The sequence below is a fragment of the Lactobacillus sp. ESL0684 genome (assembly GCF_029392675.1).
Classification (GTDB): domain Bacteria; phylum Bacillota; class Bacilli; order Lactobacillales; family Lactobacillaceae; genus Lactobacillus.
Map to the genome: position 1 here is coordinate 1402672 of NZ_CP113941.1, position 57671 is coordinate 1460342.

The following is a 57671-nucleotide window of genomic DNA, read 5'->3' on the forward strand; positions in this document are numbered from 1 at the left end:
TGTTTACCGGTTTCTGCTTGGTAAGACTTAGTCGCATTAACTACGGTGCCATCTTGAGCAAATAGTTTCCCAGAAGCCGTGGTCATAAACCCAAATTCGCCACCAGTCAAATGCTTACCGCGATATAATTTACCATCAAAAAAGACAGCACCACCAATTCCTGTGCCAATCACAATAAAGGCCACATTTTTAAATGCCTTGCCACTGCCAACTTTCATTTCACCAATTCCAGCACAATTAGCATCATTTTCAATAGCTACTGGTAAGCCAAACTCAGCTTTTATTTCGGCAAAAATTGGCCGCTTATGCAAATATGGTACGGCACTGAAGCCTTTAATTTCTCCTTTCTCGCGATCGACATCCCCGGGTGCACTAAGAGCTATTCCTTGAATATCATTGCCATCGATAAAACGATGCATTTGCTCAAATAAATCACCAAGTGTTTTCGGCGTCTGGAAACTACTTAGATTAGTTAACTTACCATCGACAAACGTCCCAGTTTTTACTGTAGTACCACCGATATCAAAAACTGCTAATTTCAACTTTATCCCCTACAATCATAATATAAATTAATTTACTTAGTATAACAAAAATAAGACCCGATTTTTAGTAGCAAATCAGGTCTTACTCAAGAATAATTATTTTTCTAGCTTCAGCTTATCTCGATCAATGCTCTTGAAGAAACCAAAGTAAATTAAAGTATCCATTATCAAGCTGAATAACTGCATTAACCCACCCGAAAGGTGACCAGTAGCTAGTATCCCAGACAAGATCGGTGGTGTAGTCCAAGGTGGATAAATTCCAATTGTTTTAGCTACTAAACCAGTCTTCATTGCAAAATAAGTCACAATAATATTAGCCATTGGAGCAAAAATAAAAGGTAAAATGATTTTATAATTTAACACGATTGGCAAACCAAAAACTACTGGCTCGTTAATATTGAAAATCGAAGGTCCAATTGCCAGCTTTCCTAAAGCTTTCAGTTCCTTACTCTTAGCAAAAAATGCCATCAAAATCACCAAGCCTAAGGTAGCACCACATCCACCAATTCTAACAAATTCATCAAAGAAAGTTTTAGTTACAATGTTAGGAATTGGCTTACCGGCTTTCAATGCAGTCGCATTTGAGGCTAGTGCAGCATACAAAACCGGATCGATAATTCCCGAAATTGCATTGGCACCATGAATCCCAAAAATCCATAAAATACAGATAACTAGTTCAATTACAATTGCTCCACCTAAAGTATTGCCAACTTTACTCATTGGCTCCTGTAAAAAGAAAGTAACCACATTGGGAATACTCTTCATTGGTGTTGCTTCAACGCCAATCCGAATTAACCAAACCACAAATAACGAGATACCACCTGGAAATAGTGCTGCAAAAGAATTACTTACAGCTGGTGGAACACTATCTGGCATTTTAAAAATTAAATTTTTATGTACTAACCAAACATATAAATCCGTTACAAATAGTCCCACTAGCAAAGCTACAAACAAACCAGATGAATCAAAGTCTTTCAACGGAATCAGCAAACTACCATCTTTGGCTGTTTGCATCGGGATTGTTAAGATAAATGCTGCAATTGCGACAATCATCGCAGAAAAGGCATCAACTTTATAACTCTTAGCCAAGCTATATGATATACCTGCTACTGCCACTAACCCCATAATATGAAAAGATGCATTTGTGACATACTGGACTACATTTGCCCAATTAGGTCCAAAGATATTGGCCATAAACTTAAGATATCCTGGCCAAGGAAACTGACCAATAATCATAAAGACTGACCCAATAATGATCATTGGAACAGCAGCTGTCATCCCATCACGCAAAGCCACCATGTGTCGTGCACCTGATATTTTGGCAAAAAAGGGAATTAACTTTTGATTTAAAAAGTCAGATTTTTTATTACTAACCATTCTGGTATCCTTCTATAATCCTAAAATATTTTTCAATATATTGTTAATAATTAATTTTTAGGTGCAACAGTAGCTTCCTTTTCTTCCTTTAGTAACTTATTATCATAATGCTTAATAAATGGATACCAAACCAAAAATGCTACCAAAGCTGATACTATTGCAAGAACTGCACCTTTCCAACTAACTGTTGCAAGGTATCCACCTAGTCCAACTGGTGTTGGCCATGGTTGTTGAACTCTGATTTTAGGGACTAAACCCGTTGCAAAGCCTGCATAAGTTACTATTCCTGAGGCTAGTGGCGCACAAATGAATGGAATCATTAATTGAATATTATAAACAATTGGCAATCCAAATAAGATTGGTTCATTAATATTAAAGATTGCCGGAACAATTTCAACTTTTCCCATTTCCTTTAGTTGTGACGATTTGGCTCGTGATACTAGCCAAATCGCCAACCCCAGTGTGGCACCAGAACCTCCAAGAGTAATAAAACCATTTAAAAATTCTCCTGCAAAAACATGTGAACTGCCTTGAACATTCGCAGCCATATTGGCTAACGCAATTGGTGTGTAAAAAGAGCTAATAATTGTCGCACCATGAATCCCAAACCACCATAAAAAGTGAATTAAAAAGATAATTATTAAGAAACCCCACCAAGTATCCGCAATCTTACTAATGAATGAAAATGGTACAAATAACACTTTAAATAAATCGGTACCTAGCAAAACCAATGCTAAGTTTATCACTGTAATTAATGCTGCGATACAGAATGCTGGTATTATTGCACTAAACGAATTGGCCACTCCTGTAGGGACTGCTGCTGGCATTTTAATTTGCCAATTATGCTTTACCGTATAGCGATATACCTGCACTGTCAGCCAAGCGATGACCAATCCAATAAAAATTCCAACGGCCCCAATTCGATAAATACCTCCAGTTGAAGCTTCATATCCGCCCGCAACCATCTTAGTTTTGGTAACCAGTTGTACAAATTGAATTGAACCATTTTTCCAAACTAATTCAGGTACTGTAATAAAAAATCCCATCAAGAACATCATTAATCCATTCATTGGAACTAAGTTAATATGTTCTTCATCGCGATAAATTTTAGTATATGAATAAGCAAATGTTCCAGAAAATACTAATGCCAAAATTCCCATTGTTGCGTTATAAACTGCTTGAAAGATATTGGAAAAACGTCCTATCGTGCTAGCATACAGTTCAGCAAAACCCGGAACTGGAAAAGCCTGAGGAAGTACTGTCAAAATCAAGAAGATTGCACCAACAATTGAAAACGAGATAACACTATACCCTGCATCCATAATTGCTCTAACAAAGCGTGATCCGGCAAACTTTCCAATTACAGCAGCCATTTTATCCTTAAATGACTGATTTGTAGTATTTGTCATGATAAACCTCTCCTAAAATAAATTAATGATTTTTCTTAAACGTCTCAATAACGCTAGCATAGCGATCTTGATTTTTTCTAATTTTGGCAATTCGCCATTCACAAATTAGGCACAAAATTATTCCGGCTATTAAAATCAACGAAATGAATTGGGTAACTATTTTTTTAGATGAAAAAGGAAAAAATACTCGCCCAAACGGGAATAAATTTAGTACTAATAAAATTAAATTTACACCCAATTGTAGCCAAAAATACTTCCTAGTCAGGGGAACATCTAGTTCTTGGTTATGCATTTTAGTTAATTGCTCAATAGCTGCAACTGCTGAACAAAGAGTCATACACAATGCTGCAGCAATACCTAGCCAGTGTTTATATGGCAATGAAAAAGTCAGCCAAAAAATATTTACAAATAAAAAGATAGTTACGATATATCGTGTCATTAAATAACGACTGAAATATAAATATTTTAAATTATCTTTTCGCTTGTTTTTTTGTTGAATATCATACGCTTTATCTTTGGCCATTTATACAAAATCTTTCCTTAGATGTGTTTAACCATACTGAAAAATGTTTAACCGTTAATCAAATCTTCTGCTTGCTTTAAAACTTTTTCGCCATTCATCATTCCATAGGCTTGCATATCAATTACTCCTAGTGGTACATCTTTACCATCTCTGCCAGCCCCTTTAACCTTATCCTTAAAATCGGCTTCCATATATCTAACTTGTGGTCCAAGAAGTAAACAATCGATCGGCTCTTGCTCAAGATGCTGAGTAGCCTCTGAAGCGGGACAAGCAAAGATCTTTACATCAAGCCCTTGATTCTTAGCTGCTTCTTGCATTTTTGTTACTAATAAAGAAGTACTCATTCCTGCTGCACAATTCAACATTATTGTTTGTTCTGCCATAATTCAAAATCTCCTATACATTTTTAAAATTTCTATAGTTACTATTATAAGCGCTTACAGAAAAATCGCAAACTTTTTTTATTTTATATTTAACTTGCTGGATGATATTAATGTATTGTAAAATTACATTATGGAAACGTTAACAGATTATTTAGAGAGGTAATGTGTATGTATTCAGCTAAAATGCCAAAAAATTTCTTGTGGGGTGGTGCCGTTGCTGCCCACCAGCTAGAAGGTGCATGGAATGAAGACGGTAAAGGTCCCTCTGTTGCCGATGTAATGACTGTTGGATCAGCAACCAAGCATCGAGAGATTACTAACGAGGTTCTTGAAGGCAAAAACTATCCTAATCATAGTGCGATTGATTTTTATCATCACTACAAAGAAGATATTAAGTTAATGGCTGAAATGGGCTTTAAAGCTTTCAGAACTTCAATTGCTTGGACCAGAATTTTTCCACAAGGTGATGAAGCAGAGCCAAATGAAGCAGGTTTGAAATTTTATGACGATTTATTTGACACTTGTCATCATTATGGAATTGAACCCGTTGTTACTCTATCCCATTTTGAAATTCCTTTGCATTTAGTGCATAAATATGGTGGTTTTACCAATCGTAAATTAATTGACTTTTTTATCCGCTTCGCTACCGTTTGCTTTAAACGGTATAAGGACACAGTTAAATACTGGATGACTTTTAATGAAATTGATAACCAATCTTCATATAACGATGACTTCTTAATGGCTACCAACTCTGGTATTTTTTTCAAGGATGACATGACTGATAAAGAAAAAGAAGCAGCAATGTACCAAGCAGCTCACTACGAATTGGTCGCATCAGCATTAGCTGTAAAAGTTGGTCACAAAATAAATCCTGATTTCCAAATTGGCTGCATGATTAATTATTCACCAGTTCGCTCATTGACACCTTCTTCTGAAGATGTCTTGTTAGCTGATAAATTTGAGCAACGCCGTGATTGGTTCTCAGATGTCCATGTCTTTGGTGAATATCCTAAAGAAGTTGAGTCTTACATTAACCGAAATGGTTATCGCCCTGACATTACCGATGAAGATAGGATAGTACTCAAGGAAGGAACAGTTGATTATGTTGGCTTTAGCTATTATCAAACTACCACCGTTTCTGCCAAAAACGTCAAACCAGATGCCCTAAACGACCTAACCAATTCGATAGCGCAAAATCCTACTTTAGAACGAAGTGATTGGGGTTGGGAAATTGATCCAGCAGGTTTGCGAATTGCATTAAATCAACTGACTGATCGATACCATTTACCATTATTCATCGTTGAGAATGGTCTGGGAGCTTATGACAAGGTCGAAGCGGATGGTGCTATTCACGATGATTATCGTGTTGACTACTTAAGAAAACATATCTCAGAGATGGAAAAAGCCGTTGCAATTGATGGGGTAAATTTAATGGGATATCTTCCATGGGGACCAATTGATCTCGTTTCGGCTGGTACGGGGCAAATGGATAAAAGATATGGTTTTATCTATGTTGACAAGAATGATGCTGGAAAAGGTACCTTAGAGCGTTCTCGTAAAGATTCATTTTATTGGTACCAAAAGGTAATTAAGACAAATGGTCAAGATCTAGCATAAAAATAAGGTTTCCAATTAATGGAAACCTTATTTTTTTAGTTTAATATTTTTACAAATTAGAATTATCATCTTTTAAAGCACGCGATTTATATAATTTTTCATATAAATCAACCATTTCACCAGCCAAATCTCTAAAAGTGATCGCATTCATCAAATGATCTTGTGAATGAACCACTAACAGCGTAACATCCATATGATCACCTTGCGCCTCTTTAGTTAGCATATCAGTTTGAGAATTATGAGCATCTAGCAATGAAGCATCAGACTCCTTAAGCTTTGCTCTTGCTGCTTCTATATTACCCTTTTTTGCTTCCCTAATTGCCTCAAAGGCCAAGCTTTTGGCATTGCCACCATTAGCTATTAATCCCATAGCGGCCATTAAGGTTGCCTGTTCTTTATCTTCTGATTTAGATACCTTATTTTCCTTTTCTTCAGTCATATTTATTTCCTTTAGTCATTACTACTACAATTATATTTTATATGATTTCTCCGTAATTATATTATAAAGCGCTTTTTAAAGATAGCAAATGCTTTCAAATTAAGATATTCATGCAGACAACAGTTAGTTTACAGTGTTGGCTTTTAGTTAAAATTAAATACTTGCCATCTTCTACCTGAATTTTATAAAAATACAAGAAATTGCTTAAATTAATAATTACGAAATATCTTCAGGTTTAATCCTATTAGCAGCTTTAACAAATGGAACGTAAATTAAAAAGCCAACAAACATATTAAACAATTGCAACACAACTGAACGCCAATCCATTGTTGCAACAATGGCATTAAGAATTGGTGGCATAGACCAAACTATATTGTTTCTTACTGGCGCCACAAGTCCCATAGTTACTGCCCCATAGGCAATAGAAACCATAACCAAAGGTGCTAACACAAAAGGAATAAAATAAATTGGATCTAAAACAACTGGCAAACCAAACATCGTTGGTTCATTAATGTTAAAAAAGCCAGGAACAATTGATAATTTGGCAACTGCTTTTTGATCTTCACGTTTAGAGAAAATCAGAATTGCAATTAACAATAAAAGAGTTGAACCTGCTCCACCTATCCAAGCATACAGATCAAAGTCACTACTGGTCCAAGTATAAGGCAAAGTTTGACCTTTTTGAGCAGCATTAATATTAGCTACTTGTGCAGTCAACCAAACCCCATTCATTACCGGAGCTAAGACATTGGTTCCATGTATACCAAAGAACCAAAATACTTGCACAAGTAATACCATTAAAACGACTGAACCATATCCTTGACTCATCTTAAGCAATGGATCTTGAATTGTTTTAGAAATAAAGTCAATCACTGTCGTATTGTTAAGACTAAAAAGATAATTAATTATTCCAACTGTATATAAACCTGCTGCAGCTGGAATAATTCCTGTAAAGGCATTTGCAACTGCAGGAGGAACACTATCAGGCATCTTAATTGTAATATGTTTTTTCATTAACCAAATATAAATGGTAACAGCAACTGCTCCCATAATCATGACAGTAAAGAAACCAGCAGAACCAAAGTACTTACCAAAATTAAAGTAACCCCAACTATTGATACTCTTTCCATCAGAAGCTGCTCCTGATGCAACAATATCCTTGATAGTGTTCTTTGACAAAGTATGCTTTAAAGTCAAAGTAAAGTTTTGAGGTAAACACATAATGAAGGTTCCTAAGGTAACTATTCCACCAGTTACTGGTTCAACTTTGTATTGAATACACAAATGATAGCCAAAAGTATAGGAAAACAATAACCCTAAAATTGCTAACGATCCTGTCCAAACCATCGAATTAATCCCGATAAGCCATTGCATTGAGTTTACAAAACCAGTCCAGCCAAAAGAAGTTGGAATATCTCTTACAAGCGAATTAAGAACCGAAGCAACTGAGCCAGCCATCATTGCTGGCATAATAGCAATAAAGGCATCACGCAAAGCAACCAGCCATCTTATCGACCCAATCTTAGCTGCAACCGGCACTACATATTTATTTAGCCATTTAATTAAAGCATTCATTTAAATTCCTTCCTAAACTAACTACAAAATACTCTAGTAAGCAAAATATACTTATACTAATTATAAATAATCATACCACTTTTAATCTTAAATTAGAAAGCGTTTTTTCAGCTAACTAGTTACCCATTTATTTTAGGTATACAAAAAGTGCTTCTAATTGTTAGTCATTTATCTAACAATTAGAAGCACTTTCAACATCCAATGACTTTTAAACTTTTTTAAATTGATGGTTTATAGCTATAATCCACTTTTCCCATATATTGTCTAAAGTCTGTATCATGAGCACGTTTTTCACCAAGTTCATCGCGGTATAAAACACCCATTTCATAAAAGACTATTGGATTGAAGTAGTCTACAACTGAATTATCAATTTCTTCCATTCCAAAATCTTTTGAATCAATAACTTCCAACTGACCATGATATTTTTTAATAAAGTCTCTTGAACGAGTATCCAAAGCACGTGTATCTCCAGTATTGACACACTGAATAAATAAGTGATCATCCTGCAATACTTCAAATGGTCCATGGAAGAATTCAGCAGAGTCAATAAACGCACAATCCATCCACTGCATTTCCATTAATGAACAAATTGCAAAGCCATAAGCTTGTGACATATTGGCACCTGAACCTAAGATATACATAAAATCTTGTTTACGATATTTTTGGGCAAATTTTTGAGCTGCAGGTCTTTGCACTTTACGAGCATTATCTACAATTTGATCAATTTTATTTAAACCAGCTATCATCTGATCATATTTTTGGTAAGACTCTTCAGTTTGATGTAAAAATTCATTTAAAATCCGATAATCCATTCCCATTGGGACATCCTTATGTGAAGTTTCTTTACCCCAATCATAAACGTAAAGTTCATCAGACAATGCAGGATCTGTAATATCCGAATTAGGATCATTGGTAATAGCAATCACAAATGAGCCTTTTTTCTTAGCTAATTTTGCAGCTTCAATAACTTCTGGAGTATTACCACTGTGTGATAATGCAAATGTAATACTGTGTTCATTCCAATGTGGAGAATTAATCATTGTTAATTCACGAGCTGGTTTCCATGTAGAATGAAGTTTAGTACTTTCCTTTTCGATAAAATAGTGACCAGGATACAAATCATTCATCGAACCACCACATGCAGCAAAATAAACATCTGTAATTTCTTTTTTACTATCAATAATTTCTTTAATTAATTCTTTTTCATTTAACATTTGTTTTTCTCCTAAATTAAAAATTATTTTATGGAACTAAAATCTTAAAATATGAACAAACTATTCCTAGTACAAAAGTGCCTAACATTATCCATCCCACACTGACACCCTTTTTAAGCAATTTATACATTATATAAACAGCTACCAGTGGCAATAACCCAGGAACAATTTGGTCAAACACATCAGCTTGCAAAGTTAGCTTGGCTTTGCCTTGTCCAAAACTTATCGGAGTATTGATCACAACATAATTAGAAGTCATCGCCCCGATTACAATCATTCCTAGTATTGAAGAATAATAGGATAATTTTTCAATAGTACCAGAAGAATTTAGTTTATCTAAAAAGCCAACTCCAAACTTGTAACCATATTTTAAGCCGTACCATCTAATTAACGTTGTTGGAATATTATATGCAAGAATAAAAATTAATGGTCCAATTATATTACCCTTTAAGGCAAATGTAGCAGCAATGGTAGTACAGATAATTCTCCAAGTTCCCATCATCAATGAATCACCAATGGCTGAAAAGGGTCCCATTAAACTCGCTTTAATGTTACTAATCGTGGTTGGATCGAACTCATCGTCCTCAGCATATCTTTCTTCCATTGAAGCCGATATTCCCATAACAGTAGAAGCACAGAAATTCGACACATTAAAGAATTCAGTATTCCGTTCTAAAGATTCTTTTAACTTCTCAGGTTTATTCTTAAAAATTTTCTCTAATAATGGAACCATTGCATATGCATATCCTGGTCCAAGCTGCTTACTGTATTCCCAAGAAGCTCCCATTGCAAACGTACGCCAGAAAGATTTTCTAAAATCCTTATTTGTTAACTTATTAGAAGTCGTCATCATCACTCACCCCTGCATTACTTGCATTATTTTTTTCAGCTTGTTCATCTCGAAAGTACATAATTACCACTAGAACCACTCCAAAGAAAGCAATTCCCATAATTGGCACTTTTAAGTATGCAGCTACCAAAAAGCCAAGGAAAAAGAATGGGAAAACGTCTTTTTTCATAATTACTTCAAGTAGCATAGCAAATCCAAATGCAGGCAAAATCTCACTCGCTACTACTAATCCATCTTGAACAAATTTTGGAATTAGACTAACAATTGATTTAGCAAAATGATTACCTAATACATAGGTCAAAGTAACTAAAAGAATCGATGGTGCAAAGTGAAGCAGTGTACCACCCCAAAAAGTAAACTGACTATATAATTTGGTCTTGCCTCTAGCAGCAATTTCTTCACACTTTTTTACAAAAACCGGTGAAACTAACACATATACTAGATTTTGCACAAATAAAACTACCATTGATACAGGCAAGCCAAAAGTTATAGCTGTCGCAAAATTACCATTGGTTTGTAGGGCTACACTAGTACCAACGATACTTGCCGAAACCATATCTTGCGGAGTCGACAATCCTATCTCTTGTACTCCGATAAAAGATAACTCCATTTGCGCACCAATAATAATCCCAGTTGATAGCTGTCCTAGGACTAAACCTGTCAAGGCACACATAACTATTGGACGATAAGTTTGAGAACGTCCGAATAAAAAATATTCTGCATAACCAAAAATCGCCACTAAAAAAATTAGAAAAGTCTTCATAATAGCTCCTATATTTTAGCCAAAAATTTTCTTCTTTTCAGTTGGTACCTGCTGGCAATACACTTGCACTCCATTTGCAACTAATTTATCTAATTCTTGTCGCTCATCTGAAGTAACAAAAACAGCTGATGATAGCGACTCCTTGCCATCTGCAGCTTGTGTACCACCAAGATTTATTTCTTTAATTGCTGGTACAGCTTCAGCTAATTTATAGACATCGTCAATACTTTTAACAACAATAAATAACTTATATTTATCAGTTACACCACTATTAATCGCCTTGATCGAATCAGCAATTGTTTTAATGACTAACTTAACTCCTGTGGGTTTAGCTAATTTCATAATCGTTTTTTCAGTATTATCATTAGCAACATTATCGTTAGCAATTAGAATACAATCAGCAGAAAGATGTGAAGTCCATGACACAGCAACTTGACCATGTAATAATCTGTGATCTACCCTCGTTAGCACAATCATTTTAAAATTCCCTTCTTTAAAAAATCCTAATTTATAAGTCTTATCTTCCTTAAACAATGTTAGCGGTTTTACAAATAGAATTCAAGTTCAAATTTAAGTTATTAGCTCTATTTATCGATAAAAGCCCTAAAATAGCCATTTATCGGTGATATTACCTTATTATCCTGATACCTTGAAAATAAAAGCAGATCAAGTTTCCCTAAAAAGGAATTCTTAATCTGCTTTTTATCCTATAAATTTAGTATTTGCAAAAATCAAATTCATAGCACCAATCATTTTTAAAATTCTTCGTTATCTCCTGAAGTAGTATTCGAGTAACGATATATACCAGTTTGCCCAGCTTCAATAACTGAATCGAGTAATTTTTCCAATGGCATTTGCTCACGATTGATAAATAATTGCAGCAACATTGGAATATTTACTCCAGTAACAATTTCCATGTCCGGATAATCCTTAATCAATTTAACTAAGGTGTTAAAAGGAGTACCGCCCTTCAAATCGGTCAGGCACAAAACAGGACCTTGCAGTGAATCTAATTTTGCTTTTAAATCATTTTGAAGTTGATCTAAAGATTCTCCCATTTCAAATTTAACAGTTTGACAATCTTTTTGAGTACCACAAATCATTTCCGCTGATTGCAATAATTCTTTAGCAGAATTACCATGCGTACAGATTAATATTCCCATTTTAAAATCTCTTTAATAAGGCAATGCACGATAGTAACGACGAATATCCATTGGATGACGGTTAATGTGTTCAATATGGACATCAATCCGATTATTAATAGCATGGAAGACAAACGGACTTAAAGTTCCACGATATTTTTCTGAAATTCCTGGTAAATCATAGTCTTTAGAATCGATAATTGTGTAATTGCCACAAATTTCTGGTAAAAATTTAGCAACACGTTCACTTAACGAACGCTGTGAATCCTCACCAACATAAACCGTCACTGGAGTATCACGATCAATCACTTCAAGCACACCATGGAAGAATTCTCCAGCTTCAATGGCCCGAGTTCTAATCCAGTGTTGCTCTTCCCAGTAACACATTGCGTATGAATACACGGCTCCCCATTGATTACCAGCACCTACAAAATAATGCATTTCATCGTCATGATGTTTTTCAGCAAATTTTTGAGCAAAGTCATCTGAACTTTCCGCAATGTCAGCTATATCTTGGGCAAAATGATTATCCATTTCTTGATAAAATTCATCATAATCAGGAAATTCACCATTCAAATACATTAAGCGGTCACCTACCATAAAGAACTTAAGTTGTTCATTTTCTGGATATGAAATACAGTAAGTTAACATTGAAGCTAATTTTGCTTTAGGATCATCCATAAAACCTAAAACTGTTGCTCCAACCTCATTTAACTTTTTAACAGCATCAACCATCTCTTGAGTATTACCAGTCACTGAAGAAATAATCACCAATGAATCACTAGTAATGCGCTTATTACCAGTTGTTAAATATTCAGCGGCATTTTGATAGAAAGTTTCTAAGGCAGTTTTTTCTTTCATATGTACAGTTGCTTGCATAGCTGATGCATAGGTTCCGCCAATTCCTAACCAACAAATATTAGAAATACCTTTTTTAAATAATGGATCAATTACATCATTAATTTGACCTCTTAGTTCTAAAGCACCATTCATACTATCAATTAATTCTTGCTTGTTAAATTTACGCATTTTATTTTTCCTTTTCTATTATTTACTATTTATTTTTACAATGTTTTTAATTAAATTTTTGAAGCCGTAATTTCATCAAAATCAGGATATGCCGAGTGTTGCAAATCTATATCTTTTTCTTGCGATAACCGATATGCCAATAAATGTACTGGAATCGTCATAAATAACGCTGCAAGTAATTCATCAGTATTTACTTTCAAACTCAAATCATAATCTTTTTTACTTTGGCTATCATTGGCATAAATCGTATATACATTATCAACGTGCTTATTTAAAAACTGCTTTAATAAATCTGCACGCTCTTGCAACTTTCCGTTAGGTTCTAAACAAACAATAAAATCATTTTTCTCTAACCCCAAGTATGGACCATGCATATATTCTTCTAGTTCTTTACCCCATGCGCTGATTCTAACTGCTTCAGTTATTTTTGTTTCACCTTCACGACTAACTCCATAAGCAGCCCCATAGCCAATAAAGGTAATTCGTTTAGCAGTATTAAATTTTGTTAAGTTCTTGTCTACCCATGAACTAGCACAAGTTATAACAGCAGGGACCTGCTTAATTACAGCTTTGATTTTTACAACATGTTGTTCAAATTCATTTGTCGAAATTTTATGGTTTTGTTTAGCTATTATTAATGCTATTAAAATTAAATCTAAAATTTCTATACTATAGCCTGCACTAACATATGGCATTTCCTCTATTGGCATACCCATATCTAAAACGTTCTTAGCTACTTTAGCAACAGGACTATCCTCCTCGCTAGTTAACGCAAAAACTGTATGGTCTGCTTGTTGCAGTCCCTCAATTAACTTGACAACTGAATAACTGTGCCCACCTTGTGAAATTGCTATACATAAAGTATTGTCATTTACATGTAATAAATAATTTTCTGAAATTGATGGTTCTTCAATTTGAATTGGCATTGCCAAAACCTTACTCATAAATGGCAAAGCACCATAAGCAGCGTTAGAACTTGATCCGGTTGCATATATAACTACATTATCAATCTTTTCAGTATCAACATTGGCAAATTTTTTTACAAATAAAGCTTGATAATTATCCAAAACGCTTTGATAATACTGCGGTTCTAATTGAACATAATCTTCTATACTTTTCACTTACAACACTCCTAAAAATTACTGTCCTAGTAATCCTGTCCACGCACCAAAAATGCCAATAGCAGCAATCAAAAGCAAAATATACTGCGACTTCCAGCCTTTTTTATCAAGCCAATAAATAAAACCAGTAAACAGTAATGGAATAATTCCAGGAACAATTCCATCAAAAATCTTTTGTACAGTCGTTGCATCAGCACCAGTTCCAATTTTCATTGGCATGTTAACTGTTACCATCGTGGCAACCATAGCTCCGACAACACCAAGTCCCAATACAGAAGCACCATAAGTTAGCTTATCCATTAACCCAGTTTTTTGAACCTTATCAATAAAAGATGAGCCAATATTATAGCCAATGAATAGACCATAATATCTAGCAATGATTGCCGGAATATTGAAAATCAATAAAAATAAAATCGGTCCAAGTATGTTACCCTGCATAGCTAAAGAAGTACCAATACCAGTCGCAATAACTCTCAGAGTTCCCCAGAAGAAAGAATCTCCAATCCCACTTAGCGGTCCCATTAAGGCTACTTTGATATTATTAATCGAACTTTCATCAAAGTCAGGATCAGTTGCATTCTGTTCTTCCATTGCAATCGAAATACCTAATGGAAATGTGCTCAACCACGGTGTAACGTTAAAAAATTCCAAATGACGCTTATACGCACTACTCAGCTTATCTTTGCTATTTTTATAAATTTTTTCTAGAGCCGGTACCATGGCATAGGTATAACCCATATTCATTTGCCGTTCATAGTTCCAGGACCATTCCACAGTAAATGAACGCCAAAAAGTTTTCATCAAATCCTTTTTAGTTAGAATTTTAGAACTCTTCATCTTCATAATTGATACCTCCATTATCTGAATCTTCTGTATTTGTACCTGCTACAGCCGTGGCACTTTGATCTGTGTTAACAAGTGCTTTACCCTTAAATGCTGAATAGCCTGTCAATACTAATGCTAGACAAGCACCAAAAATTGCCACTCCTGTAACTGGAACTTTTAGATAAACAGCCAGTGCAAAGCCAAGGATAAAGAAAGTAACATTATTCTTATTGACCATCATCTTCAATAACAATGCAAAACCATAAGCTGGTAATAAACCTGTTGCGATTCCTAGACCATCAATTACAAACTTAGGGATAACAGCTAAAACCTGCTTAATTACTGGACTACCAAGCAAATAAGAAATTCCCACAACTAAACCAATTGGTAGGTTAATTGAGAAAAAGCCACCCCAATTACTCATTCGGCCAATACCTTTTCCATTTGCTTCATCTCCATATTTATCTGCCTTATGCACAAAGAATGGCAAAATAAAGATAAAACAAAGGTTTTTAATTACTAAAACCAAAGAAGCGATTGGAATTCCCAAGGTTAAAGCCACAGCAGTACTTTTTCCTGCATTTAACGCAAAAGCCGTACCTAAGACACTACCCGAGATAATCTCCGGCGGAATTGAAGCACCAATTGAAAATGAACCAACAAATGCTAATTCTAAAGTTGCTCCCATGATGATTCCTTGGTGCAAATTACCCAAAACTAAACCTGTTAATGTACACGTAACAAGTGGCCTTGATAACATTGATGAACCTAAAAAGTATTCTCCATTTCCTAGCATTGCAATCAAGGCTAAGATCAAGGCGATTAAATATTTATTCATAATTTACCTCTCAATTTATTTATGAAATTCTCGCTTTTCTTCGCTAGGAACTTGTTGAATCCAGACATCAACGCCATCGTTTTGCAGATTGACTAATTGTTCAGCCTCAGTATCAGTCAAGTTGATAGTTTTAGAATAATTTTTGGTTCCTTCACGAGGTTTGGTACCCCCTAAATTAAGACCTTTGATTTTCCCCTGAGTACCTTTTATTAACTTTGCTGCATCAGCTACTGATTCAACTACAATCAACATTTTATATTTATCAGTAATTCCTGAGTTAATTGCTTCAATACTTTCGGCAACACTCTTCATTACTAGTTTGGCATTGTCAGGTTTAGCTAAACGGATAGCTGATTTGCGAAAATCATCTTTGGCGACACTATCGTTAACAACAAAGATGGTATCGGCATCCAAACTATAAAACCAAGAAACTGCAACTTGGCCATGAACTAAACGGTGGTCCACTCTTACAAGTTTAATCATGTTATATTTCCTCCATTAATTAAAATCAATTGAATATTCAGTATTTAATGCATCTTGCATTCGATATTCAATAGCAACATTTTTCTTATCAGCTGTTGAAAAAAGATTAGTTATCTTAAAAATTGGTGATCCAATTTTTAAGTTCAACTGCTTACTACTTTCAGCTGATGCCTCAACCAACTGAAAATCTTGATATACATTTTCAAGATTAAATTTACCTGAATTTACGACCTCAATGATGGGCGTCACCTTCAGACAAGCTGGATCAAAACCTGGGAAATTATCCAATGGCAATAATAATTTTTCAAAGGATTTTCCATGGCTTGATAATGTTTTAAATGATACGTAATACAGTAATTCATTAGCTGAGATTCCTAATATATCTGCATAATAAGGGCCAACTAACCGTAAATAAGTATCCTTAAATTTAACTTTATCTGATGATTCAAGATAAGTTGGTCTGATGATACCCGTCATATTCAGAATATTTTGCTTTGAAATAGTAGGCCTTACAAATAAACCACTTCCTTTTTTACGAACTACCTTTTGTTCACTTACTAACTGATCAATTGCTTTACGAATAGTTGTGCGACTTACACCATAAATTTGTTGTAGTTCATTTTCATTAGGTAAACTATTTCCTGGAGAATAAAAACCATTGGCAATTTTGTGATTAAGATCAAAATAAACATTTTTAAATAGCATCTTAATCCTCCTGATAATCAAAAATATTATTAGCAGTGAAATAGTATTTAAACTGTTTACCAATTAAATATTGCCTGGTACATTCAAGTGGACGATCATCAGCTTGATAATTAAAACTTTCAATTTGATAAAGAGGCTCACCGTCTTTAACTTGCAACGCCTTAGCCAACCTATCATCTGCTAAAATACACGTGATATCCTCTTTACCATATGTTGGTACAGCATTATATTCATCACATAAAATCTGATAAAGTGATAAGTTAGTAAAATCCACCTTTTCCAAAGCTGGAAATTCCGCTTTATTAAAGTATGTAATTTCATAACTTAGAGGCTTATCCCTGTTGCAGTGAATTCTTTCTATCTTTAATAATTGACTTGTCTTTGACCCAAAAAAGTTTTGCAATTGTTTGGTGACCTGAACACTGCTTGTCGACAAATGCTTTATCTTAACATTTTGATTTCCTAACTCGGCAGTCATTGACTGCATCCCCAGCATATTAATATCGATCTTTTTATTTACTTCAATTCCTGAGCGTTGTTTAACAGACACTACACCTTCGTCTTGAAGGTGACGCAAAGCATGTTGAACAGCACTTCTGCTAATTCCAAGCTTATCAGCAATTTCTCTTTGACTTGGTAAATCTTCTTGCTTATCAATGGAACTAACCAGATGCTGCAAATATTCTTCTACTTGTATACTAGGAGATATCTCTCTAAATTCTGTTATATTCCCTCACTCCTTTGGTCTTATTTTCATAAAACTTATATTTAAAATATTGAATATTCAAAAATTTATACAGTTTAATAGCTATGTAAATAAAATTTAAAAGATAAGTTTTGTTTTTTTAATACCAGATATAATAGTAATCGCTTTCAAAAAATATGTCAACGCTTTTTTATAAAAAAGTCTATTTTTGATAAATTAAATTACCGATTAATCTTGGTTTCAGCACATTTTTACTTTAACTATCATACAAACTAAAGTAGAATATTATTGATAAAGAAGGAGCGTCTTAGATGTCTAAAATTGAAAAACCTGTCGTGATTGGCATAACTGGTGGATCTGGTAGTGGTAAAACTACTATTGCCCATAAAATAGTTGAACAAATGGCTGAAAATGAGCACGTCTTGATTATGACTCAAGATTCGTATTACAAGGATAATGCTAATATTTCAATGGCTGAACGCATGAAAATTAACTACGATCATCCTGATGCCTTCGATATCCCACTACTAAAAAAGCAGATCAACGATTTGCTTAACTATCAGGCAATCGAAATGCCAATCTACAACTTTAAAGATCATACTAGAAGCAAAGAAACCATTCACATTGAACCTGCAGATATCATTATTCTTGAAGGAATTTTAGTTTTAGCTAGCGCAGATATTCGCGATCTGATGGATATTAAGGTTTATGTCGATACAGACGATGATATTCGCTTTATTCGCCGATTAGAACGCGATATTAAAGAACGTGGACGCTCAATCGACTCAGTAATTGAACAATATTTGCAGACCGTTAAGCCGATGTATCATCAGTTTATTGAACCAACTAAACGCTATGCCAATATCATTATTCCTGAAGGTGGGGAAAATGATGTCGCCATCGACATGCTGACAACCAAAGTACACGCTGTCTTAAATCGAAAATAAAAAAGTTGAGTTTTTACGCTCAACTTTTTTATTAACGAATTTTTGCATAATATTTAAATTATCTTTGGCTTTAACGCCTTATCGAAAAGATTGGTAATTAATTTAACTAGAACGCCATCAAATACCAAAGCCGAAATCATGTTAGTAATGAACATTGTAATTTGTAAAGTCATACTGTATTTGTTCCAACCATATAAAAAGTAAGTTGGGACAAATGACCCCAGTCCGGCAAAAAAAGCGCCAATCAAGACACTAGTCCAAGAAAATTTTTGATAACGTTCTTTTTTAGGAAAAAAACCAATCTCATTAGTTGCTCCTTGAACTATTCCAGAAATAACTGTAATGGGTCCCCACTGGCCCCCAATTGCCATTTCAACAACTGCAGCTAATGTTTCACCAATTGTTCCGGAACCACTTGTAGGGACAAAATACATTGCTAATGGTGCCGCCATGAGCCATAGGCCAGCAAATACTGTATCTGTCACTGGGGCAAAACCTGTTGGCAGTAAAGCCATTTTAACCAGGTTATACGCCCAATTAAAGCCATAAGTATAAACTACCCCCATAATAATACCAATTAAGGCAATCAAAATTATTGATTTAACATTCCATTTTGATGATCTGGTAAACATAAAAATACTCCTAGCCCTTCTTAAAAAAGTCAACTAGGAGTACAATAATGCTTAATTATTAAACACTTCCCTAACGCAGGTATTATCCTGTTCAGGTTCCAAGGGTTTTTCTCAGCTATTAAGCACCCCTAGTGACATACTATCTTTTCGTACAGTATACCACAGGTGAGTTCATTACGATAAGGAGAAGGAAAAATGACTGAAATTCCAACAAGAATTAAAAATTACGAAAACATGGGCATTGGTTTGTTTATTCATTGGGGGCTATATTCACAGCTTGCTAAAGGTGAATGGACTGAATATATTCATCAACATGATCAAGTTGAATACGAAAAACTAATCAATTCCTTTGCGGCAGACAATTTCGATGCTGATAAAATTGTCCTTGCTGCTAAACAGATGGGCGCCAAATATATCGTCCTAACTACTAAGCATCACGAAGGCTTCTTCTTATACGACACTAAATGCTTATCAACATTTGACGCAATACATAGTTTAGCTCACCGTGATTTGATTAAAGAATTTGTAAATGCCTGTAATAAATATGATATTAAACCATTTTTCTATATGGCAACTTATGATTGGCACTCGCCTCTTTATCAGAATAACTTTAATGATTACCTTGATTACTTATTGAATTCAGTCAAAATATTATGTCAAAATTATGGACCAATTGGCGGATTTTGGTTTGATGGTGATTGGGATAAAAAAGACGCAAATTGGAAACATTCACGACTTTACGGTATGATTCGCAAATACCAACCTGAAGCTATCATTATCAATAATACCGGTCTTAAAGAACGTGGCCAAATTAGTAATTCAGAGATTGACGTTGTAACTTACGAACGAGAAACACCTAGCCAAGTCAATCACGGCTTTGATGATAAGTATGTAGCCGGTGAAGCTTCAATTACTATGAACAAACACTGGGGATTTGCCAAAAATGATTTAGATTTTAAGTCCGGTAAAGAATTAATAGAAAACATTGTGCATTGTCGCGGCATTGGTGCCAATATTTTGCTCAACATTGGACTTACTGGTAGCGGCAAAATTCCTGAAATAAATCATGCTATCATGCAGCAAATAGGTAATTGGACAGAGATGGCCAGTGAAGCTATCTATAAAACCCGACCTGAGGCCGGGGTCCAAGCAAATGGTAATCAAAAAGATTTGGTACTTGGCAATGACAAAAATAAGTATCTGTTTATTCATGACTTAGAAATCGTCGGTAACGACAACGTGGTACTGGGCGGAGAAGGAAATACTTTGCGGTCTTTTGAAGGTTTCTTCAAAGAAATAAAAGCTATCAGCTGGTTAGACAACGGAGAAAAGCTATCATTTATGCAAGAACCAAAAAACGGTACATTAACTATTAATGCTTCTGGTTATGTCTATGGTAGCGATTGGTGTGTTCGCATCGCAAAAGTTACCTTTAAATAATACTTCAACTTTACCAACTAAAAAGCTCGCTAAATATTTCAAAAAGAAATTTAGCGAGCTCTTTTATATTAAATTATACTTTATCTTCCTTAGTGGTACCTTGTTTATCCTTGCGGTGCATAAAGGTTTTAATATTGCGATCAAATGAGTTTAAAAAAACAATACATCCAAAAACAAACACTGCCCCTATCAAAGTTAAACCAATAGAATTCTTACAATAAATGATTCCAAATGCTAATAACAAAATGCTAAGTAATCCTACTAGAACACTATAAATTTTATGTCCAGCAAGATAAACTTGGCTAACCACTTTATTCGCAAGCAAAAAGATAATTAACAAGCCAATAATTAATAAAAATGTTTGCCACATTTAATTTTTCCTTTGGTTACTTAGACTCAAAATTAAATTTTGTCCAAGGACGTAAATATTTTAGTAGTGATAATTCATCAGCCTTAATCGCCCCAACCTTATTCTTTCTTTTATCACTATGTGGTTGTAAAACTACTTGTAGTTCATTCTTATAGACACCAAAATCATCATTACAAATTAGAATGTCCCCTACTTCAAATTCACTATCATTATCATGAGCTGGATTATCATCATGATATTTAACTCGTGGTTGAGTTGAACGTGCAACTAAGGAATTACTATCGCCGCGACGAAAATGATTCTCAGTTAATAAAATTTTTTGTTCTACTTCACTAATATCCTTAACCATTTCTACGTCAAGAGTTAATTTATATCTATCTAATTCACTAAGACTGCGCAATTCAGCTTCACTAGCATACGAATTGCCAATGATGACATCATCAATTAGATTACTCATAAATAGGGACTTAGCTTGAACTTCAACTGGTAAATACCGGTCCGATTCCCGCGTAGGTAAACCATCATTGACATCCCAAGGACCATGAGTTCCGCATTGACTAGAAACAAACGCTGCTGTATGAATACCATGTTTTTTGAAGTTTTTACTACATTCAATAAAGAAGTCATCATCTAAACCGCAACCAACTTGTGGATAAAAGTTATGACAACCGTAAATAAACGGTTCGTTTGCTTCGTAACTCAAAATATTATCTAAATACCCGGTGTTATTACTCATATTCAATTCTATAATCATATGTTCAGGATTATAAGACAAAGCGGCTTCAGTCATCCCATCAAATCCCTCATCTAATCTGATGGCAGAAGCACCTAATTCTTCAAAAAATGAAAGATCAGTATATGAGGCACCTAGTTGTTTAAAAATCCGTGGCGACACATCAAGTGTAGTACTAAAACCATGCTTATTACCAAACTTAATAATATGTTGGAACTTTTTCTTAGTTGCTTCCACATCTTTAGCTTCAAGCATACTCATAAAAATTCGCGTATAACCATATTTTTCACCTAACAAAAGATACTGCTCATCTTCTTGTTCATTACTGTGATCCGGATAAATTGATAATCCGATATTTCTCATCGTCATAGATTGTCTCCTATAAAAAATTTAATCATTAAAGTTAAAAACACTTCACCAAATTACTTGTTGAAGTGTTTTTAGTATTTAATAGAACTATTTATTTAATTCTTCCTCGACTAAATCAAGTAATTTACCAGTAGCAAGAGGATTATACATATTGCGTGGAATCATCACAAAATTAATATCATGATTATTTGCTTCTTCTTCAACAACTTTTTTACGATAAACTGATTGCGGAGCAAGCAGAACAACGTCATAATCATTGGCATTCAAGTCATCAGCAACATTTTCTGTACCAGTTGCGTGAACTTGAACTTCCTGACCGCGTTTTTTTCCTTCTTTTTCCAAACCCTGAGCAATCAGAGAAGAACTCATTCCACCACTACATGATAATAAAATTTTCATTATATATTCCTCCTAAATTTCATTTAAGCTGCTGCAACTTCTTCGGCTTCAGTTTCAGCTTCAACCTTAATTTGATGTCTGTCCCACATCTTAAAGAATGGCAAATAAATCAGCATCGAGACCAAAATATTGATGATTCCGACGACAATTGCACGCCAATCATACCCAGTCGCAAAGAACGCTCCAATTGGTCCTGGCAAAACCCATGGAACAATCGCCGTAGTTTTATTTAATAATCCTGTTACTGTTGCTGCCCAAGTAATCAATCCATCAGCCATTGGTGCCAAAATAAATGGAGCCGCAAAATATGGATTAAGCACAATTGGAATACCAAACATAACTGGTTCACTAATGTTGAAAATACTTGGAATTAAAACAACTTTACCCATGGCCTTGCCCATTTCAGATTTAGAAAAGAACGCCATTAAGATACAGAGTGCCAAAATAGAACCAGCACCACCAATATAAACAAAGAATTGTAATAATTGTTCTGTCATAAAGTGTGGTACTGTTGCAGCAGTTGCACCATGTGTAACGGCAGCCATATTAGCATTTAAATGTTGATACCAAAATGGATAAACAGGTGTCGAAGTGATTGCACCATGCACACCAAATAACCAAAATAAAGAATTAAAAAAGATCGGTACCAGCACTGAAATCAAATTATCTTTACCAAACTGTGCTAATGGTGACAACAAATCAAGTAAGGCCTGATTTAAATCAAAATGTAAGCCAGCCTTAATTAGCCACGCTGCAATAATTAAGACAGAGGCTGGAATTAATGAAGTAAACGCACTTGAAACCGCTGGCGGCATACCATCAGGCATTTTGATAACTAAATTTTTCTCTTTAAAAAAGTGAATCACCCAAACTGAAGCAGCTGCTGCAAACATAGCTGTAAATAAGCCATATGATCCAAAGTTTTGGGCTGGAAAAACTGTCCCTGCAGCAATTCCAGTCTTCTTAGCAATCTCTGGTGTAATAGTACCAGGAGTAATAGTCAACATTAAATACACCATCACAGCGATTGTACTACTAGAATTACGATCAAGCTTATATGACTTAGCTAAGTGCGAAGCAATTGAATAACATGCATACAATCCCATTAAACCAATTGAAAAAGTAACCGGTAATTGAAAAGCAGCAATATTTTGTTTGATAAACGGCAACGGAATCTGTGCAATCAAGGTAAAAATAGAACTGGCAATTGAAACTGGAATAATTACGGCCATCCCATTTGAGATAGCCGACATATACCTATTTCCAGCTATTGCAGCCATTACGCTTGAAATTTTTTCTGAATTAAATTTCATTTCTGCCTCCTTTATAAGATAAATAAAATTATTTTTGTTTTTCCTTTAATTCAACCAACTGCTTGTTAGTATTAACAATATTGGGAGTTAAATCACGAATTAATTCTGCAGCCATCATTTGATCTTCTGCATGAACCAGCAAAATACTAAACGGTAGTTTTTTCTGATCTGCCTCAGAACTAATTATTTTTAAGTGAACATTTTGTGCTGTTTTTAAACATTCATTAGCCTTCTTAAAATTAGTATCATAATTAGCGAATTCACCATGCTCTGCATCATCAATAATTTGCATTAATAAAGACCGTGCCTCACCAGTGTTGCTTATCATATCAAAGGCAACCTGTTCGATTTCATCCATTTTACTTCACCTTCTTTCAATTAGTATTATCTTGAATACTAGCTGTTTTCACCATTCGTTAATAGTAACCGCTTGCATATACCAATTATATTATAAGTTCAAAATTGTTACAATCTTTTTTTGAAAAAATATATCAAAAAAAGCTCCCGAAATTGATATTTCAATTTCAAAAGCTCTTAAATATTTAACATATTGCAACAATTTTAATTAGTTTGTTTATTGGCTATTTCCTTTAGCCCAGGTAAACTAACCATGATAAGCAAACTAATAATATATAGACTTGATAAAAAGCCCATCACCACCGTTAAGTTATAGTGATCCATTAGCATCCCGATGATAACTGAAGAAAAACCACCAATTGCTCGCCCAACATTGACAATAATATTATTCGCACTCGAACGAATTTCAGTTGGATACAGACAACTAATTACAGCACCATACCCACCAAACATCCCATTAGAGAAAAAGCCAACAATGGCGCCAATTAGCAGTAGTGTAATCATGTCAGTGGCTAAACTTAGGGTATAAACCATAATTGCCGAACCAATTAAGAAAATGGAAAATGCTCGACGAGGACCAAAATGATCAAAAATTGAACCAAAAGTCATCATCCCAATACTCATTCCAACGATGGTGGCAATCATCCATAAACTTGAATTAGCAACATTCAAATTCAATTGCTTTTGAACAATCGTTGGCAGCCAATTCATTAAGCCAAAATAACCAGCTATCTGCACAATCATCATGATCATTAAACCCAAACTTTGCCACGCTAAACGAGGAGTAGCAAACATTTTGCGGACAACCGTTGTTAATAAGGAATCTTTTTCTGCACTTTTTGCATTTAAAAATTGTTGACTCTCATGCAAATGCTTTCTAACAAAAATAGTTAGCACCACTGGCACAATTCCGACCAAAAATAACATATGCCATCCAGCAGTTGGAATGATCCAAGCCGCAATGATTGCTGCAAAGATTGCGCCAATTTGACCACCAACAGCAGCAATTGAAGTTAACTTACCAATTTCATTTTTAGGAAAAGCCTCAGCAATTAACGAAATCCCCACTCCATATTCTCCGCCAGCTCCGACACCTGCTAAAAAGCGTAAACCATAAATCAAATAAAGATTATTGGTAAACGCCATACAAGCCGTAGCAACTGCAAAAATGATTACGGTATGGCTAAAAGTTTTTACACGGCCAATCTTATCCCCCAAGATGCCAAAAATGATGCCACCAAATAACATTCCTACATTAGTAATCGATGAAATCAGTCCTGCTGCAGGTCCTGAAAGATGTAAATCAGCAATCATTGAACTCATTGCAAACGACAAAAATAGCACATCCATGTTTTCTAACATAAAACCCGATGAAGTAGACGCAAGCGTCCATTTCTGATTCTTACTTAGTGCATGTCTGTGCCGATTAGCTATTTCCATATTTAATTCCTCCAAAATGAGCGCTCACTGTCGCTCAATTATTTCCTTGGAAGATCATTTTACTCGGTTTATCTTTTTTTTCAACAATATTTTTAAAATTTACTAAAACTAGCCAGTTTTTCTGTAGTTAAATCACGAATAATTGCCACTGTTAAATCAACCGCGGCTTTAAAGTCTTGGTAGGCGCTAAAACAATATGGTGAATGCTCATACCGAACAGGAATCCCAATCACAATTGTTGGTGCACCATTTTCATAATATATTGCGGCACCATCTTGACCACCACCAGTTCTAACTGAGCGAGTATAAGGCAAATGATTTTTATCAGCCAAATCACAAGCATACTGCTGAAATTTAGGATTAGGCAGAAAAGAAGTATCCATATCCCGCAACATTGGGCCACGTTTCAACCCAGTCTGTGACAACCAACTATCTGTAAAAGTATCATCTGCTGGACAAGATTCAAGCACAATTGCCAGATCAGGTTTTACAGCTCTAGCAGTAACATAGGCTCCGCGTAAACCAACTTCTTCTTGACTTGATAAAGCAGCAACTACGTTTAAATTGGTTTCCTCACCTTTCAAGTTATCCAACACGTCTACCATTGCCGCAGCACCAAATCGGTCATCAAAATCTTTACCAAAAAATAGACCATTTTTTTCGTTATATTCACACTTTACATCCACAAAAATTGGACAGCCAGTATCAATCTTGTAATCGTTAATCGTTTCATCACGTGAACTCGAACCTACATCAATCGACATCTCACTAACATCAGGAACATTATTACGTTCAGCCTCTGTCATAAAGTGTGGCGGTTTAGTAGCCACTACTCCACTGATATATTCACCATCACGGTTCTTAATTTTAACGCGCAAAGCTGGAATATTATATTTAACCCAGCCACCAAGGGGAACAAACTTAATCATTCCGTTTGGCCGTACAGCCTGCGTAATGAACCCAACAGCGTCAGAATGAGCATCAAGCTGGATAACCGGCCTGTCACGTTTATTTTCTTTTTTGGCAGCATAAACATTCAACATACCATCGACTTTAACATCTGCCAAACCCTTAACTGTTTGGGTAAATAGCTTAACAAAATCTTCCTCAAAGCCTGAAGTCGAATTTGCATCTGAAAAATCTTTTAGCATTTGAATTTCTTGTTCTTTTTTCATTTTGCAACATCCTCACTTGTCATCATCTTATCTCTATTATAGCAAAGAAGATCAAATTTCAACTGGATTTCTAGCCAATCGACTAATTTTAGAGAAAAATCGCTATCATTACAGGCAAAACGATAATTTGTGCAACTTTTACTTGAAAAAATGATATAATCGAACTTATTAAGTTTAGCAATTTAGTTGAAGTGAAGGGTAGATAAATGTCGAAACGCGACAATATTAGTAAAATTATTGATCATAAGCTATTTACTGAGGACGATATCCAGCAAATGTGTGTCAGCTTAGGTAAGCAATTAACCGAAGACTATGCTGGAAAAAAGCCATTAGTTGTTGGAGCCCTTAAAGGAGCAATCTTCTTTTTAACTGATTTAGTCAGAGAAATGGATGTTGAAGAAGAAATTGACTTTATGGATGTTTCCAGTTATGGGAATTCCTTCGAGTCTACTGGTAATGTCAGATTAATTTCTGATTTAAGTACAGACGTTAGTGGCCGCGATGTGTTAATTGTTGAGGATATCGTTGATACTGGTCTAACTTTGCAGTACATGAAGGAGTTGATACTGCAGCGTGGAGCTAACAGTGTTAAGTGTTGCGTTTTGCTTAACAAAGAGGCCAACCGTGCAACAGATGTCGAGATCGAATACTATGGTTCAAAAGTTGGCAATGAATTTGTAGTTGGGTATGGCCTGGATTTTAAGAATTGTTATCGTAACTTACGTTACATTGGTGTGTTAAAGCCAGAAGTTATTGCCCAGACTGCAGAATAAATAAAATACGACAATCGAAAAGGAGTTATTTTAGCAAATAACTCCTTTTAAGTTTTACCAATTTTTATCCTATGTTTGGAACATCATCAAGCTGCTTAGCATTAACAACAAACCAGCGCATAAAGCCCTGTTCAACTTTTTCTAATTTGAACTCAAAACCTTCAAATTCAACCGTTTCATCTTCTTTTAAATCTGGATAGTGCTCCATCATGTAGCCACCAATAGTGATAATATCACTATTTTGAAAACTGGCTAGATCCTTGCGGAAATATCGTTCAAAATCATACAAGGTGGTTTTACCAGAAACATGAATCTGCCCTGTCTTATCCTTGATAATGTAATCATCAGAAACATCATCAATTTCATCTTTAACAGTACCAAACAATTCCTCATAAATATCTTTATCCGTAACAATTCCACTAGTACCACCATATTCATCCACAACCAAAACAATGGGAGTATGTTTTTGAATCATTAAATGCAAAACATCTTGAATTGGCATCGATTCTGGTACAGTTATCATTGTTCGAATGATTCGAGTTACTGGAACCTGAGCATTGATTTGATTTTGTTGAACAATGTCAAAAGAATAAACATAACCAACCATGTCATCCTTATTATTATCACGTACAACTGGCAACCTACTTTGACCAGACTTTAGATAAAGCTTCAAAGACTGCTCAATTGTATCCGTTGAATTAATTACTACCAATCGCGTACGATCAGTCATAATATCCTTAGCAACTTTATCATTGAGTTCAAACGCCCGTTTCATATAAGTCAAGTCGTTTTTATCAAGTGACCCACCATGAACAGCTTTACGTGATAACTTGATGATTTCAGATTGTGAATAAACCTCGTCTTCTTCTTTTTCAGGATCAAAACCTAAAATTTTTAGTAAACCATTAGAACTGGTATTGAGCAACCAAACAAAAGGATAAACTAAAGTATGGAAAAACTGCAAAGGAGTCGCAATTGCCAATAACATCTTTACTGGCATTTCAATAGCAATATTCTTAGGCACAATTTCAGTTACCACAACCTCTAAATAAGTTAGAAAGATAACACCTAAAACTGCACTCAAAGACCGGACTACCGATCGATTTAGTTGTAACAAATTAAACAAATTAGCAAACAATACTGCAAAGGTATCGGCCGAAAACCAACCTAAAACTACCCCTACCAGCGTAGTACCGACTTGCGTTGTTGATAAGTATTCATTTAGATTGTGCACCATATGCAAAGCACGTTTAACCTTACCAGTATTGCCAGACTTGTTAGCCAGCATATCTTCTAGTTGACTAGAACGCGTCTGGACTAATGCAAATTCTGCAACTACAAAAAAAGCCGCAAACACGAAGATCACTAAAGTTGCAATTAAGTTAGTTATTATTTGGGTTGTATTCAAAATTATTCCCCTCAATTAAAATTCTAACCTATATTTTAGCATTAATAACTTGTCTATTCACAAAAAGAGCAGAATTATTTAACAAGTTTATAAACTTTTTCAAACGGCAATCGTTCTGGGAAAAATTTGGGATCATTAACTTCCGCTAATTTATCCTTATATCCTAACCCAATTGCCATTCCGACCAGTTCATCTTCCGGAATTTGGCCATATTTACGCACAATTTCAGGATAAGCAACCATAGAATGCGCAGGCATTACGCCTAAGCCCTCATCGATTGCTAACAACATTATGCTTTGTGCCAGAATTCCTAAGTCAAAAACAGACCAAGCTGGCGATGAACGTGGAATTGTCAAATAAGCCACGGCTTGTGCATTAAACATCGTATCATTTGCATCTTTAAATAAGTCCATTTTGTTATGAAAAAAATATGGTAAAGTTGCTCCAACAGCCGCCATATTTTGACTAGGATATGAATCCCAATTTAGCGACAGTGTGGTAGCAAAATCTTCATGTGGTTTTACATTTTCATCAAGTTGTTGTTTTACCTCCTTTTTAAGGCTACTGAGAGCATTTTCAGTTACCATATAAATTCGCCATGGTTGCGAATTTAATAATGACGGCGATTCTTGCGCTTTTTTAACTATTCTAGCAAGTACTTTTTCGTTAACTTTTCTATTAGTAAACTTACGAGTTACGCGCTCATGGTCATATACATCATTAAATTCCATTGCGATTCAAATCCTTACATCTTAAATTAAGCATATTAATACACTCTTATTCTTTCCAATAAATAAATTTATCAAAAAACTTAAACATAAGTAACAATAACCTATACTCTTCCCGTTTTTAACATAAAACTTGAATAATTTTATCCAAGTTTTTTTGCTAAAAATTAATTAAATTAATCACACACACATAATAATACTAATCAATAATGGACAACTTTGCAAAGATAAAAAACAAAGATAACACTTATAATTCGCGTTTTATCAGGATTTAATAACGATATTTTTTGTAGCATTTTTAGATAGTTATAGCTATATTAATATCAAATTATTATTTTATAACTTAATATCATTTTTAAAATAATTAATGAATAACTAAATATCATTCATAAAAATTAGTACATTTTACTAAAAAACAGTCCAATTAGACTTTTCTAATCAAACTGCTAAATTAAAATTTATATTTGCGACGCAGCTCTCGTTCCTGATCGCGTTTTTTGATCGTTTCACGTTTATCATACTGCTTTTTACCTTGACCAACGCCGATTAATACTTTAGCGAAGCCATGCTTTAAGTATACTTTTAGTGGTACAATCGTAACTCCTCGCTCTGCTTGTTGCTTAGCTAAGCGCGCAATCTCTTTTTTATGTAACAGCAGTCGCCTACTACGCACAGGCTCATGATTGTAACGATTGCCCTGTTTGTACTCACTGATATGAACGTTCTCTAAGAAGGCGGAACCATTAACAATTTGAACATAGCCATCACGCAAATTAATCCGACGAGCGCGAACTGACTTAATCTCTGTTCCCGTTAATGATATTCCAGCTTCAAACGTATCCTTGATGAAATAATCATGATGAGCTTTTTTATTTTGCGCAACTAAATTCTGATCTTTACCTTTCATCAGTTCACTATCCTAACGCTTATATCTACTAAAGTGTGGATGATTGCCATTTGAGTGATAATTTCCACCCTTTTTACCATTATGATTACCACGATTCTTAGCACCACGATCATGATGAAAATCACGCTGGTCACGGCCAGCTCTATTACCACGATCATGATGTGGCGTCTTTGGAGCATTCGGATCATAAACCTCGAAATCGAGTTGGTGCTGTTCAATATTAGCATTAATCAAAGTTACCTTGATTGGCATCCCAACTCGATACTGCTTATGACTACCACGACCAGTCAATGTCATGTTCTTCTCATTATAACTATAAAAATCATCAGTTAAATTCGAAATATGAATTAGCCCTTCAACAGTATTAGGCAATTGAATAAACATCCCAAAACTGACCACTGAAGCAACAACTGCATCAAAATGTTGCCCAACTTGATCAGCCATGTATTCGGTCATCTTCAAGTCATTAACTTCTCGCTCGGTATCGATAGATACCCGCTCCTGAGTTGAAGTTTGTTCAGCAACATCTGGTAAATAACTAGCAAAATGCGTTTGCGTTTCTTTTCCTACACCTTCTTCAGCATAAGCATGAATCATTCTATGTACCATTAGATCAGAATAACGTCTAATTGGTGAAGTAAAGTGCGTATAAAATTGTGCTGCTAAACCAAAATGTCCTAGAGGCTCTTCTGAATAATGCGCCTGTTTTAAACTACGCAACATCATCATTTGCACTACTGCTTCTTCAGGGGTGCCAGTGGTTTTAGATACGACTTTTTGCAAATCAATTGGCTTAATATGATTAGGATCTGCCTTAACGTCCAAACCAAATGCACTGCAAAATTCGAAGAAGTTCTTAATTCTTTCGCCATCAGGTGTCTCGTGAACCCGATACAAAAACGGTACGTGTTTTTTATAGAAATCTTCTGCAACCGTTTCATTAGCTATTAACATAAAAGATTCAATCATCTTTTCTGCAACACCACGATCATGCAACACAATATCAGTTGGTTTACCTTGATCATCCACAACAATCTTGGCTTCAGGTTCCTCAAAATCAATTGCACCACGTTGATGACGCTTTTGATACAAGGCATTATGCAATTGTGCCATATCTTGTAACATTGGTTGTAATTGTTCAATATTAGGCTCAAGTTCAACAGTATTGTTAGGATCTAAAGCTTGATTTACTTTGTTATAAGTTAATCTGCCATGCGATTGCATCACACTAGGATGAATTTGATAATTAATTCGCTCACCACTTGGCGTAATTTCCATTTCACATGATAAAACTAAGCGATCTTGGCCTTCATTTAGGGAACAAATACCATTAGAAAGACGAAACGGCAACATTGGGATTACCCGATCAACTAGATAAGTACTATTACCACGGGTATAAGCTTCTTTGTCAAGTGGCGAATTTTCAGTAACATAATGCGCAACATCAGCAATATGAACTCCTAAATGATAATTTCCATTAGGCAATTTCCATAAAACCACAGCGTCATCAAAATCTTTAGAATCGTCACCATCAATGGTAACTGCTGGTTGATCGCGAATATCTTCTCTGTCAACCAGATCTTGCTCACTAATATGGTCGGGAATTTCATTGGCCTGCTTCATTGCATCTTCAGACCATTGAGTACGGACTTCATGAGCAGATACAATCGACATAATATCGACGCCAGGATCATTCTTATTACCAATAATATTAATTACCAAACCAGCCATGGTATCTGGATTATCCTTACTTGGATAATTGGCAATTGAAACCTTAACCATATCTCCCATCTGTGGTCTTAAACCGTCTTCACCCACATAGACGCGATACCGATGCAATTTTTTATTAGTACTTAAAACATAGCCAACAAAATGACTCAACTTTACTTGTTCATCAGGCAAAGGATAAAATTCACCAACTAGCGTATCCATGCTACGCTCAATAATGGTTTCTACCTGGCCTTCAGGACCTTTACCATTCCAAGGATTACCATCAGCTGTTATTTTAACTCTGACTTGATCGCCATCAATTGCATAAGCTGTGTAATCACTAGCAATGAAAATATCATCAACAGTATCATCCTCAAGCTTTACAAAACCAAAGCCTTTATCATTTGCCTTAAAAATTCCTTCAACAACTGTGTTTTCTACAGCTAGCTGATAACGGCCGTTACCATCGGTAATAATTTTCTTTTCTTGTTCCAGATAAGCCAGTGCCTTAACCAGATCAGAAAAACTTCCCAAATGATCGCGGCGCAAAAGCCGCTCAATCTGCTCCACTTGATATTGTTTATTAGGATTGTGACGGAATATCTCCAAAACATTAGCTAAAATTTTTTCATTTTGTGCCATGCACAAATCTCCATTTCATTAATAAAAATACAAAAAAACCTCCCAAAACATTGATCGGGAGGAACCAAGCCTATTTTGAAGACAAATAAGCTAAAATAATAGCAAAAACGAAAAAGAGCACTAACAAAACTGCGGTCACTTTTTCCATAAATGCTTCAAAACCACGTTTCTTTGTTTGACCACTAAAAACCGCGCCACCTGACAGAGCATTCAATGCATCCTGTTGCTTTTGCGGCTGCATCATTGTTGCAATAACAATTAAGATTGAAACGATAATTAGTAGCGTCATAAATAAATTATACATGCGCTGCCTCCAATATAAAGATACGATTACTGTTAAATTTTAGCACAAAATAGAATTTATTTCGAGCCCTTATTCTTAAGTTCAGGCGCATCTGTTTGGAATTTATCCTGCGTCGTCTTTTTACCATTTTGATACCATAAAGAAGTTTTGTCAGTCGTATATAACCTCTTTAACGATACTTCTTTATTGTAATCATAATCTTTGACCTTTACTTTTTTGAACCATTTGGGTTTATAAAAACGCAACAGATTCTGATCAATTATTCGATCCGAAAGCGACAACTGCGTTGTCACATTATTCGAAATTGCCGTTAACTTAGTCTTCACCCTTTTAGTTGGTTTAGTTAACTCAGTCCCCGTCTCAGTATCATAATAACTCCCACTAACCTTAGTATACTGCGGTGTAATAAAATCACCATTTCGCTGTGGGACAATTTGCGGATTCTGCTTGCTCAATAAGTCATGGCCAAATTGAATTGTTTGCTTATTATTAATCCCTAACAAATTAAGCAGTGTCGGCAAAACATCTATTTCACCACCATAGGTCGGTTTAATACCGCCCTTTAAACCTTTCATATGAAACATCAACGGTACCCTCTGAAATTTCAAATTATCGAAGTCAGTGAATTCGTCTTGCTTAAGTAGTTGTGCACTCGCCTTATGGTGATTACCTGAAATACCATAATGATCACCGTAGAAAACCAGTAACGTTTTTTTATCTAGCCCAGTTTTCTTTAGCCAACTCATAAATTCGCCAATTGCCTGATCTAAATAGTGTGCAGTCTGCACATACCCATCAACCGTTTCATCCCCGGTATCAGTCTTAGTAATTGTTTGGTTCTTCTTATCCAGATCATATGGATAATGATTGGTTACAGTAATCATTTTTAAATAAAACGGCTGCGGCAAGCGCTCAATATATTTGATTGATTGCTCAAAAAACAGTTTATCCTTAATCCCATATCCCAAATAGTAATCTGGCTTGTTATCATAATAGGATAAAGGCATAAAATATTGATACCCGAATTGTTTATATGCGTTATTCCGATTCCAAAATGAACCGGCTCCACCATGCATCACAGCAGCAGTATACCCTGCTTTTTGATTGAGAATCGCTGGTGCACTTTCAAAAGTATTCGAGGTACCATAACTTGACATTGCAGATCCCGATTGCAAACCGTATAGTGAATTCTCTAGCATCATCTCAGCATCAGAGGTTTTTCCTTGCCCAACCTGATTATAAAAGTTGCTAAAACTCAACGTATCTTTAGCATGATATAGCTTGTTTATGTTTGGTGTTACAGCCTTGCCTTTCCATTTATAGCCAATTAAGAATTGCTGAAAACTTTCAAGGTGAATTACCAATACATTTTTACCTTTAGCTACTCCGGTATATTGCGGATTAGGCTTAACATAATTTGCACGCAGAAATTTTTGAATCGAATTAAGATCTGAAACATTTGCTTTAGCCATTTGTGCACTTGTTTGGGCAGTTTTAAAACTATCATACACAGCGTACTCATTGATACCTAAGTATTTAACAATATAGTTATTATCAAACGTTCTAGTTAAAAGGCCTGAACGATCTTTTTGCGCCATTTTTAAATTAAGTCCAATTAAAACGACAGCTAAACATTCGATTAAGATATTAAATTTGATTTTTAACGTTCGTAAGTCATACTTAATAATTTTACTTGCTAATAAACCAGCAATTACTACAACATCACTTAAGGATAAAAAATCTGTCGCATGAATAATACCAACAATACTTTTACCTAAATTATCTGAAGTTGATCCTGAAGTCTTAATAATTGATACCGATAAAAAATTTGAAAACTCCCGATAATATAAAATATTGGCAAACAGCCATAAACTAAGGATTAAGTCAATTGTGATGATAATCCAATAGGACTTGCGCCCCTTAAAAAAGAGTCCTGCACCGAGCAACAATAAGCCAGCAGGTAATGGATTAAAAAATAAGAGCAGATTTTGCATTGCTCCCACAGCACCTAAATTGAACTTCGTCAAATAGATCACATAAGTTTTAAGCCAAAAAGATACCAAAATCATGGTAAAAAATCCTAATTTGTTTTCAGTTAACCACTGAAAAAAAGCTTTGGTTCGTGCCATCCGATTCTCCTTTCACTAACTTAATATCTTACTCGCAAGCTAAATAAAACAAAGTTCTTTTAGGAAATATTAACTATTCTTGTTTGCCATAACTTTCTTTGGCTTAAAACTCCAACCAAAAATGCCTAAAATCATCCCAAAGAAATAAGTTACAAAGCGCCAAATAAACATTCCTAAAACTAAAGTACCACTATTGCTAATAAAGGTCGCAAACAATGTCTGAAAACTATATTCGGCACCTCCAGAAGCACCAGGAATGGGAACAACTGCCATGAACATGGTAATCATAATATTCATTTGTGTTACACTAGCCCAGTTTGCTGGCACATTGAGAGTTACCAAAATAAGATAAGGAATTGAATAAAAGCATAATAGCTGCAGAATTGTAAACAATACACTTAGGACTAATTTCTTTTTTTCTTGTTTTAATTTTTGACTTTCTTGATAAAAAGTATCAATTTTGGCCATAGTATTTTTGCGCCAAGACGCAATTTTCTTAGGACTGAAAAATTTAGCAAGTAAATCGAGCAGCCAATTAGCCAATTTTTTAGTCCAATCGTAAGCAAACAGGGCCGCAAGCAAAAAAATAATCGATCCTACATGAATCAAAAAGCCAATTGCAATAAAAATTGCTAAACCAGCAAACTTGGTTGCTACTAGATGAAAACCAAAAATAATCGTTGTTATGTAAGCAAAAAAGACCACGATTTGGTAAATGATAAACTTCATCAATAGCAGCGAAGTTGCCCGACCACCTTCAATACCCATCTGTACCATTGCAGCCAATTGTGATGGCTGACCTCCAGTAGACATTGGTGTGATTGCATTAAAAAGGGCTTGAATTAATGGTATCCGAAAAAATGACCACTTAGATCGATGAGGTTCGTTTTTGCGACTAGCCAAAACCGCCAACGTGCTCGCTTCAAAACCATAAGACAGCAACATTAACAAAAAAACGGCAATTAGTGCCACGTAATTTATGTTATTTGCAGCTTGCAACAATTGAGTAACTGGTGTTGATTTTAAATCCACATACAAAACCGTGCCACTAATAAGTAAGACAACTAAAATGCCCCAGACGTGTTTTTTATTCATTAGCGAATCTGTCCTAATTTTTTACCAATCGCATATTGTTCATGATAAAACTCATTCCAAATTCGCGCCAAATTATCTTCTGAATATTTAACACTAGCCTCGTTAGCTAAATTACTATACTTATTTAACAAAGCTGGATCAGAGGCCATTTGACGTAATTGTGCATTCATTTGTTCGAAATCCTGACCGCTTAAATAATAACCAGCAATGATAGCCTGATATAAGTCAAGGTCCCGCAATAAAACTGGTGTCCCACAACTAAAAGCCTCAAGCACTGACATTGGAAATAACTCATCAAATGATGGTAAAAGGAACACGTCCGCAATATTCAGATAGTCAACCAATTTTGAGCGTTCAATTATTCCCGTAAAGGTGAGGTTTTTAGGAGGGTTGTCAACCAACTTCTTAAAATGATCATAACCATCAGTGATTTTGCCAAACGAAAACCCACCTGCCCAGATAAATTGCATTTCTGGATTAGCCTGCGCCAGCTTAACAAAGTCGTCTACACCCTTACGTGCTTGCACTTGCCCATCACCTAGTACAACGAATTTATCCAAAGGAATACCTAATTGATGGCGAAACGCATTCTTCTTTTCCTGACGTTCAGGATAAAATTCTGCCTTTGAGACAAAATTGGGAATATATTTCACTCGATCACGTTTAATACCATACTTAACCAATTTATCAATAAAAATTGGATTAACCACCACAATTTGATCCATTCGTTTATAAAAATCAATCACATAGCGATAAAAAACTTTTTTAGCAAAATTAGGTAACTTGATTGAGCCTTCTAAAGTTTCCGGTAAAAAATGTACATACCCAATCTTACGTCCACGTGCACTTGCAAAACTGTTAGCAAAATAAGTAGGATTAATTGTATGATAGTGCGTTAAATCACTCACTCCATATTTATTATTGGTAACGTAGAACTCATCAACTAGACGCGTCCGCATCAAATCCATTAGTTCCTGATAAGCAGAGCCAACTCCCTGTCCTTGAACCGAAGCGGCTTGCGAAAACATATTTATTCTAATCATTTGTATCCTCTTTAAGATCCTGGGCGTAATTTATAATCACATCTTGATAAAATTGATATACTCTTTTGCCAAAACGTTTAGCAGAGATTTGCTCCAACTTTTTAGCTAACTCTTCTTTAGGTATTTCATACGAACCTTGTCTCAGATAATCTAAAATCTCAGTAGTCATTTCACTAGGTTGAGTAAAAACTTTTCCCAAACTAGTATCATCAAACACCTGTTCAGTGTAATCTGTATCATAAACAACACATCTAGTACCAGCCGCTAGGGCCTCAATGTAAGTTAGTCCTTGAGTTTCAGTATCACTAGCCGAAACAAAAATATCAGCCATCTTGTAATATGCACCCACGTCTTCGTGGGCTACACTACCAGTAAATATAACATATTCTTCCAAAGTCAAACGCTCTACTTGATCTTCTAAAACATCAACATCTGGACCATCGCCAGCAATTACTAAGCGAACTTTAGGAAACTCATCAATAATGTCTGGCATTGCCGTCAAAATACGATCAATTTTCTTTTCGCCAGCTATTCGACTTAAAGTTAACAACACAGGTGCGTCACTGGCAATTCCTAATTCAGCACGAATATCACGATTAGGCGCTTCTGACATCGTATTGACGTCGACACCGGTTGGAATGACTCTCATAGGTATAGTTACGCCATATCGCTTAAGTAACGCTTTAACACGCTCGCTAGGAGCAATTACGCCGGCCATATTTTTAAGATAAACGTTAGTAAATTGCTTAACATGATATGGCTTTAATAAATGACCATTTAAAACATAATGTAAGTAATCTTCGTACATAGTGTGATAAGTATGAATTGCTGGAATTTTGAGTTGATGGGCCACGTACTTGCCAATCATTCCCAACGCAAATTCAGTTTGTGTATGAACAATATCAAGGTTAACTTCACGCGCAACTTTAGCAGCTTCAAAAAAGCCACGAAAAGCCACCCGGCGATCAGTAAAAGAAATAAACGGTACACTACTAAAACGAAAGACATTCGGTTCAACAGTATCTTTAGATACATGCGGATCAGTTGTAGTAAAAATGAACACATTGTGTCCCTGCTTCTCCAATGAATCTTTTAAAGTCTTAATTGAAGTCGCAACTCCACTAATTTGTGGAAAATATGTATCGGTAAAAATACCAATATTCATTTGAATACCTCCATATACAGGTATTATAAAGATTCCACATTACTTGTGCAATTTTTATAAAATAAATTAATTTTCTTCATAAAAAAACAGCCCCTATTCAGGAGCTGTTACATATAGCGGTGATCGGGGTCGAACCGATACGTCCTATAGGGACACCAGATTTTGAGTCTGACGCGTCTGCCAATTCCGCCACACCGCCATTTATATTAAATTAATAGTCTAACAAAGGTAGACACAAGGCGGAGGTCGGATTTGAACCGACGATTAAGGTTTTGCAGACCTCTGCCTTACCACTTGGCTACACCGCCATTAGCTATTTTATTAATAGATTGGGATAGCTGGATTCGAACCAGCGCATAATAGAGTCAAAGTCTAGTGCCTTACCACTTGGCTATATCCCAATACTAGGGCGGAATATGGGATTCGAACCCATGTATGCCGGATCCACAAACCGGTGTGTTAACCCCTTCACCAATTCCGCCATGAAGTTTTAACAGGGATAGTAGGAATTGAACCCACACTAGCGGTTTTGGAGACCGATGTACTACCTTTATACGATATCCCTATTATGGAGGAGGGTGGATTCGAACCGCCGAACTCAGAGAGAGCGGTTTTACAGACCGCCGCGTTTAGCCACTTCGCTACTCCTCCAGGCTGATGGCGCGGGACGGAATCGAACCGCCGACACAAGGAGCTTCAATCCTTTGCTCTACCGACTGAGCTACCGAGCCATCTTACGGTCCATATCAGATTTGAACTGATGATCTTCTCCGTGACAGGGAGACGAGATAAACCACTGCTCCAATGGACCATATTGCGGGAGATGGATTTGAACCACCGACCTTCGGGTTATGAGCCCGACGAGCTACCTAACTGCTCCATCCCGCGATGTTATTAAAGGAGGATGTGGGATTTGAACCCACGCACGAGAAACCCGTCTAACGGTTTTCAAAACCGTCCCCTTAAGCCACTTGGGTAATCCTCCAAAACTTAAAACGTCAATATTATTGCTGACAATGACCCGTACGGGATTTGAACCCATGTTACCGCCGTGAAAGGGCGATGTCTTAACCACTTGACCAACGGGTCGGATTTAGCTTGCAACACAAGACGCTTAATTATAATACCTGATATCAATTGAGATGTCAATAAGTTTTTTGATTTAAATAATTGCTTACCTAAATCACAACGTTATTAATAATACATTATTTATGTCAGACTTGCAAGTTTTTTAAATAAATTGTTAGTGTCAACTTTTTGTGGGTAATAAACTCTTAGCCTTTACCCTGCTGCTTTTTGTAGTTTTTGCTTTTTTAAATTATTTGCTCTGGTAACTCTATTAATTGTCCACCATTAATGATTCCCTGATTCCAGTAATGGGCTTTGGCCGTTTCCCCAAATTCTACTTGAAATTCATCATAATAAGTCTCTGCTTTGGCTTTAAACCGCTGATCTACTTGCATAATTCTTTGCGCTTTAGTTGTTTCTTTTTGCTTTTTAAGCAAATAATGAGTAATATCGCCACCATTTAACTGGAAGATAATACTCCTAGCTATACCTTCAGCGCCCTTTTTACTCCAGCCCATTGGTCTTGAGCTTAGGCGTTCTGACAAATAATGACTAATATGTCCTTCAGCCGTGCGGCGCTGATAGTCTGGAGCTTGGGTATTTAAAATTGCCTGCCAGTTACCTAATAGATAGGTCTTTGCCTGCTTTAGTGCCTCTTTTTGTGTTGTGGTTAATTCTGGATCACTAAAACGGGTTTTAAAGTATAACGCTACTTTATCCCGCTGACCTGTTAAAGCCCAATGATATAACCGATAAGCCGCACTGGCTTTAGTATTAACGGTTGCTTTACGGCAATACTTTAACAAGTGAAACCGATCCAAGACAAACTCACAGTTAGATATATATTTAGCTCCAGCTTTAATCCAGGGTGCACCATCGCCAGCCAGATAAACTTGTTTAGCCTGGGGATAATTAGCTTCTAAATAACACAAAACTTCGTCCCAGAGTTGTTCATTGGCTACTCCAGGATAAGTACCGGTAAAATACTTCGGATTGATTAAACGATGCCGCTTCTGCCTTTCATCATAACCTTCATGGACATAAACCAGCTTCATAAAATGATTACTGCCATCTTGAAAGGCCACGTGATCTTCATCAGCTTCTAAATAAACAATTTGCTTATCGCGCGGTTGGACCTGATCTGGCTGATTAGGCAACAGCTGTCCCTCACGATGCACAATATTCATGACTGTGGTTTTGGAATGAATTTCACTGTACTTAAGCATGTCAATGGCTGCTTGATAATGATACTTAGCCACATTTTCTAAGACAGCTGCCTTAAAGCCTAGAGTCATACGGCTATATTTTTCAAAGGATAATGCCCGATCTAACCAAAAGAAATATTGCTTAGACTTTTTATCTTGGTAATAAGTTCGCGTAGCTTTAACGGTATATTTCTGTTTACGACTGGGCAACTGCTTATAATTATCATCGAGCTGCTCAAGATAAGACCAAGCCCCAATGGCGTAATTCTTGCATAAAGGCTTCTAACAAATCATCAAAAGTAAGCTGGTTACTAAGCAGCTTATTAGTATTAGCAGTCAAATTATCTAACAAAAGTTGTAAGTCTTGTAGTAAACTAATCATATAGAAGAAAACCTCTCTGAATGTAATCTTGTTCAAACTACATTTTAGCAGAAGGCAATCTTCTATTTTTTATTTTCCCCACAAATACTTTACACTAACAAATAAATTCCTTACTGAAACTTGAAAGCAGTAAAACTAGCCAGATTCCTTATTGAGTCTGGCTTTTTTGGTTCTTAATTATATTTTAAACGCTTCTCTGCAGCTGCTTTTGAATAAATCCTGGCAGTAATTTAATAAAATTATTTATTATCCGCTCGACTTCTGTAGTTATTTCTTCTTTAACTGCTTTTAGGGCACTTAGCAGGTAGACCAATGCTTCTTCAAACGCCAAATCCGGCAACGCATCATTCATCAAATAGAATAAATCCCCAATTGTTCGCTCATCAACTGCTTGTCTCTCTTGCCAAGCCAGCAAGTCATAAGTTAAGGCGGTAATTGCAAAATATCCGCACTGACCATCGTAACTTTGAATTTGTGATTTATCTAAAGCTAGGTATTGCTTAGCTGCTTTAAAGTAGGTTTCTATCTGCCATCTACGACCATAAAGCTGAATGACTTCTTTAGGTTGCAGCTGATATCTGGTGGTAGCCAAGACCAAGTACTTTCCCTTATTACCACGTTTAGTAACATATACTAATCTGATAGGAAAACTATGTCCTTGATACTCTGCCTCGACTACACAACTATAAAGATAGTCATCTTTGGCTTTCAGCTTTGAGCCAGCTAAGCGTTCATACAAACTTTTTACATCATAAAGGCGACCACGATAGCGGTAGTATACCTTCTTGCTCAACTTAAGCATCGAGACACTGTCTAATCCTAACTGCTTTAACTGCCAGAACATTTTTGGCGAGGCAAACCAGCTGTCAAACAGTACATAGTCTGCTGGTACACCTTCATTGATAGCTTGCTTAAGCAATTCAACCGTGACATCATTCATTTGCCTTTGGGCTTGGGTTCTTCTTCTGCCTGCAATAGAACGATTATCGGTTGTAGTGGCTTTACTGCCAAGCAGATTTTGTTTTCTCTTGGTGGACATCAAAGCAAAATTAACTGGCAAAAAAGTATTGCCGTCACTCCAACCAACGGTCAAGCCACGATAACCATTAACATATTTATGCTCATTATGATCGTAAACTTTGGCAAGTAATTCCGCTTTCTTAGAATAGGAACGTGCTAGCAAAGTATCATCTACAATCAAAGCTAGTCTTCTACGCTTGTCGATTACCGGTTTAAGTACCTTAATTAGTTTGGCAGCAGCTAAGCAAAGCAGTTTTTGCCAATTGATGCGGCCATCATTAAGGATATTTCTGCCAGTCTTAGAGGTAAATTCAGCTGGTTGGTCAAAACGATACAGTGATTTACGGGCAAAACGTGATTGGATTAACCATTTGACTACCATGAGCAGGCTAACTAAAGAATGACGTTTAAAATTAACCTGTTTACTTAAGTCAGCTAGACCAATTAATTTTGTAAAAGATGAAATTAAGGAAGAAGTGTCCTTTTCTTGATTGAATTGCGGTATACTGTTCATAACGTAAGAACTCCTGTAACTTTAGTTTTGGTTATTTAAAGTATAACGCAGAGAGGGCTTGCGTTTTTATTTTTTAGGCAAAAAAGCTAGAAATCACGCTCTTTTGAGGTGATTTCTAGCTTTCAAGTTTCAGTTCCTTATTGTATTTTCTAGGACACTTTATTTACGCTAAACGAAAGCCTTATTTTATTTAAATAAAGTTTTGCGCATCTTTTGGATAAGGCGTGAGCGTGCCCGAATAATCGTCATTTGTTCAATCTGAAATTTCTTGATTACTTCTTCCTGCTGTAATATTCCAATACTAATTAATAAGCTCAACTTTTCTAAATCAGATAACTTTGGGATCAATTCTGCAAAGTATTCACTCATTGGAATTTTGCTATCAGCCGAAAATTGTTGGTTCATGGGAGTAAGACCATTCTTTATAGCAGTTTCAAAAGTAATAGATTGTGTTAAAGTTTTTCTACGATAAGCCTGATCCCTTCTAATTAGTGTTTTAGCATGATTATCAAGCCTTTTCTTAAAGTAACTACCGAAGCGCCCTTTGCTACTTTCATAGGCCATCACAGCCTGATAGCACTCAATTAGAGCATCCTGCTGCCAATCCTGCCTATCATAGCCTCGTACATAATATTTACATTTAACGTTATTAACCAATGGTTGATAATAGTGAAATAAATTCTCAAGTGCATCATCACTCCCCGCCTTTATTTGCTTAATTAATTCTGCTTCGATTTCCGGTGTTAATTCAAATTTTTGCATATTCTATTCCCTATAAAACGCTTTATTAGCTATATAAGTAGAATATTATTTTTAAATCAAAACTAATACCGAAACAATGTTCTAAATTAACAAAAAGACTAAATTAATTATTAATTTGACACAATAGTTCAATTGTGTTGAATTACTTTAAAAAAACAAAAAATATTTTGAAAATAAGTTAGCCAAACACAGCACAAATTGATAACAATTTCAGCTCGTCAATCAACAATTTTATCCCAGAAATAAATCGTGGTGGAAGAAGGATTGGCTGCAAGTCACAATTTACAAGCTACTTATGATTTGCTGAAGAAGTAAGCAAATTCAGCACACTACATATGGTTATCGTAACTTTTCCAACATGACTGCTAGAATTATGTTAGAAGCAAAAAATATCGTACTAAAAGAAAACACTTTAAGCATGTTTGCTTAAAGTGCATCTAATTCATTATGGAAGATTGTAGAATGAAGTTGAACACTTAAGTTCATTAAAAATAAAAAAGTCCATTGGACTTCTTTGATAGAATGTAATTACCTACAAAACTTTCTAGAAAGAAGTTACCAATGAACTCTTTACATTCTACCATATCCACTCATCTTAAAGGAAAACATCTTTCCTTTGAGAACCGTGTTACCATTCAAGTTTTACATAGCCAAGGTCAATCCTTACGCCAGATAGCTAGGGTAATTCATTGTTCCCCTGCTACGATTAAAAATGAGCTTGAACGTGAGCAAAAAGCTTTGTATCATGACAAGCTTTTTCGTTATGATGCGCAAACTACTCAAGCTAGATATCTAGACCAACGATTAAATTGTGGTCGTAAGTGTGATTATCTGGTTAAATGCCGCATTAGACGCTTTATTCCCAAAGGTAAGTACATCAAAGACTAAAGCCTATAGCAAATCTATGCCATTGAAGAATGGTGCAATAACTTACCCAGAAAGATTCTGGCTTATCACACTCCAGATGAATTATTTGAACGCAGATTAGATTGCATCTATCAAATTAATTAATGCGGGTGGTCAACTTGAAATTGCAATTTACGTCTAATTCATTATTTATCTTCATCAACAAGATTTGACAAAGAGCCATTAAAAATCAAATCAGACGATCGATTGAAGAAGTATCAGACTCGCTTGCCCCTGTTTAGTTAAAAATTCAGTCCAACAAAGTAAAAGAACGCTGATAAATCAGCGTTCTTTTATAATATATGACGGAGACTGAGGGATTCGAACTCTCGCACCGGAATAACCCGATCTACACCCTTAGCAGGGGCGCCTCTTCAGCCACTTGAGTAAGTCTCCAAATGGGCCTAAGTGGACTTGAACCACCGACCTCACGCTTATCAGGCGTGCGCTCTAACCAGCTGAGCTATAGGCCCATAAAGCGGGTAACGAGAATCGGACTCGCGACTAAAGCTTGGAAGGCTTTCGTTTTACCACTAAACCATACCCGCACATAAACTAAAAATGGCGCGGGACGGAATCGAACCGCCGACACAAGGAGCTTCAATCCTTTGCTCTACCGACTGAGCTACCGAGCCATCTTACGGTCCATATCAGATTTGAACTGATGATCTTCTCCGTGACAGGGAGACGAGATAAACCACTGCTCCAATGGACCATATTGCGGGAGATGGATTTGAACCACCGACCTTCGGGTTATGAGCCCGACGAGCTACCTAACTGCTCCATCCCGCGATGTTATTAAACTAAAATACAAAATCCATTATGGACCTTGTAGGACTCGAACCTACGACAGGACGGTTATGAGCCGTCTGCTCTAACCAACTGAGCTAAAGGTCCGAGCTCTTACAATAGCGGTGGGGGGGATCGAACCCGCGACCTCCCGGGTATGAACCGGACGCTCTAGCCAGCTGAGCTACACCGCCAAAAAAGTAACCACATAGATTACAAATCGGGAAGACAGGATTCGAACCTGCGACCCCCTGGTCCCAAACCAGGTGCTCTACCAAACTGAGCCACTTCCCGTATTTAATGCGCCCTGAAGGATTTGAACCTTCAACCTTCTGATTCGTAGTCAGACACTCTATCCAGTTGCGCTAAGGGCGCGTCATTATATGCCGAGGACCGGAGTCGAACCGGTACGATTGAAACCAATCGCGGGATTTTAAGTCCCGTGCGTCTGCCAATTCCGCCACCCCGGCAAGTAATGAAAGCGGAAGACGGGATTCGAACCCGCGACCCTCACCATGGCAAGGTGATGTTCTACCACTGAACTACTTCCGCGTAATATATAATGCCGATTATACGATTTGAACGTACGACCCCCTGTTTACAAGACAGATGCTCTACCAACTGAGCTAAATCGGCATAATGTAAATATGGTAACAATAATGGCAAATACGGGTGGTGGGACTTGAACCCACACGTCCGAGAACACTAGAACCTAAATCTAGCGCGTCTGCCAATTCCGCCACACCCGCATATGGGGCCATGAGTCGTGACGGGCTTGAACCGTCGACCCTCTGATTAAAAGTCAGATGCTCTACCGACTGAGCTAACGACTCGGTATATGGAGGATACAGGGCTCGAACCTGTGACCTCCTGCTTGTAAGGCAGATGCTCTCCCAGCTGAGCTAATCCTCCATATAAAGCACGGCAACGTCCTACCCTCGCAGGCAGTTTCCCACCAACTACTCTCGGCGTTAAGAAGCTTAACTTCTGTGTTCGACATGGTTACAGGTGTTTCCTTCTTGCTCTTGCCACCGTACTTTTTATTCTCTTTGAGTTTTTACACTCAAAACTAAATATAATCTACTCTTTTACCGTTCCACTCTCTTACCAAATTGCACTCGCTTTTGGTCAAGTCCTCGACTGATTAGTACTAGTCCGCTCCAAGTATCACTACTCTTCCACTCCTAGCCTATCTACCTCATCGTCTTTGAGGTGTCTTACTACTTTACGTATGGGAAATCTCATCTTGAGGGGGGCTTCGCACTTAGATGCTTTCAGCGCTTATCCCTGCCATACTTAGCTACCCAGCTATGCCTTTGGCAAGACAACTGGTACACCAGCGGTATGTCCATCCCGGTCCTCTCGTACTAAGGACAGCTCCTCTCAAATTTCCTACGCCCACGACGGATAGGGACCGAACTGTCTCACGACGTTCTGAACCCAGCTCGCGTGCCGCTTTAATGGGCGAACAGCCCAACCCTTGGGACCTACTACAGCCCCAGGATGCGACGAGCCGACATCGAGGTGCCAAACCTCCCCGTCGATGTGAACTCTTGGGGGAGATAAGCCTGTTATCCCCAGGGTAGCTTTTATCCGTTGAGTGATGGCCCTTCCATGCGGTACCACCAGATCACTAAGCCCGACTTTCGTCCCTGCTCGAGTTGTCTCTCTCGCAGTCAAGCTCCCTTTTACCTTTACACTCTATGAATGATTTCCAACCATTCTGAGGGAACCTTTGGGCGCCTCCGTTACTCTTTAGGAGGCGACCGCCCCAGTCAAACTGCCCGTCTGACACTGTCCTAAATCTCGCTTAGAGATCCTAGTTAGAGTAGCCATCAAACAAGGGTAGTATCCCAACATTGCCTCTGATAATACTAGCGTACTATCTTCTCTGGCTCCTACCTATCCTGTACATGTTTAACAGCTACCCAATATCAAATTGCAGTAAAGCTCCATGGGGTCTTTCCGTCCTGTCGCGGGTAACCCGCATCTTCACGGGTATTATAATTTCACCGAGTCTCTCGTTGAGACAGTGCCCAAATCATTTCACCTTTCGTGCAGGTCGGAACTTACCCGACAAGGAATTTCGCTACCTTAGGACCGTTATAGTTACGGCCGCCGTTTACTGGGGCTTCAGTTCGAACCTTCGCTTGCGCTAAGCTCTCTCCTTAACCTTCCAGCACCGGGCAGGTGTCAGCACCTATACGTCGTCTTACGACTTTGCAGATACCTGTGTTTTTGATAAACAGTTGTTTGGGCCTATTCACTGCGGCTGGTTCTTACACCAGCACCCCTTCTTCCGAAGTTACGGGGCTATTTTGCCGAGTTCCTTAACGAGAGTTCTCTCGCTCACCTTAGTGTTCTCCACTCGACTACCTGTGTCGGTTTGCGGTACGGGTACATTAGCTCTCACTAGAAGCTTTTCTTGGCAGTGTGACTACTTCACCTTCGCTACTTTTATTTCGCTCCTCATCACGTCTTGTGATTATCGAAAGTAAGCATTTGACTCACTCTCTCACTTAACGCTTGAACATGGCTTCCAGCGCCATGCGTGCTTCACCTTCTGCGTCCCTCCATCGTTATTAACGATCTAATGCAGTACAGGAATCTCTACCTGTTGTCCATCGGCTACGCCTTTCGGCCTTACCTTAGGTCCCGACTTACCCTGGGCGGACGAGCCTGCCCCAGGAAACCTTAGTCTTTCGGCGGATAGGATTCTCACCTATCTTGCGCTACTCATACCGGCATTCTCACTTCTAAGCGCTCCACTTATCCTCTCGATTAAGCTTCTCCGCTCTTAGAACGCTCTCCTACCACGCATTACTTTCATAATGCATCCACAGTTTCGGTACTATGCTTAGCCCCGGTAAATTTTCGGCGCAGCGTCACTCGACTAGTGAGCTATTACGCACTCTTTTAATGATGGCTGCTTCTAAGCCAACATCCTAGTTGTCTACGCAACTCCACATCCTTTTCCACTTAGCATAGATTTTGGGACCTTAACTGGTGATCTGGGCTGTTTCCCTTTCGACTACGGATCTTATCACTCGCAGTCTGACTCCAGTGCGCAGATATCTGGTATTCGCAGTTTATCTGAATTCAGTAACCCTTGACGGGCCCTTCGTCCAAACAGAGCTCTACCTCCATTATCTTTTCTCGCACCAGGCTAGCCCTAAAGCTATTTCGGAGAGAACCAGCTATCTCCAAGTTCGTTTGGAATTTCACCGCTACCCACAACTCATCCCCGCAATTTTTAACTTACGTGGGTTCGGTCCTCCAGTGCGTTTTACCGCACCTTCAACCTGGTCATGGGTAGGTCACTTGGTTTCGGGTCTACATCAAATAACTACTGCGCCCTTTTCAGACTCGCTTTCGCTACGGCTCCGTCCTTTTATGACTTAACCTTGCTATTTAACGTAACTCGCCGGTTCATTCTACAAAAGGCACGCCATCACCCTTTAACGGGCTCTGACTACTTGTAAGCACACGGTTTCAGGTTCTCTTTCACTCCCCTCCCGGGGTTCTTTTCACCTTTCCCTCACGGTACTGGTTCACTATCGGTCACAAGTGAGTATTTAGCCTTACGAGATGGTCCTCGCTGCTTCAATCGGAATTCCTCGTGTTCCGACCTACTCAGGATACTGCTCAGCGTGCTTGAAATTTCGCTTACGGGGCTCTCACCCTCTCTGGCTTATCTTCCCAGATAATTCTGCTATCTCTTACACTACCTTTATTGCAGTCCTACTACCCCAAATGATAAATCATCTAGTTTGGGCTCTTTCCGTTTCGCTCGCCGCTACTATGGAAATCGATTTTTCTTTCTCTTCCTGCAGCTACTTAGATGTTTCAGTTCACTGCGTCTTACCCTTATTAGCTATGTATTCACTAATAAGTAATACAATTTCTTGTATTGGGTTCCCCCATTCGGATATCTCCGGATCTCTGCGTACTTACCGCTCCCCGAAGCATTTCGCTGTTTGTCGCGTCCTTCTTCGCCTTCTTGTGCCTAGGCATTCACCGTGCGCCCTTCTTTTCTTGACCTTACCTATAAGATCTTCTCTCTCGGTCGCTCGTGCAATCTGTTTTTCTCTTTGATTGTTTCTCGGTTTTTTCTAGATTATATTCAGTTTTCAATGTCCTAACTTGAGGTACTACCCTCAAAAAACTAAACAATGTCTTCGCTTCTGTGTGCTTCCTTGCTCCTAGGCTTCTTTTAGTATTCCTACTCTCCACCTATTCGCTCTTCCTTAGAAAGGAGGTGATCCAGCCGCAGGTTCTCCTACGGCTACCTTGTTACGACTTCACCCTAATCATCTGTCCTACCTTAGACGGCTGACTCCTTACGGTTATCCTACCGGCTTTGGGTATTACAGACTCTCATGGTGTGACGGGCGGTGTGTACAAGGCCCGGGAACGTATTCACCGCGGCATGCTGATCCGCGATTACTAGCGATTCCAGCTTCATGCACTCGAGTTGCAGAGTGCAATCCGAACTGAGATTAGCTTTAAGAGATTCGCTTGCCTTCACAGGTTCGCTCCTCGTTGTACTAACCATTGTAGCACGTGTGTAGCCCAGGTCATAAGGGGCATGATGACTTGACGTCGTCCCCACCTTCCTCCGGTTTGTCACCGGCAGTCTCATTAGAGTGCCCAACTTAATGCTGGCAACTAATAATAAGGGTTGCGCTCGTTGCGGGACTTAACCCAACATCTCACGACACGAGCTGACGACAGCCATGCACCACCTGTCTTAGTGTCTCCGAAGAGAACATCATATCTCTATGATTTGCACTAGATGTCAAGACCTGGTAAGGTTCTTCGCGTTGCTTCGAATTAAACCACATGCTCCACCGCTTGTGCGGGCCCCCGTCAATTCCTTTGAGTTTTAACCTTGCGGTCGTACTCCCCAGGCGGAGTGCTTAATGCGTTAGCTGCAGCACTGAGAGGCGGAAACCTCCCAACACTTAGCACTCATCGTTTACGGCATGGACTACCAGGGTATCTAATCCTGTTCGCTACCCATGCTTTCGAACCTCAGCGTCAGTTACAGACCAGAGAGCCGCCTTCGCCACTGGTGTTCTTCCATATATCTACGCATTCCACCGCTACACATGGAGTTCCACTCTCCTCTTCTGCACTCAAGAAATACAGTTTCAGATGCAATTCCTCAGTTAAGCTGAGGGCTTGCACATCTGACTTGTCTTCCCGCCTGCGTTCGCTTTACGCCCAATAAATCCGGACAACGCTTGCCACCTACGTATTACCGCGGCTGCTGGCACGTAGTTAGCCGTGACTTTCTGGTTGATTACCGTCAAATATATAGCAGTTACTCTATACATCCTTCTTCACCAACAACAGAGCTTTACGATCCGAAAACCTTCTTCACTCACGCGGCGTTGCTCCATCAGACTTGCGTCCATTGTGGAAGATTCCCTACTGCTGCCTCCCGTAGGAGTTTGGGCCGTGTCTCAGTCCCAATGTGGCCGTTCAGTCTCTCAACTCGGCTATGCATCATTGCCTTGGTAGGCCTTTACCCTACCAACTAGCTAATGCACCGCGGGTCCATCCTTTAGCGACAGCTCGAAAGCCGCCTTTTATAGCTTGATCATGCGATCTTACTTCTTATTTGGTATTAGCACCTGTTTCCAAGTGGTATCCCAATCTATAGGGTAGGTTACCCACGTGTTACTCACCCATCCGCCGCTCGCGCTCTTAGCTTCCTACCCGAAGGTATTCTGTTAAAATTGCTCGCTCGACTTGCATGTATTAGGCACGCCGCCAGCGTTCGTCCTGAGCCAGGATCAAACTCTCATTTTTATCTGTTTGTTTGAATGTTTGCTCATTCGTTCTCCAAGATTTGCATCTCGGATTTATTTGCTTGCGAAATTGACTTCGCTCTTGTTTTGGGCTTTTACACCCGCACACTTTTGCGAAAACATTGTTCAGTTTTCAAAGTACTACCTGCTGCTTATAGCAGCGCTTTTCTATTCTAGCAGACCGTTTTGATCTTGTCAATAACTTTCTGCTCTTTATTTCTGCCCTCTGGCTTCAAACCCTTTGTTTGTTGCCCGACGACAGTTATTAATACTAGCAACTCTTTTCCTCTTTTGCAAGTCTTTTTACTAAATTATTTTGAATGACTAACTTAATAATTCATGTTAAAGTTGTTATATCAAGGTTTATAGGAGGAAAATAAAAATTAAAAAATTTGACTTAGCAATCGTTGGAGCCGGCCCAATTGGACTATTTAGTGCCAATTATGCTCACTTACATGGGCTCAAAACGATTATATTCGATTCACTAAAAGAAGCTGGCGGTCAGCCAAAACTACTTTATCCATTCAAAAAAATTTTTGACATCCCTGTCTTTGATTCAATCACAGGAACGCAATTAATTGATCGTTTGAAAAAAGAAGCACCTAGTCATGCTGATTTTGTTCTACATCATCGAGTAACTAATATTCAAAAAATTGCGGATGAATTTTTAATTGATAATACCTATCTTGCTAAAAGCATCATTATTGCAACCGGAAATGGCTCATTTACTCCCAAAAAGTTTCCTTTGAAGCTTAATGATCAAACTAAGCCACTTGTCCATTACTACATTGACCAACCGCAAAATTTTGCCAATCAAACAGTAGGCGTTTTTGGAGGAGGCGATTCCGCACTCGACTTCGCTCTTGAACTAGCTCAGCAAAAGCAAACTATTGTTAAGCTAATTCATCGGCGAAACGATTTTCGCGGTTTAGAGTCCAGTATTGAGCAACTAAAAAGTTTAAAAAATGTTGAAATTCTGACTCCTTATCTTCCTAAAACTATCTCAATAGTGAATAATCAACTAGATGTTGGTCTAAAACAAGTTGGTGAGGATCACATCTTACACCACCTATTCGACCAAATTGTCGTGGCTTATGGTTTCCGTGCCAACAATAATTTAGTAAAAAATTGGGGCGTTAACGTAAACAATAGCCAAATTACTGTTTCTAGTGAAATGAAAACCAATCTGGCTGGAATTTATGCGGTTGGTGATGTTGCAACTTATCCTGGTCGCGTTCCCATCATTGGCGTTGGTTTTGGTGAAGCACAGATTGCTGTTAATTCAATCATGCGCTCACTATTTCCTGAAAAAACGTTAACGGTTCATTCTACTAGTAGATAAATTTAGGAGATATCCATGGCGATTATCAACTTTATTCTTAATATTGATCAGCACCTAGTCGAAATTGTAAATCAATTTGGCGGCTATACTTATCTAATCCTTTTTGGGATTATTTTTATTGAAACTGGGCTAGTTATCTTTCCATTTTTGCCAGGTGATTCACTAATTTTTGCGGCTAGTTCAATGGCTGTCAATCCTAAATATCATCTAAATATTTGGTTAGTATACCTCGCAGTTTTACTTGCTGCCGTCATCGGAGATGCCTGTAATTATGAAATTGGTGCCCGATCTGTCAATGCTGGTGAAAAATACTCTTGGTTCAACAAATTAATTAATCAGAAAAATCGCGCTAGTGCTGAACATTTTTTTGAAAAACATGGGCCCATTACAATTGTTATTGGGCGGTTTATTCCGTTTATTAGAACCTTTGTCCCATTTATTTCCGGTGGTAGTAAAATGCACTATGGCAAATTTGCCATTTATAATTTAGTTGGCGGAATTATTTGGAGCGGACTGTTTACCATTCTTGGTTACTTCTTTGGAAATATTCCGTTTGTTAAAAACAACTTTTCAATGTTAATTTTGGCGATTATCCTTATCTCGGTTGTGCCAATTGCAATTGTTGGATTGAAAAAGCATTTTACTAAATAAAAAAAAGAGCTTCATAGTGACTTAATCACTACAAAGCTCTTTTTTATTGTCCCAATAACTTTTGGGCAAAATATAATTCATAAATAATCCCAGCTACCGCAAAACATGAGGCAAAAAAGCCTTCAGTTAAGACATTAATAATTGGATCTGTTGCCGGATCAAACAACCAGGTATTACTCCCAGCAAAAAATAAATGATGGAAAGCTATAAAAAAACTATCAAAATTAGTTAACGCAAATGGCAGTAATGCAATTGGCAATAACAAGAATAGTAAGGCCCAAACTTTATTAAGCTTAAGTGCTTTATTGTTCTTGTTTTTCTTATGTAATAAGTAAATCACTAGGCAGCATAAAAAAGCCACTATCGCTAGAATAAATAGCCGTTTCACTTCGGCAAAGTGTTCTGCAGCTAATGGAGAAGTCGGAAAATCTGTCATAGCTAATTTTGTTTGCAAAGGCCAAATTAAATACCACAATAACTGATTGTAATTGTGCATAATTTGCCCTAACGTTAAATTAACTGTTTGACTAGTCTTTTGCACCAATACAAAAACTATTAACAATGGCCAACTAGCAATCAACGCACCAACCACACTGCTAGTTATCGCAAAAATAAAATGGTAAATCAATGTAAAAATGCTATTTTTGGTACTCATAATTTAAACTCATCTAAACTATTAACAATATACGTTGGCTTACGCTTGTCACTAATATCTTCACTCTTGGTAATTCCAGTTGTCACTAGCAATTGATCAACTTTACTATTGAAACCTGCCTTAATATCCGTATCATAATTATCACCAACAATTAAGGTCTGCTCCTTAGCATAGCGTAATAGATTGAGCGCTTTTTCAACTATAATTGGCGCCGGTTTACCAATATAAAGCGGCTGCTTACCACTTGCAGCAGCAATCATGATACATTGTGAACCATTACCTGGCATTAGCCCTTCATCACTAGGCAAATTCAAATCTGCATTAGTACCAATAAATGTCGCACCATTTCTAATAGCATCTGCAGCTACACGTACTTTATGGTAAGTTAAATCCCGGTCCATGCCTACTATCACATAATCAGGATTACGATCATCTAACTCAAATTCTGGATGCTGCAAAAACTCCCGTTTTAAGCCTATCTCACCAATTAAATAGACCCCAATCTTATTTTTAGTTTCTCGTTCCAAAATATAGCTAACTGTTGCCATGCTTGGAGTATAAACATGCTTTAAGTCTGTCTTTACACCATGTGTAGCTAACTTATCCACCACCATTTGTGGTGTCCTTGTGGTATTATTCGTTAAAAAAAGATAGTCTTTTCCAGCAGCCTCTAGACGCGCAACAAATCGAACCCCTGCAGCAATTGTTTCCTTGCCACGATAAATAGTGCCATCAAGATCAATTAAAAATAAGCCATAATCTTTCATTTAATTACTACTCTTTCTCTTTTTAATTACAAATGCATGGTGATTACCTTGTTCACTTTTAATGGCAACTGTCTGTTTTTTAAAACGAGTTTGGCGAACTCGACGCTTTCTAAAATTGGCAGATGAACTGTGCCTAGTATTAGCAGGTCCATTTCTGTGGTGACCGCGAGCGTGATTTTTCTTATTATTGGTATGATAATGGTGAACCGGATCTAGTAACTGCAAAATAAAGTAACTACCACCAGGATTACAGTATTCAAGCAAATAATCCGCAATTGTCTGCTGCTTACGATCCAGCGCGGTGCGAACCTTATCTTGGTAAAAACCCTTTAAGCGCAAATGTCCACTAGAAACATCCCCAACAATAAAATCATACTGATCAAGATAGGGATCATATTTCTGACGCAACATTTCTAAATCTAATCCTGCTTGCTTGTCAACTAAAACTCGATATACCTGATGATTTATCTGCAATTGATCTTCATTTTGCATTACAACAGCTAGTGGATGCCTCAGTGGCTGTTCTTTGGCAAACTTATTTTCACGATGACCAGTATCCTGATCCTTAGATACAGTTTGGCGCTCATTCATTCATTTGCTCCTTTCAGTGGATACTTCTGCGCTAAGTAATTGCCAACTACCTCACGCAAAAATTGTGGAAACAAAAATTGGTTTTGGCCAACTATTGCCAAAGTAGGGAAAAATGGCACTAAAACATAATGATCTAAACAGGCAAGTTGATAGTCTTGATCGGGATCGAGTGCCTTACCCTTAACATAAACAGTTTGACTGGCTTCATCAAATTCAATCCCTTTATAGTACATTTGCCCAAAAATTTTGCCACGAAAACTCATTCCTTGTAAATGAAATTGATCAAGATAATGGCGGTTTTTTTCAATTTCCATTACTAACCGCCACAAATCTCGTCCTTTTAAAGTAGAACGAACCACATGCATTGAATGTGGCAACGTCTTCTGCAAATCATATTCTGTTAAAATTCCCTGCTTAAATGGTTGCAAAAATAAACCTGAGCTAAGAATAGCCAAGTCGGTATCAGCAAAATCAGCAATCGCGTCTAGCGATACCTTAATACTGGTTTCCAAATTATTCCCGAATTTAGCCGGCAAATTAGCTACCCGTTTTTGATTCAAAATTGCTTTCCCACGCTTACGATAAGCGGCAATAGTAATTTCATCTTCGGGTTCTTCCTTCATCAAACTGGTTGGCGCTACCGATGGCGTAATTTGCTGAACATGGTGTTGATCATCAAGCTCAACCTGAACATTACCAACATAATTTCCCCATTTACCAGTTTGAGTAATCCAAACGCCGTTAACCTCTTCACCTTTTTTGAGTAAATTATGGCTGTGGCCGCCAATAATCAAATCAATCTGTGGATAATTCTGTGCCAAAAAGCGATCCATGTCTAATCCGACATGGGTCAATAAAAATAAGGCATCATATTTACCAGCAATTTTAGGTAATACCGTATCCATTGCTTCTTTTAATTGTTTAACATGCCAATGATTTGGTTCATAAGAAAGTGGATAAGCAGCTGTCAAGCCAATGAGGGCAATTCGCGTCCCTTTTTTGGTAGTTAAAATTTGAACTTGCGATGCCCAGTGCGGCATTGTCTCGTCTTCTTCACGTAAATTAGCCAATACCACTGGAAATTGTGCATGATCAAATAAATGTTCCACCACCTCATGTGAATTTGAGATTCCCTCATTATTACCAATGGTTACGGCATCATAGTGAAATGAATTCATCAATTCAATATTAGCTTGCCCAAAAGTCGCATCCGTAAGGGGATGCGAGCGATCCATAAAATCACCAGCATCAAAAGTCAACACCTGATCAACCGATTGATCTTGTTGGGCCTGGGCCAAGTACCGGCCAATTTTAGGGAAATGCTCAAAATGCGAATGTAAATCATTAGTGTGTAAAATGCGAATTTTTTCCATGTGCCTTCTATCCAATCTGATTTGCTTTTAAAATTGTTTGATATGCTTCTAAAACAGGACCTTTTGGTTTGTCCCACTCAACCCAACTAGGATTTTGCCAATCAGCTTCATTAGTCAAGGTTTCTAATTGATAATTTTCATTGATATATTTTTCATAAGTAATCAATGCCTTAGTCCGCGGAATATTTAATTGCAAAATCCGCACCTCTTTTATTGCCCCATGATCTACTGCTAGTTCGGCAATTCCATTTTGGTCAATATTAGCAATCTCAAAATAGCTGCTGCCATCATTACGGGTTATTTCTTCTATTAAATCTAATTCTTCGTATTGTTGATCTGCCATTATAAAGTTCTACCTAAAATGAAATAAAAATTGTTACTTATAGTAAAAAAGTGTCACCATGCTATGGTAAAATGCAATAGAGGTGTACACATGAAACATCAAAGCCACCTAATATTGGTGCTTTTTTTCAGTTTAATTTTTTTAATAACTAGTGGTTTTACCGTCGTCGGGCACAGAGGAGATCCTACCAAGTATCCTGAAGAAACTATCCAAAGCGATGACTCCGCGTTCAATTCGGGCGCTGATTACGTCGAACTCGATCTGCATTTATCAGCAGACGGCGTTTTAGTAGTTTGCCATGATGACGATCTCTTCCGCGTAACCCACTCACATGCAATTGTATCACAAAATAATTGGGATGCCCTTAGCCAATTAAGATATGATAATGGCGAAACGGTCAAAAGTTTACCACAGATTTTTGCCCATTATCGTAAACGCCCTGAAACCAAATTCGTTCTAGAAACTAAAATTGATCATGGTGTTGATCATTCTTACCAATTAGAAGAACAAATTGCCCAGACAATCAAAAAATACCATATGGAAAAACGGGTCATGATTCATTCATTCTCCGCTGCCAGCCTGTTTAAACTGCGTGAACTAATGCCTGATGCCTACTTAATCTTAATTGTTGGCAGTCTTAAACGGATTAACTTTAGCAACTTACCACAAGTCAACGCAGTTAACGTCGCAGCTGATGTTATCCAAAATCATTCATGGCTAATCCATTGGCTTCATACACTGAATAAACAGGTTTACGTCTGGACTGAAATGGATGAATCACCCGACTTGTGGCATTGGCTAATCAATAAAAACGTTGATGGCGTGGTCACTAATTTTCCAGCTACCGGTTTTAAATATAAGTTAGCT

At 37.2% G+C, this 57671-nt stretch carries 52 protein-coding genes, 27 tRNA genes, 3 rRNA genes, 2 pseudogenes and 1 riboswitch (2 of these 85 only partly in view); of the genes and pseudogenes, 9 read left to right on the plus strand and 75 right to left on the minus strand.

The window, feature by feature from the left end; translation table 11 throughout:
• The 5 genes from OZX56_RS06795 to OZX56_RS06815 form a co-directional block, all read right to left on the minus strand.
• Positions 1-542: the 5' portion of an ROK family protein gene (locus OZX56_RS06795; protein WP_277139377.1), read on the minus strand. It extends 319 nt beyond the left edge of the window; only the first 542 of its 861 coding nucleotides appear in the window; the start codon lies at positions 540-542; the stop codon falls past the left edge of the window.
• A 96-nt stretch (positions 543-638) separates the two neighbouring features.
• Positions 639-1919 (minus strand): PTS cellobiose transporter subunit IIC, encoded by a 1281-nt coding sequence (celB, locus tag OZX56_RS06800; protein WP_277125964.1) that lies wholly within the window; start codon positions 1917-1919, stop codon positions 639-641.
• 50 nt (positions 1920-1969) lie between these two features.
• Positions 1970-3328: a PTS cellobiose transporter subunit IIC gene (gene celB, locus OZX56_RS06805; protein ID WP_277139378.1), complete on the minus strand. Its 1359-nt coding sequence runs from the start codon at positions 3326-3328 to the stop codon at positions 1970-1972.
• A 22-nt stretch (positions 3329-3350) separates the two neighbouring features.
• Positions 3351-3851, minus strand: a complete 501-nt coding sequence (locus tag OZX56_RS06810; RefSeq protein ID WP_277125962.1) for a PTS cellobiose transporter subunit IIA — start codon at positions 3849-3851, stop codon at positions 3351-3353.
• A gap of 47 nt (positions 3852-3898) precedes the next feature.
• A complete protein-coding gene (locus tag OZX56_RS06815) occupies positions 3899-4234 on the minus strand; it encodes a PTS sugar transporter subunit IIB (protein ID WP_277125961.1) in 336 nt (111 codons plus the stop codon).
• 168 nt (positions 4235-4402) lie between these two features.
• Between OZX56_RS06815 and OZX56_RS06820 the strand changes: the two genes are divergently transcribed.
• A complete protein-coding gene (locus OZX56_RS06820) occupies positions 4403-5851 on the plus strand; it encodes a 6-phospho-beta-glucosidase (RefSeq protein WP_277139379.1) in 1449 nt (482 codons plus the stop codon).
• Between the two features lie 49 nt (positions 5852-5900).
• Here OZX56_RS06820 and OZX56_RS06825 read toward each other — a convergent pair whose 3' ends face one another.
• From OZX56_RS06825 to OZX56_RS06890, 14 genes are all read right to left on the minus strand, one after another.
• On the minus strand, positions 5901-6290 hold the full coding sequence (locus OZX56_RS06825) for a PTS lactose/cellobiose transporter subunit IIA (protein ID WP_277125957.1): 390 nt from the start codon (positions 6288-6290) through the stop codon (positions 5901-5903).
• 216 nt (positions 6291-6506) lie between these two features.
• Positions 6507-7865, minus strand: a complete 1359-nt coding sequence (locus OZX56_RS06830) for a PTS sugar transporter subunit IIC (RefSeq protein ID WP_277125955.1) — start codon at positions 7863-7865, stop codon at positions 6507-6509.
• 218 nt (positions 7866-8083) lie between these two features.
• On the minus strand, positions 8084-9079 hold the full coding sequence (locus OZX56_RS06835; protein ID WP_277125953.1) for an SIS domain-containing protein: 996 nt from the start codon (positions 9077-9079) through the stop codon (positions 8084-8086).
• Between the two features lie 28 nt (positions 9080-9107).
• Positions 9108-9932, minus strand: a complete 825-nt coding sequence (locus OZX56_RS06840) for a PTS system mannose/fructose/sorbose family transporter subunit IID (RefSeq protein WP_277139380.1) — start codon at positions 9930-9932, stop codon at positions 9108-9110.
• Positions 9916-10692, minus strand: coding sequence for a PTS sugar transporter subunit IIC (locus tag OZX56_RS06845; RefSeq protein ID WP_277125950.1), 777 nt, complete (start codon positions 10690-10692; stop codon positions 9916-9918). Before OZX56_RS06845 ends, OZX56_RS06840 begins: the two co-directional genes overlap by 17 nt.
• A gap of 15 nt (positions 10693-10707) precedes the next feature.
• Positions 10708-11169, minus strand: coding sequence for a PTS sugar transporter subunit IIB (locus OZX56_RS06850; RefSeq protein WP_277140367.1), 462 nt, complete (start codon positions 11167-11169; stop codon positions 10708-10710).
• A gap of 278 nt (positions 11170-11447) precedes the next feature.
• Positions 11448-11855, minus strand: coding sequence for a PTS sugar transporter subunit IIA (locus tag OZX56_RS06855; RefSeq protein WP_277139381.1), 408 nt, complete (start codon positions 11853-11855; stop codon positions 11448-11450).
• Between the two features lie 12 nt (positions 11856-11867).
• Positions 11868-12863 carry an SIS domain-containing protein gene (locus OZX56_RS06860; RefSeq protein ID WP_277125946.1) on the minus strand — a complete coding sequence of 332 codons (996 nt, stop codon included), beginning with the start codon at positions 12861-12863 and terminating at the stop codon, positions 11868-11870.
• A gap of 50 nt (positions 12864-12913) precedes the next feature.
• On the minus strand, positions 12914-13984 hold the full coding sequence (locus tag OZX56_RS06865) for an SIS domain-containing protein (protein ID WP_277139382.1): 1071 nt from the start codon (positions 13982-13984) through the stop codon (positions 12914-12916).
• 18 nt (positions 13985-14002) lie between these two features.
• On the minus strand, positions 14003-14821 hold the full coding sequence (locus OZX56_RS06870; RefSeq protein ID WP_277127015.1) for a PTS system mannose/fructose/sorbose family transporter subunit IID: 819 nt from the start codon (positions 14819-14821) through the stop codon (positions 14003-14005).
• On the minus strand, positions 14808-15647 hold the full coding sequence (locus OZX56_RS06875) for a PTS sugar transporter subunit IIC (RefSeq protein ID WP_277139383.1): 840 nt from the start codon (positions 15645-15647) through the stop codon (positions 14808-14810). The genes OZX56_RS06870 and OZX56_RS06875 overlap by 14 nt, the downstream gene beginning before the upstream one ends.
• A gap of 15 nt (positions 15648-15662) precedes the next feature.
• A complete protein-coding gene (locus tag OZX56_RS06880) occupies positions 15663-16130 on the minus strand; it encodes a PTS sugar transporter subunit IIB (protein WP_277139384.1) in 468 nt (155 codons plus the stop codon).
• 15 nt (positions 16131-16145) lie between these two features.
• The gene (locus OZX56_RS06885; protein ID WP_277139385.1) at positions 16146-16835 is read right to left on the minus strand and encodes a GntR family transcriptional regulator; all 690 of its coding nucleotides are present in this window, start codon (positions 16833-16835) and stop codon (positions 16146-16148) included.
• Between the two features lies 1 nt (position 16836).
• Positions 16837-17514 (minus strand): GntR family transcriptional regulator, encoded by a 678-nt coding sequence (locus OZX56_RS06890; RefSeq protein ID WP_277139386.1) that lies wholly within the window; start codon positions 17512-17514, stop codon positions 16837-16839.
• 338 nt (positions 17515-17852) lie between these two features.
• On the opposite strand from OZX56_RS06890, the gene udk reads away from it, so the two are divergent.
• Positions 17853-18488 carry a uridine kinase gene (gene udk / locus OZX56_RS06895; protein WP_277139387.1) on the plus strand — a complete coding sequence of 212 codons (636 nt, stop codon included), beginning with the start codon at positions 17853-17855 and terminating at the stop codon, positions 18486-18488.
• A gap of 53 nt (positions 18489-18541) precedes the next feature.
• On the opposite strand, the gene OZX56_RS06900 is transcribed toward udk, so the two are convergent.
• Entirely contained in the window at positions 18542-19120 is a 579-nt protein-coding gene (locus OZX56_RS06900) for an ECF transporter S component (RefSeq protein ID WP_277139388.1), read from the minus strand.
• Positions 19121-19170: 50 nt separating this feature from the next.
• A riboswitch (TPP riboswitch) is annotated at positions 19171-19260 on the minus strand.
• A 55-nt stretch (positions 19261-19315) separates the two neighbouring features.
• Between OZX56_RS06900 and OZX56_RS06905 the strand changes: the two genes are divergently transcribed.
• Positions 19316-20560 (plus strand): alpha-L-fucosidase, encoded by a 1245-nt coding sequence (locus OZX56_RS06905; protein ID WP_277139389.1) that lies wholly within the window; start codon positions 19316-19318, stop codon positions 20558-20560.
• Positions 20561-20633: 73 nt separating this feature from the next.
• Here the strand turns inward: OZX56_RS06905 and OZX56_RS06910 are convergent, their stop codons facing one another.
• From OZX56_RS06910 to OZX56_RS06940, 7 genes are all read right to left on the minus strand, one after another.
• Positions 20634-20930, minus strand: coding sequence for a hypothetical protein (locus tag OZX56_RS06910; protein WP_277125936.1), 297 nt, complete (start codon positions 20928-20930; stop codon positions 20634-20636).
• A 16-nt stretch (positions 20931-20946) separates the two neighbouring features.
• On the minus strand, positions 20947-22032 hold the full coding sequence (locus OZX56_RS06915) for a MupG family TIM beta-alpha barrel fold protein (protein ID WP_277139390.1): 1086 nt from the start codon (positions 22030-22032) through the stop codon (positions 20947-20949).
• A gap of 87 nt (positions 22033-22119) precedes the next feature.
• Positions 22120-22431, minus strand: a complete 312-nt coding sequence (locus OZX56_RS06920; protein ID WP_277125934.1) for a PTS fructose transporter subunit IIA — start codon at positions 22429-22431, stop codon at positions 22120-22122.
• A 23-nt stretch (positions 22432-22454) separates the two neighbouring features.
• On the minus strand, positions 22455-23744 hold the full coding sequence (locus tag OZX56_RS06925) for a PTS transporter subunit EIIC (RefSeq protein ID WP_277125933.1): 1290 nt from the start codon (positions 23742-23744) through the stop codon (positions 22455-22457).
• Between the two features lie 28 nt (positions 23745-23772).
• Entirely contained in the window at positions 23773-24102 is a 330-nt protein-coding gene (locus tag OZX56_RS06930; protein ID WP_277125932.1) for a PTS lactose/cellobiose transporter subunit IIA, read from the minus strand.
• 203 nt (positions 24103-24305) lie between these two features.
• On the minus strand, positions 24306-25541 hold the full coding sequence (locus tag OZX56_RS06935; protein WP_277139391.1) for an MFS transporter: 1236 nt from the start codon (positions 25539-25541) through the stop codon (positions 24306-24308).
• Between the two features lie 92 nt (positions 25542-25633).
• Positions 25634-26716, minus strand: coding sequence for a M42 family peptidase (locus tag OZX56_RS06940; RefSeq protein WP_277139392.1), 1083 nt, complete (start codon positions 26714-26716; stop codon positions 25634-25636).
• 206 nt (positions 26717-26922) lie between these two features.
• On the opposite strand from OZX56_RS06940, the gene hpt reads away from it, so the two are divergent.
• Positions 26923-27489 (plus strand): hypoxanthine phosphoribosyltransferase, encoded by a 567-nt coding sequence (gene hpt, locus OZX56_RS06945; RefSeq protein ID WP_277139393.1) that lies wholly within the window; start codon positions 26923-26925, stop codon positions 27487-27489.
• A gap of 64 nt (positions 27490-27553) precedes the next feature.
• Here hpt and OZX56_RS06950 read toward each other — a convergent pair whose 3' ends face one another.
• The 24 genes from OZX56_RS06950 to OZX56_RS07065 form a co-directional block, all read right to left on the minus strand.
• Positions 27554-28897 carry a hemolysin family protein gene (locus OZX56_RS06950; protein ID WP_277139394.1) on the minus strand — a complete coding sequence of 448 codons (1344 nt, stop codon included), beginning with the start codon at positions 28895-28897 and terminating at the stop codon, positions 27554-27556.
• Between the two features lie 74 nt (positions 28898-28971).
• Positions 28972-29628, minus strand: coding sequence for a nitroreductase (locus tag OZX56_RS06955; RefSeq protein ID WP_277139395.1), 657 nt, complete (start codon positions 29626-29628; stop codon positions 28972-28974).
• A gap of 448 nt (positions 29629-30076) precedes the next feature.
• Positions 30077-30532 (minus strand): SsrA-binding protein SmpB, encoded by a 456-nt coding sequence (smpB, locus tag OZX56_RS06960; protein ID WP_277139396.1) that lies wholly within the window; start codon positions 30530-30532, stop codon positions 30077-30079.
• Positions 30533-30544: 12 nt separating this feature from the next.
• Positions 30545-32884, minus strand: coding sequence for a ribonuclease R (rnr, locus tag OZX56_RS06965; protein WP_277139397.1), 2340 nt, complete (start codon positions 32882-32884; stop codon positions 30545-30547).
• Between the two features lie 70 nt (positions 32885-32954).
• On the minus strand, positions 32955-33188 hold the full coding sequence (gene secG / locus OZX56_RS06970; RefSeq protein WP_277125920.1) for a preprotein translocase subunit SecG: 234 nt from the start codon (positions 33186-33188) through the stop codon (positions 32955-32957).
• A 56-nt stretch (positions 33189-33244) separates the two neighbouring features.
• Positions 33245-35317 (minus strand): LTA synthase family protein, encoded by a 2073-nt coding sequence (locus OZX56_RS06975; protein ID WP_277139398.1) that lies wholly within the window; start codon positions 35315-35317, stop codon positions 33245-33247.
• Between the two features lie 69 nt (positions 35318-35386).
• Positions 35387-36412: a lysylphosphatidylglycerol synthase transmembrane domain-containing protein gene (locus tag OZX56_RS06980; RefSeq protein WP_277125918.1), complete on the minus strand. Its 1026-nt coding sequence runs from the start codon at positions 36410-36412 to the stop codon at positions 35387-35389.
• Positions 36412-37455 (minus strand): glycosyltransferase family 4 protein, encoded by a 1044-nt coding sequence (locus tag OZX56_RS06985; protein WP_277139399.1) that lies wholly within the window; start codon positions 37453-37455, stop codon positions 36412-36414. The genes OZX56_RS06980 and OZX56_RS06985 overlap by 1 nt, the downstream gene beginning before the upstream one ends.
• Positions 37448-38620 carry a glycosyltransferase family 4 protein gene (locus OZX56_RS06990; RefSeq protein WP_277139400.1) on the minus strand — a complete coding sequence of 391 codons (1173 nt, stop codon included), beginning with the start codon at positions 38618-38620 and terminating at the stop codon, positions 37448-37450. Before OZX56_RS06990 ends, OZX56_RS06985 begins: the two co-directional genes overlap by 8 nt.
• 114 nt (positions 38621-38734) lie before the next feature.
• A tRNA-Leu gene (locus OZX56_RS06995) sits at positions 38735-38819 on the minus strand.
• 38 nt (positions 38820-38857) lie between these two features.
• Positions 38858-38928, minus strand: a tRNA-Cys gene (locus OZX56_RS07000).
• Between the two features lie 21 nt (positions 38929-38949).
• Positions 38950-39021, minus strand: a tRNA-Gln gene (locus OZX56_RS07005).
• A 7-nt stretch (positions 39022-39028) separates the two neighbouring features.
• Positions 39029-39101: transfer RNA gene (locus OZX56_RS07010), tRNA-His, on the minus strand.
• Positions 39102-39114: 13 nt separating this feature from the next.
• A tRNA-Trp gene (locus tag OZX56_RS07015) sits at positions 39115-39185 on the minus strand.
• A 4-nt stretch (positions 39186-39189) separates the two neighbouring features.
• Positions 39190-39271: transfer RNA gene (locus OZX56_RS07020), tRNA-Tyr, on the minus strand.
• Positions 39272-39278: 7 nt separating this feature from the next.
• Positions 39279-39351: transfer RNA gene (locus OZX56_RS07025), tRNA-Phe, on the minus strand.
• 6 nt (positions 39352-39357) lie between these two features.
• Positions 39358-39431: transfer RNA gene (locus OZX56_RS07030), tRNA-Asp, on the minus strand.
• 3 nt (positions 39432-39434) lie between these two features.
• A tRNA-Met gene (locus OZX56_RS07035) sits at positions 39435-39508 on the minus strand.
• Positions 39509-39518: 10 nt separating this feature from the next.
• Positions 39519-39605, minus strand: a tRNA-Ser gene (locus OZX56_RS07040).
• A 32-nt stretch (positions 39606-39637) separates the two neighbouring features.
• Positions 39638-39709 (minus strand) — tRNA-Glu (locus OZX56_RS07045).
• Between the two features lie 224 nt (positions 39710-39933).
• A complete protein-coding gene (locus OZX56_RS07050; RefSeq protein ID WP_277139401.1) occupies positions 39934-41103 on the minus strand; it encodes an ISLre2 family transposase in 1170 nt (389 codons plus the stop codon).
• A 25-nt stretch (positions 41104-41128) separates the two neighbouring features.
• Positions 41129-41275, minus strand: coding sequence for a hypothetical protein (locus tag OZX56_RS07055; protein ID WP_277139402.1), 147 nt, complete (start codon positions 41273-41275; stop codon positions 41129-41131).
• 184 nt (positions 41276-41459) lie between these two features.
• Positions 41460-42809, minus strand: a complete 1350-nt coding sequence (locus OZX56_RS07060; protein ID WP_277139403.1) for a transposase — start codon at positions 42807-42809, stop codon at positions 41460-41462.
• A gap of 186 nt (positions 42810-42995) precedes the next feature.
• The gene (locus OZX56_RS07065) at positions 42996-43571 is read right to left on the minus strand and encodes a sigma-70 family RNA polymerase sigma factor (protein ID WP_277139404.1); all 576 of its coding nucleotides are present in this window, start codon (positions 43569-43571) and stop codon (positions 42996-42998) included.
• Between the two features lie 561 nt (positions 43572-44132).
• Between OZX56_RS07065 and OZX56_RS07070 the strand changes: the two are divergent.
• Positions 44133-44237: pseudogene (locus OZX56_RS07070) on the plus strand (helix-turn-helix domain-containing protein); the annotation flags it as partial.
• A 180-nt stretch (positions 44238-44417) separates the two neighbouring features.
• A pseudogene (locus tag OZX56_RS07075) lies at positions 44418-44582 on the plus strand (IS30 family transposase); the annotation flags it as partial.
• 201 nt (positions 44583-44783) lie between these two features.
• Here OZX56_RS07075 and OZX56_RS07080 read toward each other — a convergent pair.
• The 19 genes from OZX56_RS07080 to OZX56_RS07170 all read right to left on the minus strand — a co-directional run bounded on the left by OZX56_RS07080 (position 44784) and on the right by OZX56_RS07170 (position 51083).
• Positions 44784-44873 (minus strand) — tRNA-Ser (locus OZX56_RS07080).
• Positions 44874-44876: 3 nt separating this feature from the next.
• Positions 44877-44950: transfer RNA gene (locus OZX56_RS07085), tRNA-Ile, on the minus strand.
• 4 nt (positions 44951-44954) lie between these two features.
• Positions 44955-45025, minus strand: a tRNA-Gly gene (locus OZX56_RS07090).
• Positions 45026-45039: 14 nt separating this feature from the next.
• A tRNA-Phe gene (locus OZX56_RS07095) sits at positions 45040-45112 on the minus strand.
• Between the two features lie 6 nt (positions 45113-45118).
• Positions 45119-45192, minus strand: a tRNA-Asp gene (locus OZX56_RS07100).
• A gap of 3 nt (positions 45193-45195) precedes the next feature.
• Positions 45196-45269, minus strand: a tRNA-Met gene (locus tag OZX56_RS07105).
• 31 nt (positions 45270-45300) lie between these two features.
• Positions 45301-45374, minus strand: a tRNA-Ile gene (locus OZX56_RS07110).
• A 12-nt stretch (positions 45375-45386) separates the two neighbouring features.
• Positions 45387-45460: transfer RNA gene (locus tag OZX56_RS07115), tRNA-Met, on the minus strand.
• Between the two features lie 26 nt (positions 45461-45486).
• Positions 45487-45560: transfer RNA gene (locus tag OZX56_RS07120), tRNA-Pro, on the minus strand.
• Between the two features lie 7 nt (positions 45561-45567).
• A tRNA-Arg gene (locus OZX56_RS07125) sits at positions 45568-45641 on the minus strand.
• Between the two features lie 9 nt (positions 45642-45650).
• Positions 45651-45736 (minus strand) — tRNA-Leu (locus tag OZX56_RS07130).
• Between the two features lie 10 nt (positions 45737-45746).
• A tRNA-Gly gene (locus tag OZX56_RS07135) sits at positions 45747-45818 on the minus strand.
• An 11-nt stretch (positions 45819-45829) separates the two neighbouring features.
• A tRNA-Thr gene (locus OZX56_RS07140) sits at positions 45830-45902 on the minus strand.
• 31 nt (positions 45903-45933) lie between these two features.
• Positions 45934-46015, minus strand: a tRNA-Leu gene (locus OZX56_RS07145).
• A gap of 11 nt (positions 46016-46026) precedes the next feature.
• Positions 46027-46099: transfer RNA gene (locus OZX56_RS07150), tRNA-Lys, on the minus strand.
• A gap of 6 nt (positions 46100-46105) precedes the next feature.
• A tRNA-Val gene (locus OZX56_RS07155) sits at positions 46106-46178 on the minus strand.
• A 7-nt stretch (positions 46179-46185) separates the two neighbouring features.
• Positions 46186-46302, minus strand: a 5S ribosomal RNA gene (rrf, locus tag OZX56_RS07160).
• Positions 46303-46390: 88 nt separating this feature from the next.
• Positions 46391-49307, minus strand: a 23S ribosomal RNA gene (locus tag OZX56_RS07165).
• A gap of 210 nt (positions 49308-49517) precedes the next feature.
• A 16S ribosomal RNA gene (locus OZX56_RS07170) occupies positions 49518-51083 on the minus strand.
• Together the 16S, 23S and 5S rRNA genes with 16 tRNA genes alongside form the textbook arrangement of a ribosomal RNA operon.
• A 420-nt stretch (positions 51084-51503) precedes the next feature.
• Between OZX56_RS07170 and OZX56_RS07175 the strand changes: the two genes are divergently transcribed.
• Both OZX56_RS07175 and OZX56_RS07180 read left to right on the plus strand, forming a co-directional pair.
• Entirely contained in the window at positions 51504-52424 is a 921-nt protein-coding gene (locus OZX56_RS07175; protein ID WP_277140368.1) for an NAD(P)/FAD-dependent oxidoreductase, read from the plus strand.
• A 15-nt stretch (positions 52425-52439) separates the two neighbouring features.
• On the plus strand, positions 52440-53075 hold the full coding sequence (locus tag OZX56_RS07180; RefSeq protein ID WP_277125913.1) for a VTT domain-containing protein: 636 nt from the start codon (positions 52440-52442) through the stop codon (positions 53073-53075).
• Between the two features lie 43 nt (positions 53076-53118).
• Here OZX56_RS07180 and OZX56_RS07185 read toward each other — a convergent pair whose 3' ends face one another.
• From OZX56_RS07185 to OZX56_RS07205, 5 genes are read right to left on the minus strand one after another with little or no spacing between them, the layout of a single operon-like run.
• Positions 53119-53730: a TIGR01906 family membrane protein gene (locus tag OZX56_RS07185; RefSeq protein ID WP_277125912.1), complete on the minus strand. Its 612-nt coding sequence runs from the start codon at positions 53728-53730 to the stop codon at positions 53119-53121.
• On the minus strand, positions 53727-54497 hold the full coding sequence (locus tag OZX56_RS07190) for a TIGR01457 family HAD-type hydrolase (protein ID WP_277139405.1): 771 nt from the start codon (positions 54495-54497) through the stop codon (positions 53727-53729). The genes OZX56_RS07185 and OZX56_RS07190 overlap by 4 nt, the downstream gene beginning before the upstream one ends.
• On the minus strand, positions 54498-55088 hold the full coding sequence (locus tag OZX56_RS07195; protein ID WP_277139406.1) for a YutD family protein: 591 nt from the start codon (positions 55086-55088) through the stop codon (positions 54498-54500).
• A complete protein-coding gene (locus OZX56_RS07200) occupies positions 55085-56461 on the minus strand; it encodes a bifunctional UDP-sugar hydrolase/5'-nucleotidase (protein ID WP_277125908.1) in 1377 nt (458 codons plus the stop codon). The genes OZX56_RS07195 and OZX56_RS07200 overlap by 4 nt, the downstream gene beginning before the upstream one ends.
• A 7-nt stretch (positions 56462-56468) precedes the next feature.
• Complete coding sequence (locus OZX56_RS07205) at positions 56469-56804, minus strand: hypothetical protein (protein ID WP_277125907.1); 336 nt, start codon at positions 56802-56804, stop codon at positions 56469-56471.
• A 90-nt stretch (positions 56805-56894) separates the two neighbouring features.
• On the opposite strand from OZX56_RS07205, the gene OZX56_RS07210 reads away from it, so the two are divergent.
• Positions 56895-57671: the 5' portion of a glycerophosphodiester phosphodiesterase gene (locus OZX56_RS07210; RefSeq protein ID WP_277125906.1), read on the plus strand. 594 nt of this gene lie beyond the right edge of the window; 777 of the gene's 1371 nt are visible here — the first part of the coding sequence; its start codon is at positions 56895-56897; the stop codon falls past the right edge of the window.

Bases quoted from the DNA above. Each gene is read 5' to 3' on its own strand.
- celB (WP_277125964.1), bottom strand. From the start codon at position 1,919: ATGGTTAGTAATAAAAAATCTGACTTTTTAAATCAAAAGTTAATTCCC.
- celB (WP_277139378.1), bottom strand. From the start codon at position 3,328: ATGACAAATACTACAAATCAGTCATTTAAGGATAAAATGGCTGCTGTA.
- OZX56_RS06810 (WP_277125962.1), bottom strand. From the start codon at position 3,851: ATGGCCAAAGATAAAGCGTATGATATTCAACAAAAAAACAAGCGAAAA.
- OZX56_RS06815 (WP_277125961.1), bottom strand. From the start codon at position 4,234: ATGGCAGAACAAACAATAATGTTGAATTGTGCAGCAGGAATGAGTACT.
- OZX56_RS06820 (WP_277139379.1), top strand. From the start codon at position 4,403: ATGTATTCAGCTAAAATGCCAAAAAATTTCTTGTGGGGTGGTGCCGTT.
- OZX56_RS06825 (WP_277125957.1), bottom strand. From the start codon at position 6,290: ATGACTGAAGAAAAGGAAAATAAGGTATCTAAATCAGAAGATAAAGAA.
- OZX56_RS06830 (WP_277125955.1), bottom strand. From the start codon at position 7,865: ATGAATGCTTTAATTAAATGGCTAAATAAATATGTAGTGCCGGTTGCA.
- OZX56_RS06835 (WP_277125953.1), bottom strand. From the start codon at position 9,079: ATGTTAAATGAAAAAGAATTAATTAAAGAAATTATTGATAGTAAAAAA.
- OZX56_RS06840 (WP_277139380.1), bottom strand. From the start codon at position 9,932: ATGATGACGACTTCTAATAAGTTAACAAATAAGGATTTTAGAAAATCT.
- OZX56_RS06845 (WP_277125950.1), bottom strand. From the start codon at position 10,692: ATGAAGACTTTTCTAATTTTTTTAGTGGCGATTTTTGGTTATGCAGAA.
- OZX56_RS06850 (WP_277140367.1), bottom strand. From the start codon at position 11,169: ATGATTGTGCTAACGAGGGTAGATCACAGATTATTACATGGTCAAGTT.
- OZX56_RS06855 (WP_277139381.1), bottom strand. From the start codon at position 11,855: ATGGGAATATTAATCTGTACGCATGGTAATTCTGCTAAAGAATTATTG.
- OZX56_RS06860 (WP_277125946.1), bottom strand. From the start codon at position 12,863: ATGCGTAAATTTAACAAGCAAGAATTAATTGATAGTATGAATGGTGCT.
- OZX56_RS06870 (WP_277127015.1), bottom strand. From the start codon at position 14,821: ATGAAGAGTTCTAAAATTCTAACTAAAAAGGATTTGATGAAAACTTTT.
- OZX56_RS06875 (WP_277139383.1), bottom strand. From the start codon at position 15,647: ATGAATAAATATTTAATCGCCTTGATCTTAGCCTTGATTGCAATGCTA.
- OZX56_RS06880 (WP_277139384.1), bottom strand. From the start codon at position 16,130: ATGATTAAACTTGTAAGAGTGGACCACCGTTTAGTTCATGGCCAAGTT.
- OZX56_RS06885 (WP_277139385.1), bottom strand. From the start codon at position 16,835: ATGCTATTTAAAAATGTTTATTTTGATCTTAATCACAAAATTGCCAAT.
- udk (WP_277139387.1), top strand. From the start codon at position 17,853: ATGTCTAAAATTGAAAAACCTGTCGTGATTGGCATAACTGGTGGATCT.
- OZX56_RS06900 (WP_277139388.1), bottom strand. From the start codon at position 19,120: ATGTTTACCAGATCATCAAAATGGAATGTTAAATCAATAATTTTGATT.
- OZX56_RS06905 (WP_277139389.1), top strand. From the start codon at position 19,316: ATGACTGAAATTCCAACAAGAATTAAAAATTACGAAAACATGGGCATT.
- OZX56_RS06910 (WP_277125936.1), bottom strand. From the start codon at position 20,930: ATGTGGCAAACATTTTTATTAATTATTGGCTTGTTAATTATCTTTTTG.
- OZX56_RS06915 (WP_277139390.1), bottom strand. From the start codon at position 22,032: ATGACGATGAGAAATATCGGATTATCAATTTATCCGGATCACAGTAAT.
- OZX56_RS06920 (WP_277125934.1), bottom strand. From the start codon at position 22,431: ATGAAAATTTTATTATCATGTAGTGGTGGAATGAGTTCTTCTCTGATT.
- OZX56_RS06925 (WP_277125933.1), bottom strand. From the start codon at position 23,744: ATGAAATTTAATTCAGAAAAAATTTCAAGCGTAATGGCTGCAATAGCT.
- OZX56_RS06930 (WP_277125932.1), bottom strand. From the start codon at position 24,102: ATGGATGAAATCGAACAGGTTGCCTTTGATATGATAAGCAACACTGGT.
- OZX56_RS06935 (WP_277139391.1), bottom strand. From the start codon at position 25,541: ATGGAAATAGCTAATCGGCACAGACATGCACTAAGTAAGAATCAGAAA.
- OZX56_RS06940 (WP_277139392.1), bottom strand. From the start codon at position 26,716: ATGAAAAAAGAACAAGAAATTCAAATGCTAAAAGATTTTTCAGATGCA.
- hpt (WP_277139393.1), top strand. From the start codon at position 26,923: ATGTCGAAACGCGACAATATTAGTAAAATTATTGATCATAAGCTATTT.
- OZX56_RS06955 (WP_277139395.1), bottom strand. From the start codon at position 29,628: ATGGAATTTAATGATGTATATGACCATGAGCGCGTAACTCGTAAGTTT.
- smpB (WP_277139396.1), bottom strand. From the start codon at position 30,532: ATGAAAGGTAAAGATCAGAATTTAGTTGCGCAAAATAAAAAAGCTCAT.
- rnr (WP_277139397.1), bottom strand. From the start codon at position 32,884: ATGGCACAAAATGAAAAAATTTTAGCTAATGTTTTGGAGATATTCCGT.
- secG (WP_277125920.1), bottom strand. From the start codon at position 33,188: ATGTATAATTTATTTATGACGCTACTAATTATCGTTTCAATCTTAATT.
- OZX56_RS06975 (WP_277139398.1), bottom strand. From the start codon at position 35,317: ATGGCACGAACCAAAGCTTTTTTTCAGTGGTTAACTGAAAACAAATTA.
- OZX56_RS06980 (WP_277125918.1), bottom strand. From the start codon at position 36,412: ATGAATAAAAAACACGTCTGGGGCATTTTAGTTGTCTTACTTATTAGT.
- OZX56_RS06985 (WP_277139399.1), bottom strand. From the start codon at position 37,455: ATGATTAGAATAAATATGTTTTCGCAAGCCGCTTCGGTTCAAGGACAG.
- OZX56_RS06990 (WP_277139400.1), bottom strand. From the start codon at position 38,620: ATGAATATTGGTATTTTTACCGATACATATTTTCCACAAATTAGTGGA.
- OZX56_RS07055 (WP_277139402.1), bottom strand. From the start codon at position 41,275: ATGATTAGTTTACTACAAGACTTACAACTTTTGTTAGATAATTTGACT.
- OZX56_RS07060 (WP_277139403.1), bottom strand. From the start codon at position 42,809: ATGAACAGTATACCGCAATTCAATCAAGAAAAGGACACTTCTTCCTTA.
- OZX56_RS07065 (WP_277139404.1), bottom strand. From the start codon at position 43,571: ATGCAAAAATTTGAATTAACACCGGAAATCGAAGCAGAATTAATTAAG.
- OZX56_RS07180 (WP_277125913.1), top strand. From the start codon at position 52,440: ATGGCGATTATCAACTTTATTCTTAATATTGATCAGCACCTAGTCGAA.
- OZX56_RS07185 (WP_277125912.1), bottom strand. From the start codon at position 53,730: ATGAGTACCAAAAATAGCATTTTTACATTGATTTACCATTTTATTTTT.
- OZX56_RS07190 (WP_277139405.1), bottom strand. From the start codon at position 54,497: ATGAAAGATTATGGCTTATTTTTAATTGATCTTGATGGCACTATTTAT.
- OZX56_RS07195 (WP_277139406.1), bottom strand. From the start codon at position 55,088: ATGAATGAGCGCCAAACTGTATCTAAGGATCAGGATACTGGTCATCGT.
- OZX56_RS07200 (WP_277125908.1), bottom strand. From the start codon at position 56,461: ATGGAAAAAATTCGCATTTTACACACTAATGATTTACATTCGCATTTT.
- OZX56_RS07205 (WP_277125907.1), bottom strand. From the start codon at position 56,804: ATGGCAGATCAACAATACGAAGAATTAGATTTAATAGAAGAAATAACC.